Source organism: Massilia sp. W12 (assembly GCF_037300705.1).
Lineage (GTDB): Bacteria > Pseudomonadota > Gammaproteobacteria > Burkholderiales > Burkholderiaceae_D > JACPVY01.
On sequence record NZ_CP147776.1, the window covers coordinates 5,300,417 to 5,358,087 of the forward strand.

Genomic DNA, 57,671 nt, shown 5'->3' on the forward strand with positions numbered 1-57,671 from the left:
GGGCAATATCTGGGCGGCACCACCGATATCACGCGCGTGGTCGCGGTAGGCCAGGTGAATGCCGCACAAAAACGCGATTGCAGCCTGGTGCTGCAAGGCATGATGGCGCTGTCGCGCGCGCAATTCCCGCGCGGCCTGAAGTCGCCGATGCTGGACGCAATCGCGCGCGCGCCGATCTGGGCCGCCGGCATTGATTATGGCCACGGCACCGGGCACGGCGTGGGTTATTTCATGAATGTTCACGAAGGCCCGCAATCAATCGCGCAAACCACCATGCCGGAAGCGCATACCGCGATGGAAGAAGGCATGATCACCTCGGTCGAGCCGGGCATTTACCGCCCTGGCCAATGGGGCGTGCGGATTGAAAATCTGGTGTATGCGCGTCATGCCGTCAGCGGCCAGTTTGGCGATTTCCTCAGTTTTGAAACCCTGACCCTGTGCCCGATTGATACGCGCTGCCTGGATCTGGAGATCTTGCGCGCCGATGAAAAAGCCTGGCTCAACGCCTATCATCAGGAAGTGCAAACCCGCCTGTTGCCGCATGTTTCCGGGGCCGCGCGCGAGTGGCTCTTATTGCGCACTGCAGCAGTGTAATACTGCGCCAGTAGCTGGTTTTTGCCAGCCGGCTGCAGTTTTTTGCATCCTTTTCACCACAACAAGCACAGCGCCTGCGGGCGCTGTCTTGCTTTTGGGGCCGGACATGCGAAGATGACAACAGCATATTCGCGGCGTCCTGACGCCGGCCATGAAAGGGTGCATCATGGACTACCTGCTTGCGTATTGGGATCAGGCGCATTTTGCAGTGAATGGCCTGGTCTTTCTCAATCTGTTCGGCGCCCTGCTGCTGGGTTTGGCGGTGGGCTATGAACGTTCTTACCATGGCCGCGCCGCCGGCATGCGCACCTATGGCCTGGTGTGCATGGCCTCTGCCGCAGCCACCGCCGCTATCGGTTATCCGGAATTCTGGTTTGGCGTTTCCAAGCGCGTCTCCGCCGTGGTCGAGGTGTCGCATGTGGTGCAAGGGGTGCTGACCGGCATCGGCTTCCTTGGCGCCGGGGTGATCATGAAAGAAGGCTTGAGCATCAGCGGCCTGACCACTGCCGCTTCGATCTGGGTCACGTCTGTGGTTGGCATTTTGATCGGCCTGGGTTTTTATGCTGCGGCCATCTGCCTGGCCGGCCTGTCCGCCGCCTTGATGATCTGGGTCTCCAAGCTGGAAGCCATGCTGCCCTCGCGTCATGCGATTGCGCTGATGCTGCGCTTTGGCCAGGACTGCAAGCCGAATCTGGAACACTTGCGCCAATTTCTGTTAGAACGCGGCTACCAGATTGCATCCGGCTCGATGGCGATTTCCTATGATGAGGGCAAACCCAAGTGGCAATTTGTGGCGATTGCGCTATCCAAACGGAGCGGCATGCCGCTCGCGCTTTTGGGCGCGGACTTACAGCATTTTGACGGGGTGGACAGCTTGCAGGTGGTGCACGCGCGCAACTGAATACGGCTCTGTTATGATGCCGCTTTCTTCTTCCTCCAGCGAGCTTCAGCATGCCTGCCCTGTCACGTTTTGCGCGCGCCTGCGCACTCTGTCTGCCCTGCCTGTTCCTGCCGCCCGCGCTGGCGCAAACAGCGCCTCCGCAAGTCGATGAAAGCGCCTTGCGCGCCCATCTGGCGCTGTTGTCTTCTGATTTATTTGAGGGGCGCGGCACTGGCCAGCGCGGCGGCGATTTGACCGTAGCCTATCTGGAAACCCAAGCGCGCGTACTCGGTCTGCGCCCTGCGGCGGGCGAGAGTTATCGGCAAGCGGTGAAACTCGTGGGCATTCAAGCGCAAAGCGATGGCTTGCGCGCCGTCGCGCAGGGCAAGGAATTGCGCTGGCAGGATGGGCGCGATTGGCTGCCCGGCAGCGATCTGGACAGCAGCAGCGTGTTTGATCACCCCTTGCTGTTTGTCGGCTATGGCATTCATGCGCCGCAAGAAAACTGGGATGATTACAAGGATGTGGATTGCAAGGGCAAGATTCTGTTGATGCTGTCCGGCGAGCCGCAACCGACGGCCCAGGCCCCGCAACGCTTCGCCGGCGCCGCACTGAGTTATTTTGGCCGCCGCAGCTACAAGGCGGAAGAAGCACTGCGGCGCGGCGCGGCTGGCGTGATCTTTATTCATACCGAAGCCAATGCATTGACTTCCTGGAGCGTGCTGGCGAATGGCCAGGGCGAGCATTTCAAGCTGGACGACGGCAAACCCGGTCTGGCCCTGCAAGCCTGGCTGAGCGAAGCGGCCAGCGCCGAATTACTGCAAGCCGCCGGCTTGGATCTGAAAACCTTGCACAGCGAAGCCGAGAGCGGCAAGCTGCAAGCGCGCGCTCTGGCGCTGCGCCTGCAAGGGCGGCTGCAAGTCAAAGCGCGCCGTCTGGAACAATACAATATCGCTGCCCTGATTCCCGGCACGGATCCGCAACTCAAGCATGAATGGGTGATTTACAGCGCACATTGGGATCATTTGGGACGTAAAGAAGGCAGCCAGGGCGATCTGATTTTCAATGGCGCGGTGGACAATGCATCCGGTACGGCGTCGCTGCTGGCGATGGCGCAAGCCGCCGTGCGCCATCCGGGCAAGCGCAGCCAACTCTTTTTATGGGTGGCGGCGGAAGAACAGGGTTTGCTGGGCAGCGCCTGGTATGCTGCGCACCCGCTCACGCCGCTGGGCAAAACCGCCGCCAATTTAAACCTGGACACCATGAATTTTGTTGGCCGCACGCGCGACATCAGCGTGTTTGGCAGCGAACGCAGCGATTTGCATGGCTACGCCGCACAGGTGGCGCGCAGCATGGGATTGGAATTGGCGCCGCCGCGCGTGGACACGCATGGGGTGTATTTCCGCAGCGATCATTTCAGCTTCGCCAAAGCCGGCGTGCCGGCATTCTCAGTCGGCAGCGGCAGCCAATATCTGCAGGCGGATGGCGGTCTCAAGCGCAAAGGCTATGGCGCGCGCTATCACCAGGCCAGCGATGAATATGATCCGGCCTGGGATTTGTCCGGCATGCGCGAACAGGCGCAATTCACCCTCAATCTGGGACGCGCCCTGGCCGATGCGCCAGCGCTGCCGCAGTGGAAGCCGGGCGATCCATTCGCCAAAGCGCGCTGAAGCTGCGCGTTGCTGTCTGCCGGTGCTTGAATCCGCGCCGCAGGCGTCGCGCATCAGCTATCCGGCGCGCCTCACCAGCTGCAAACCGGGACGCATTCTGTTGATACGGAATGCGTCCCTTTTTCTTTCCTGAGTGAGGAGTTGAGATGCCAAGCTTGAGCTGAGGCTTGGCGCAGGCAGCGCGTATGCCGGTTGTTACGCCGATTTTTGTGAATGCGTACAATCGCGCTGCAGTTGCGGCGCCGGGAATGGCAATGCCTGCCGCCAGCTGGAAAACGGTTCTTGCGATCGCTTTCAGACTTTGTACGGCCGGGACGCTATGTGCGGCCTGCATCCGCCATACGTCAATGCGCCGCCCCGGGCCAGACTTATGGCTGCAAAATAAAGTCGCGGATCACTTGCAATGCGGCCGGCGCATCATCGCGCCAGACGCCATGCCCGCAATGATCCATCTGCACATAAGTGACAGGGGCATGCACCAGCGCATCCGCTAAACGGCGCGTTAATTCCCAGGGAATAATCGGGTCTTGCGTCCCGGCCAGCACCAAAGTGGGACAAGTGATCTTGCTCAGATCAGCATGCAAATCAATCGATTGAAATTCGCCGCCCGGGCGCAGATAGTGGCGCAGCACTTCAAATTTGCGGATCACCGGACTCGGCGCCTGCGGGTCGCGCCATTGTGCGCCATACAGCGGATAACAGACCTGCATATAGCGCTCATAGTCTTCCTGCTCCATGCGCCCCCACATCGCGCGCGCCGCTGCGCCGGCGTCTGCCCCGCCGCGTTCGGCAAAACGCTGTACGCACAAATCAATGTCCCATTTGGCGCAAATTGAGGAGATGATCAGCTTGGCCGCATGGCCCGGGTGACGGATGCCATACGCTTGCGCCACATGGCCGCCGAAGGATTGTCCCAGCACCACCGGCTTAACGATGCCCAGCACATCGCAAAACGCGCGCACATCGTCGGCCCATTGCGCCAGATTCCAGTCTGCCGGATTGTCGCCTTGCGAGCGGCCATTGCCGCGATGATCCAGCCACACCAATTGAAAATGCTCGGCCAGCGGCAATAATTCCTGCTTCACGCCCATATGGTCAAACCCCGGCCCGCCGTGCAGCAGTAAGAGCGTGGGAACTTCGCGCGCCACGCCATCCACGGCGCGCACCTTAGGCCCGGTCACATCAAAAAACAGGCGGTTATGGTTGACTTCAACAAACATGACAAGACTCCAACTGATGGCAAAAGCCAAGCATAAACCATCACCCTGCATCACGCCAGTTGGCGCCATGCAGGCTGCACAATGGGACACAAAGGAAATTTGTGCGGCGCAACATAAATTCGCAGCGGAATTTCCATGAATTATTTTTGTTATGCAGAAAGTTGCTTTTGGGACTGGTACTGTCGCCAGTTTTCGCTATACTGGATTGCATCAACCTTTGTTTTCCACGGAGGATGTATGCCAAGGCGCGCCAGACTGAAATTTGCAGGAGTGACAGTTCACCTGATCCAGCGAGCATTGCCGAATGAGGCGTGCTTTTTCTCCGATGCGGATTATAAATTCTACATAGAAAGCCTGACCGAACTGGCCAGCCGTTTTCAATGTGCAATTCACGCATATGCTTTACTTCCCAATGAGGTGCACATCCTCGCCACGCCAAAAGACGCCGATGGCGTTTCCTGGCTGATGAAGCACCTGTCACAACGCTATGTGCAATATGTGAATCAACATCATGAGCGCAGCGGCAGTCTGTGGGAGGGACGCTTCCGCTCTTCCCTGCTGCAAGGGGCGGAATATGTGCTGTCCTGTTACCGCTATATCGAACAGGCGCCGGTGCGCGCCGGGCTGTGCAATCATGCCCGGCTCTACCCTTGGAGCAGTTATCGCGCCAATGCCGAGGGCAAGAGCAATGCCCTGCTGACCCCGCATAAGCTGTATCAAAAACTGGCGGGCGACGCCGGCGAGCGCAGTCTGGCTTACCGCGCCATGTGCAAAACCCCGCTGCCGGAAACCATGGAAAATATTTTGCGCCGCGCCTGCAATGGCGCGCATGTGCTGGGCAACGCCAAGTTCATCGCGCAAATCGAAGCCGAGGTGGGTTACAAGGTGACGCGCGGCCGCGCTGGCCGCCCCGCTGCTCACTGAGCTGCACAAAAAACAGGCGCCGTTTTCACACGGCGCCTGTTTTTTCTCGTTCGTTCAGCGCGCAGACGCGCTGCGCGCGCCTGCCTTACGCCACATTCACTTCAATCCAAAACCACTCATTGCGCGCGCCCTTCTGTGGTTGCACCCGGCCATCGCATGCGCGGGCGCGGCATGCCAGGCGGTGCTGGCCCGGCGCCGCGCGCCAGTCAATCGCAAAACGCTGCCATGCATATTCTTGCTTGGCTTGCAGTTGCGCAGGCGCCCAGCTGACGCCGCCATCCACACTGACTTCCACCAGATCCACCCCACCGCTGGCCCAGGCCCAGCCCTGCAAGCTGTGCACCCCGGAGGAAAGGGACATGCCAGTCTGATGCGATACAAAGACAGCATGCGGCGCAATTTGCCAAACCGGGCGCATTTGTCCATTCACTTCTTCGTTATACAGAACGGCGCTGAAATAACCCGTGGCGCGTTTGTCAGCCAGATGCAGATTGGTCAACCACTTGGTGGAATTGGTGCCATAGCATTCCGGCACTACCAGACGCACCGGCGCACCACGTTCAGGCGTCAATTCCTCGCCATTGATATGGGTCGCCAATATTGGTTGATGATGTTGCAGCAATTCAAGTGACAGATCTTTTTGATAATACAAATTCTCGTTTTTGTTGAAGCTGCCCCAGTCTGCCCCCTTGGACCATAAATAGCGCGCTTCAGGCAACACTTCCGCCTTTTCCAATAAGGCCGAAAGCAAGACCCCGCGCCAGCGCACTGTGCCAACCCGGCGCACCGGATGGGTCGGATTGAGCGGGCTGCCGGCGCATTCATGCGTCGCCACCACTTCAATTTGCTCAAACGCCATCAAATCGTCATATGTCAACTCGATAGGATTGCGCACCAGTCCATCCACACGCATGCGCCATTTTTCGCGCGAGACGCTGAACACACCCATATGAACCACCGTGAACATGGACGCGGTAGGCGTGATAAAACTGTCCAGTTCTGCCAGTGAAGGTTGAAACAATTCAAAACCGGCATGCTCGACACGCCAGCCTTCATGTTCCTCATCGTTTGATTGTTGTTCCATTACCTTACCTCCAGCGCAGAAAGTCCACACCACAATCAGGGCGATTCATACAGGCAAAGCAAGATTGCGAATCAATCAAGATTCAAAAAATATTTCCCAACGGCATTTTTTATTATGCTACACCTGATTTTGCCGCCTTGCATGGTTTTTATCAGGAATTGCGGTTTACCGGCAGACGCGGGCAAAGGGACAGGCCCTTTGCGCCACAAAAGACGCTTCAGCCGAAGTGGCCGTGCAATTTGAAGTTTTCGGTGGCCTGCACCAGCTGTTTGCAAATCCCGCTTTCCATCGCTGCGTGACCGGCATCCGGCACAAATTCAAGTCGCGAACCGGGCCAGGCTTGATGCAAACGCCACGCCGCTTTCGGGGTGCAAATCACATCGTAGCGGCCATGCACAATAAAACAGGGCAAATGGCGCACTTGTTTGACTTCATTGAGCAATTGATTATCAGCAAAGAAACCGCGCTCCACCATGTAGTGCGCTTCCAAGCGTCCGACGCCGATGCACAATTCGTCATCGCTGTCTTCCTCCGCGCGCGGCAGCATATACACACGCAAGTCTTCGTAACGGGTCCAGGCGCGCGCATATGGTAAAAAATCCTGCGGCTCACCTTGCAGAATGCGGCGCGCATAGGCCTGCAGCAAATTGCCGCGCTCTTGCGGCGGAATCATGGCGGCGAATTCGGCATGCACGTCAGGATGAAATTCGCTGGCGCCATCGATAAACCAATCGATTTCGTCTTGTGTGCACAGGAAAATGCCGCGCAAGACAAAACCCAGACATTGTTGCGGGTGCGCCTCGCCATACGCCAGGGCCAGGGTGGAACCCCAGGAACCACCGAACACCAGCCACTTTTCAATGCCCAGCATGGCGCGCAAACGTTCAATATCGTCAATCAGCAATTGGGTGGTGTTGTTGCGGATCTCGCCCAGCGGGGTGGAGCGCCCCGCACCGCGCTGATCAAACAGAACAATGCGGTAATGCGCAGGATCAAAAAAGCGCCGGTGCGCCGGCGAACACCCGGCGCCGGGGCCGCCATGTAAAAACAAAACCGGCTGACCTTGCGGATTGCCGCATTCTTCCCAGTAAATTGTATGAATCTCATCCACCGGCAACATGCCATGGCGATATGGCTCAAGCGGCGGAAACAAGGTGGTTTGCGGCATATCGCTCTCCTTTATGCGGCAGCTTGCGTGCTGCGCTTGACGAAAAACAGGCCGGCGCCCAGCCCGATCAATAATGAGCCGAAAATCCGGTTTTGGATGCGCATGGCGCGCGCATTGCGCATCACGCCCTGCAATGAAGCCGCCAGCGCGGCATAGCCGTGCATCACCACCAGATCAATGCTGACCATGGTTACGCCCAGAATCGCCAGCTGCGGCGCAACCGGCGCATGCTGGTCAATGAATTGCGGCAACACCGCCACCATGAACAAAATCCCTTTCGGGTTGGTGGCGTTGGTGAAAAATCCGATCAGGAAGCGGCGCTTGAAGTCCGGGGCCGGGCCCAGCTCCACCCGCGCCGGATTGCTGCTGTCTGTCGCCACTTTGGCGCGCCATTGCATCACGCCAAGGAAGATCAAATACAGCGCGCCTGTCACTTTGACTGCAAAAAAGGCGGTCTCGGAAGCCAGCAGCAAGGAGCCGACGCCAGCGCCGGCGATTAACAGCACCAGCAATAAGCCGGCTTGCAAGCCGAGAATCGTGCCGCTGGCTTTACGCACGCCGTAGGACAGGCCATGCGACATCGACAGCACCGCCCCTGAGCCGGGGGACACGGCAATCAAGCAGGCGGCGACAAAAAACGTTAACCAGAGCGAGAAACTCATGCGGCCTCCTCAGAGCGGCTGAAAAACGCCCGCGCTGCGGTTTTTTTGCACATTGTCCCAGGGGAAAACCTGGCCGTTCATGGCCACATACACGCCATGCGGCAGGGTTTGCGCCACGCCCACCGCACAGCCCAGATTGAACAGGGCGTCCGAGTTCGCCACTTCATATGGAATCATGGCCCCGGTCAGGACGATGGCTGCCGGCAAATTTGCCGCTCCCAGCACAGCAGCGGTTTCGCGCATGGTGTCGGTGCCGTGAATAATCACGATCGCCGGCTCAGTCGCGGCGCGGCAGGCGTCGAGCACGCGCTGGCGGTCTGCTTCGGTCATATCCAGCGAATCCAGCAGCGGCAGCACATGCAAAGTATGCGGCAGGGTCAGGCGGCAGCGCTTGAGCACCGCCGGCAGATAACTTTCCGCAAAATCCAGCTTGCCGCGGATTTCATCATAATGTTTATCGAAGGTTCCGCCGGTGGCGATCACACGCAAACTCATGGCCCTCTCTCCTCTGATTAGTGCGAATATTGCCTGCCCCGCCAGCACCGGGCGGCGGGTGAAAACGGTACACTATACTATTTTTAAAACGGATACGGTTCGGCATGAAGGCGATTGCTCCAGGCACAGTCATTTTCCACCGCCATCGCGGGTATGGCGTGATTACGGCTGTCAATTTGCTGACCGGCTGGATTTCAGCGCGCTTTGGCAGTGAGCGCCGCACCCTGGATTTGCATCTGGGTTGCGCTCAGGTCAGCCATGCATGCGGCGAGGCGATCCGCTTTCCGCAGAATGCGCCTCACCGCATGCCGCAAGCGCGTTTGATGGAAATGGTGTGCGCCTTGCACGCTGCCGGCTATCAACGCCTGTATCTGTATAACTGGCCGCAAGCATCCGGCCTGCATTGGCGCTGGCATTTATTCGCCGGGCCGCGCAACTGGATGCAACGCCCGCTGCGCCCCGGCTGGTATGGCGCCGGTTCTGATTACAATATGAATCCGGTGCTGGGCTGGGGCGATCAACCCGGCGCCAGCGCAACTGAGTTGGCGCAAGCGCTGGCCGCATTTGACCCTGATGGTTTGAGCCAGGCGCTGGGACGGGATGAAGATCACAGCCAGTGGTTTGCCGCTGCCTGCGCCAAGCTGCTGCCGGACTATGCCTTCAGTTTTGAGATGGATGGCTTTCAAAGCGGCGACGAATTGCCGCCGTTGCGCATTACCCCGGTGCGACTGGGTGTGCCGCCCTACAGCGGCGCGACTATCGGCTGGCCGCCCGGTTGGGCGCGCCTGTGGCCGCACAAACGCGCCCACCTCATGCCCGCCCCCAAATTTGCGCTCGAAACAGGCTGAACAGATTAAGCGCAATTGCGCGCCTTACCCGCAATGAAGTCCAGCACATTTTGAAATGCCGCGCTGAAATAGCGCTCATAACTTTCCCGCTCAACATAACCCAGATGCGGCGTGGCCAGCACATTCTCCAACTGCAGCAAGGGTTCATCCGCTGCCGGCGGCTCCCGTTCAAACACATCCAGCGCGGCATACCCTGGCCGGCCCGCGCGCAAGGCCGCCAGCAATGCGCCCGGCGCAATCAATTCTGCGCGACTGGTGTTGACCAATAAGGCATCGCTTTTCATCAAGGCCAAATCTTCCGCTTGCACAATGCCGCGCGTCGCATCAAGCAGGCGTAAATGCAGGCTTAACACATCGCTTTCGGCAAAAAACTGCTGGCGCGAAGCCGCTGCTTCCCAACCGGCTTGCTGCGCGGCGGCGCGGCTGGCTTCACTGCCCCAAACCAGAATCCGCATGCCGAACGCCGCGCCATAGCCCGCCAGCAAACGGCCAATTTTGCCAAAACCCCAAATCCCCAGGGTTTGCCCGTATAGCACCCGGCCCAGGGTGTTGTGCTGCGCTTGCAGCGAGCTGGTCTGCCAGGCGCCCTGGCGCAGCAGGCTTGCATACGGCAGCAATTTGCGCCGCGCCGCCAGGATCAAGGCAAACGCCAATTCAGCCGGCGCACGCGGGTCACCGCCACCTTCAGTTACACAGATGCCTAACTCTTTCGCGGCCTCAAGGTCAATGTGGTTTGCTAACCTTCCAGTTTGCGAAATCAGCTTCAAATTCGGCAATTTTTGCAGCAGGGCGCGACTGATGCGGGTGCGTTCGCGAATCAGCACAAGCGCCTCAAACGGGGCCAGACGCACCGCCAGTTGCCCCACCCCGCTTGCGCTGTGGTGAAAAACCTTGACCTCGTGGCCGTCCAGTAAATTGAAGCACGTCAATTTGCGCACAGCATCCTGATAGTCATCAAGAATCGCAATTTTCATAAAAATATCCGATGTTAAAGCAAAATTCGTAGTGAAATAACAGAAATTACCATTTTCAAAATAGCTTACTATATTACTCAGGATTAATTATGGTTAATTTTGTTATTCCATTGAGAACAGTTTTTGAGCAGTGTACAATCCTTCCCTCACGGGTTTGTCATGATATCGCCGCCAGCAACCGGCTGGCAGATGATGGTAGCGATGCCGCGTACCACGCGCCGCACAAATCTGGCAGAAAACGCAACAGGAATACACTAAACTGAAGTTGACCGGTCTGCAACAATTAGTTGCAAACCTGGACGGCAAGCATGCAACAAAACAATAAAAACCGCAATGCATGCCGCCCGAACCTGCGCACCTGGGCCATGAATCATCTGGCGCATGGTAGTCGGCAAGAATTTTTTATTGTTTGGAGGCAGATATGAATCAACCTGTGCTGGCGGGCGTTGCCGCATTGAATGTACCCGACTATGTGAAGCATCAAAAGCTGATCAGTTGGGTCAATGAATTTGCGGCGTTGACCAAGCCCGAGCGCATCTACTGGTGCGATGGCTCGAAAGAGGAATATGACCGTTTATGCAATGAAATGGTGGCCAGCGGCACGCTCAAGCGCTTGAATCCGGCCAAGCGCCCGAATTCCTTCCTGGCCTGCTCTGACCCGAGCGACGTAGCGCGCGTGGAAGACCGCACCTTCATCTGCTCGCAAAACAAAGATGACGCCGGCCCCACCAATAACTGGATGCCGCCGTCGGAAATGCGCAGCCGTCTGGCTTCGCTGTTCGATGGCTGCATGCGCGGCCGCACTTTGTATGTGATTCCTTTCTCCATGGGCCCGCTCGGCTCGCCCATCGCCCAGATCGGCATCGAACTCACCGATTCTCCCTATGTGGTGGTCAGCATGCGCACCATGACGCGCATGGGCCGCGCTGTCTATGACGTGCTGGGCGCAGATGGCGATTTCGTGCCCTGCCATCACACTGTCGGCGCGCCGCTGGAGCCGGGTCAACAGGATGTGTCCTGGCCCTGCTCGCCGACCAAATACATTGTGCACTATCCGGAAACCCACGAAATCTGGTCGTTCGGCTCCGGTTACGGCGGCAATGCCTTGCTGGGCAAAAAATGTCTGGCGCTGCGCATCGCTTCCGTGATGGGGCGTCAAGCCGAACAGCAGGATGGCATGGGCTGGCTGGCTGAGCATATGCTGATTCTGGGTGTGGAATCGCCTGCCGGCGACAAGCACTATGTGGCGGCGGCTTTCCCGTCTGCTTGCGGCAAGACCAATTTCGCCATGCTGATTCCGCCGGCCAGCTTCAACGGCTGGAAAGTGACCACGATCGGCGACGATATCGCCTGGATCAAGCCGGGCAAAGATGGCCGTCTGTATGCGATCAATCCGGAAGCCGGTTATTTTGGCGTGGCCCCGGGCACCAATGAAAAAACCAATTACAACTGCATGGCTTCGATGCGTGAAAACACGATTTTCACCAATGTCGCGCTGACCGACGACGGCGATGTGTGGTGGGAAGGCTTGAGCAAAGAAGCGCCGGCGCATCTGATCGACTGGCAGGGCAAAGACTGGACGCCGGAAATCGCTGCCGCCACGGGCGCTAAAGCCGCGCATCCGAACGCGCGTTTCACTGTGCCTGCGATTCAAAACCCGGTGCTGGATCCGGCCTGGGATGATCCGCAAGGCGTGCCGATTTCCGCCTTTATCTTCGGCGGCCGCCGTTCCAATACGGTGCCGCTGGTGACGGAAGCGCGCAACTGGGCCGAAGGCGTGTATATGGCCGCCACCATGGGCTCGGAAACCACCGCCGCCGCTGCCGGTCAGATGGGCATTGTGCGGCGCGATCCTTTCGCCATGCTGCCTTTCATCGGCTACAACATGAGCGATTACTTCCAGCATTGGCTGAACCTGGGCGCGAAACTGGCCGAACAGCAAGGCGCGCAATTGCCGAAGATTTTCTGCGTCAACTGGTTCCGCACCGATGCTGAAGGCAAATTCATTTGGCCGGGCTTTGGCGACAATATGCGCGTGCTGAAATGGATGCTGGACCGGGTCGAAGGCCGTGCCGGCGGCGAGGAAAATGTATTCGGCACTACGCCGAAGTACAGCGATTTGAACTGGGAAGGCATCGATTTTGATGAAACCCTTTTTGACGCCATCACCGCCATTGATAAAAACGCCTGGCGCGCTGAAATCAAGTTGCATACGGATTTGTTTGACCGCTTGAACCAGGGTCTGCCGTGGCAACTGATTGAAATCAAGGCGGATCTCAATAAGCGCTTAAGCGCAGCCTGATAAGCAATGCCCCGGCACACGCCGGGGTAACCTTGATAGCGGAGCAGGACGCATGCGTTCTGCCCCGCGCACAAGAAATTGACCATGAACCCGCCAGTCTGGCTGATCTATCCTGCAATTCTGCTGTTTTTCATCCTCATTTTTGCGCGCGAAGTGCTTGCGCCGGCTTCCCGTAATCATTGTGATAAACGCTGGCTGATTCTGGCCGGCAGTCTGAATTTGCTGCAAGCCGGCAGCGCTTTGCTGGTGGGTTGGTTATTCCGTGAAAAACTGCCGCATTGGGCCTGGTTTCATTTACCGGAGCAGATTCCGGCGCCGCTCGCCGGCTTGCTGGCGTTTCTGATCACCAGCTTTCTGTTTTATTGGTGGCATCGCGCTTTGCATCAGTCTGACTTTTTATGGCGCACGGTGCATCAATTACACCACAGCCCGCAAAGACTGGAAGCGTTGAGCGCGTTTTATGCGCATCCCCTGGATTCCGCCGGAGCCACTTTATTGAGCTGTTTCTCCGCGTATATTGTGTTGGGCAGCGGGGTCGAATGCGCCGCCTGGGCCACCTTGTATTCCGGCTTGTTCAATCTGTATGTGCACTCTGACACGCGGTCGCCACGCTGGCTGGGCTGGATTATTCAACGCCCGGAAATGCACCGCATTCATCACCGCTTTGGGCACCACGCGCAAAACTATGGTTTGCCGTTGTGGGACTGGATGTTTGGCACGCTGGACAACCCCATCGAGGAAGGCGCATACCCGCAACTCGGCTTTCGCAGCGACCAGGCAGAACGGATTACAGAAATGTTACTTGGCAAAGACGTCAGCAGCGGCTAATCTGACGCAAACGCGGACAGCCCCTGTTTCTGGAACCCGGTCATGCCAGTATTCACTGTTTCCACCGACCCCGGCCTACTCGATTTCGGCTACATTCACCATTTTCTCGCACGCCAATCATATTGGGCGCGCGGGATCAACAGCGAGACCTTGCGCAAAGCCATGCAACACTCGCTGTGTTTTGGCGGCTATTACCAAGGCCGCCAGGTCGCGTTTGCACGCGTGGTGACGGATTACGCCACTTTCGCTTATTTGCGCGATGTGTTTGTCGATCCGGCCATGCGCCGGCGCGGCTTTGGCAAACAGTTGCTGCATGCGATTGTGCAGCATCCTGATATGCAATCCCTGACGATGCTGTTGCACACGAATGATGCGCACGGCTTTTACCGCCAATTCGGCTTTTATCAACCCGCACTGCCGCAACGTCAAATGCTGCGCAGCGCCCATAAGAATGCTATCGCCAGGATTGCCTGATGAAATTTGAACACCTGATTGAAATCAACGACTTCAACCCGCTGCGCACCGCACTCAGCCGCGCCCAATTGTGGCAAGGCTTGCTGCTGCGGATTGAACAACCTGCGCTGTTTTTGCCGCATCTGGACGCCTGCGAGATCCTGCAGCGCGAGGCAACGCGCATCACGCGCCGCCTGCGCTTTGGCGAAGCGTTGATTGAAGACGCCGTACATTTGCAGGATCAGCAGGAAATTCACATCGAAGTCGCCGCGCAAAATGATTTTCCGGCTTCACAGATGTGGATGCGGATTGAGGAGCCGCAAGCCGGACGCCTGTTTGTGCGCTTTATCTATCACGACGCCGGCCAGGCGCAGGACGCCGCCAGCCAGATGTATGATGATTTCCGCCGCTCGGCATATGTTGAGATGGATATTGAGTCAATCAGCCTGATCCGCCAATTGGCGGCGCAAGGCAAGCTGGTCTGAGATCCGATGCCGCGCCTGATTTTCACGCCACAATTGCAGCGCTTCATTGCCGCGCCCGAGGTGTTCAGCACTGCCTGCGACTTGCGCGGCGCGCTGGACGATGCATTTGCTGATAACCCTTTGCTGCGCAACTATATTTTGGATGAGCAAAACGATTTGCGTCCGAATGTGGTGATTTTTATCGATGGCCGGCGCATTCTGAGCCATAAAAACTGGAATCAAGCCATCACAGCTGAAAGCCAAATTCATATCTGGCAAGCTTTATCAGGAGGATAAGATGGGAGCACGGGGTTTGATCGCCAGCCGCAAAGGCTTGTTTGAGCTGGGCAAAACAAGCAGCGGCTGGAAGCTCGACTTGATCGGCTTTGAAGCAGATCCGGTCAGCATTGTGATGCACGACGCGCGTGACGACAGCCTGTATGCCGCGCTGAATCTGGGCCACTTCGGCGTCAAACTGCATCGCCGCAATGCGCAAGGGGAGTGGCAGGAAATCGCCACCCCGGCCTATCCGCCGCAAGAGCACAGACCAGAGGGCGAAGTGGAATGGAAGTTGAAGCAGATTTTCAGCATGGCGCCGGGCGGCGCGCCCGGCGAGCTGTGGGCCGGCACCATGCCTGGCGGGCTGTTTCACTCTCTCGACCATGGGCAGAACTGGCGCCTGGTGGAAAGTTTATGGAACCATCCTTTGCGGCGCGAATGGTTTGGCGGCGGCACGGAAGTGCCGGCAATGCATGCGATTTGCGTCGATCCGCGCGACAGCCGCCGCTTGCTGCTGGGCATTTCCTGCGGCGGCGCCTGGCGCAGTGATGATGGCGGAGAAAGCTGGCGTGTCAGCGCACGCGGCATGCGCGCCGACTATATGCCGCCGCAACAGGCTGAAGTCGAACATGTGCAAGATCCGCATATGATCAAGCAATGCCGCGCACAGCCTGACGCCTTCTGGTGCCAGCACCATAATGGCATTTGGCGCTCGATAGATGACGCCCAAACCTGGCAACAAATTCATCCACATCATTCCAGCGGCGAAAAAATCTCTGATTTCGGCTTTGCCGTCGCAGTCCACCCTGCGAACCCGGATTGCGCCTGGTTTGCGCCGGCGATTGCTGATATGCGCCGCATTCCGCCGGATGCCGCGCTTTCGGTCAGCCGTACGCGTGATGGCGGACGCAGCTTTGAGAGTTTGCGCCTCGGCCTGCCGCAAGAGCATTGCTATGACTTGATTTACCGTCATGGCTTGGCGGTGGCCGATGATGGAGAAACATTATTGATGGGTTCCACCACAGGCGGGCTGTGGCTGAGCGAAGATGGCGGCGACACATGGCAATCCATCAGCCATACGCTGCCGCCAATTTATGCAGTGGATTTTTACCGCAGCCGCCCTTGATCGGCCAGCTTCGGTAGAATAGCCGTTTTGCTTCAAAAGAATGCTCTTCCATGCAAGATCTGATAATTAACCTGGCGCCGACCGGCATGGTGCCTACCCGTGCGCAAACGCCGCATGTTCCCCTGAGTCCGGCCGAGATCGCGCAAGATGTCGCACGCTGCGCCGCACTCGGCGTCAGCATGGCGCACTTGCATGCGCGCGATGCGGACGGCAATCCGAGCAGCGATCCTGCCCTGTTTGCCGAGATTATTTGCCGCGTGCGCGAAAAAACGCCGGATATGATCGTGATCAGCACCACCAGTGGACGGCAGGAGGGCAGCGTGGAAAAGCGCGCCGCCAGTCTGTATCTGGAGGGGCAAGCTAAACCAGATATGGCCAGCCTGACGTTGGCCTCCATGAATTTCGCCAACAGCGCCAGCGTGAATGCGCCGCAAACAGTGCAAACCCTGGCGCGCATCATGCATGAGCGCGGCATCAAACCTGAATTGGAAGTATTTGATTTGGGAATGGTGAACTACGCCAAGGTATTGATCGATAAAGGTCTGCTGCAAGCGCCGTTTTATTTCAATATTCTGTTAGGCAGCCCTGCTACCGCGCAAGCCAGTTTGTTGCACTTGGCCGCGATTGTCGCCGATCTGCCGCCACAGTCCATCTGGTCCGTGGCGGGGATCGGACGCTTTCAATTGCGCGCCAATGGTCTGGGCGCTGTCATGGCGGATGGGGTCAGAGTCGGGTTGGAAGATAATTTGTGGCTGGATGATGCGCGCCAGCACCTTGCCACCAATCTGCAGATGGTGCAACGCGCCGTGGCGCAAGCACATGCGATGGGACGTGGCGTGGCCAGCTGCGCGGAAGTGCGCCGCCGCTTGAACCTGGAGCGCGCAGTATGAGCGCACAGCGCCTGGTGATTTTCGGCCTGAGCAATATTTTGTCCGATTTATTCGATTGCGCTTTGGCCAATGGCTTGCAGTTGGCCAAGGTGGTGCAACATTTACCTCATGAGGATGGGGAACGCGATGTGCCGCTGGCGCAGCGATTACAAGCGCTGTCGCGTCTGTGTCAGCCGCCCTCGCTGCAAACGCTTGATGAATTTCAACCGGAAGCAGGTGAGGTGTATATGCTTGGCCCGACCACACCGGAGCGCGCCACACTGGCTGAGTTATTAAAGCAGCGCTTTGATTTGCGTTTTCACACCCTGGTGCATCCCAGCGCTTATGTCTCCCCTTTAGCGCAACTTGGCGAAGGCGTTTTCATCGGCGCCAACAGTGTGATTGGGCCTGGAGTTGCGCTGGCGGAACATGTATTTGTTAACCGTGGCGTGACGGTGGGACATGACACCCGTATCGGGCCATATTCGCGTTTGCAACCCGGCTCCAATCTGGGCGGCTTATCGATTTTGGGGCGTGGCGTGACGGTGGCGATAGGCGCCACCTTGTTGGAGCGCCTGCGCATTGGCGATTACGCCTTCATTGGCGCCGGTGCGGTCGCCACCAGCGATGTCGAAGCGCAAACGCTGGTGTTAGGAATTCCCGCTAAATTCAAGAAAAAACTGGATCAGGATTGAACCGCCTTCAAGCGCGTTTGCGCATGCGTGCGCGCTTGCTCCATCGCCAATTTCAAGGCTGAACTGGCGGAAGCCAGGTCATATTGTTGGAAGTACATCACTTTTTGCTGACGCCCGGCTTGCTCCCGCGCTGAGCTATCCCGCAGCCAGGTTGCCAATTGCGCAAAATAGGCGTCCAGATCTTTGTGTGCATATTGTTGCAATTTTTTGCCACCATCGCCGCCAGCCAACGCCAGCACCGGCAAACCATTACCCATCGCTTCCAGGACGCTGAAGCCGCCGCCCATGCGAGCCGGATTCACATAGATATCGCAACAGGCGTAAATCCCGCCCAGATTTTCTTGATGCGGCAAAAGTCGAACTTGTCCCTCGGGCGCATGCGCCAGTGCTGGCGGCGTTTGGCTGTCATCTCCGACCAAGAGCAAAATCAAATCAGGATGTTGCTGCAGCATGTGCAGCATACGTTGCGCCCACTCGCCCTGAATTTCCTGCGCCAGCCGGTAGCCGGCAATTACCAGCACAGTCGCTTGCGGCGGCAAACCCAACATATCGCGGCTGCATGCTTGCACAGGATTCAAGCGGATACGCCATGGGTAGTGAAACGCCGGGCCAAGTTTGAAATCATCGCCCCACAAGCCCAAAACTTTACCGGAAAGGCGTGAATCTGCGCTCAACCATGTGTCGCAACTGGCGATCGGCGCTGTGGCATGTGTCGCCAGGGCCAAACATGGGCGAAAGTTGTACATCCATTCTTGCAATGGCGAGTACATGCCAACCATAAACACCAGATCCGGATCGTAGTGCACCAGGTTTTCTGTCATGTTGGCAAAACGGCGCAATAAGCCTAAGCGCCGGTTGCCGATGTGCAGCGGCAACGACTGTGGCAAAACTTGCGACCATTCACTCAACTCTCCGACCGCCACCGTGCAATCTTCTCCATTACCCAGCAATTGCGGCATATGCGGCACCAGCATTTCCTGGCAACAGAATAATTCCACTTGCATGCCCATTTCCATCAACATCGCCACATGCTGCAACATTAAGCGGGTTGGCGCATGATGCAGAGAACCAAGATGGGAGGTTAACACCGCAACTTTCTTTATTTCCCCGGGGATACGCCTTGTTGGTTGCTGGCTTGCTGCTTGTTGCAGCATACCGGCCATTCTCGCAATCAACGCCGGGATCATGCATTTTTGCATCGCACTTACGAAAGCCGCCATATCCGCATTACTTTCGAGCATACGCGCCCAGCACAAGGCGATAAATGCTTGTATGCGATCCAAATGTGGCGTCTGCAGCGCAAGCAAGGCCTGTCCCGCCAATTGATATTCTTCTGTACGCCGCAAAATCGAAGCACGCAGTGATTGATGTAAAAATGCGGGAATACCATGCTGCGGCACATTTTTCTGCAAAAGCTGCAGTACTTGTTCTTGCAGTTCCTGGCCGCAATTCGCCAGCAATGGCGCTAATTGATGCCAGACATAGGCGGCGCCGGGATCTGCTAACACCTGATCCAGCGCATCGCTCAGGTACACCAGTTGTAATTGGGATTCGTTATTCATCACGGAGTCAACGCAGCCAGCCACGGCGACGGAAATACAGTAACGGCGCAGCAGCGCTGACCGCCATCAAGGCCAATGCATAAGGATAGCCATAAGACCAATCCAATTCCGGAAACCAGGATTTGAAGTTCATACCGTAAATACTGGCGATCAGGGTTGGCGGCAGGAAGGCCACACTGGCTACTGAGAAAATTTTGATGATCTTATTCTGATTGATGTTAATAAAGCCGACCGTGGCATCCATCAAAAAGTTGATCTTATCGAACAGGAAAGAGGTGTGACCATCCAGCGATTCAATATCGCGCAAAATCTGGCGGGCTTCCTCAAACTGATCTGCTGACAGCAAACGTCCGCGCATCAAAAAGCTGACTGCGCGCCGGGTATCCATCATGTTACGACGGATGCGGCCATTCAAGTCTTCCTGACGCGCCATTTCATTCAACGCTTCGGCTGCATCCTGGTCAGAAAAATCTTTCTGCAACACACGCCGGCTGACGTCTTCAAGCGTCTCATACACACCTTCGAGCGAATCTGCAGAATATTCGGCATCTGTTGCATACAGATCCAGCAGCACATCCATATAATCATTGATCGAACCAGGCCGTGAGCGGGCACGCATACGCACCAGACGAAACACCGGCAAATCATCGTTGTGCACAGAGAACAACATATTACGGGCCAGAATGAATGCAACCGTCACCACACGGGACGGGCCGGCATCTTCTTCCAAGAGAAAATCTGTGCGCAAATGCAGGTCGCCATTCTCTGCTTCGTAGTAGCGGGCTGAAGCTTCAATGTCCTTCACTTCGTCTTCACCGGGCAAAATCACCCCGTAAATAGACTTCACCCAGGAACGCTCTTGATCATCAGGATCGGTCAAATCCACCCAAACCGGTTCCAATTGCTCCAGGTCGCTCAATTTATCAACATGAACCTGGTTCAATCGGCCGTTTTGTAGTACGAAGACATTGATCATTCTGGTTCCGCCTGGCGATGGTTTTGCCTAACCTTGCGAAACAAGACAGGCGAGGTGCTGAAGAAATATCCGCAACGCAGGATACGGTTTTGAGACAGCGCAAGTTTACTTTCAATGCCGCAAAGCAGCAAGCGCAACCCACGCCACGTTGCAAAGCACCAGCGCAAAGCAAAACGCCCCGACTTCATCAGAAATCGGGGCGTTCGCAGAATAAAAGCCTGACGATAACCTACTTTCACACTGGTTTCAGCACTATCATCGGCGCAAAATCGTTTCACGGTCCTGTTCGGGATGGGAAGGGGTGGTACCGACTTGCTATGGTCATCAGGCATGACTTGTCGTGTTTGCCGCTTTCGCAGCAAACGCAATCTGGGAGAAGTTTTTTCAACAATGCTTTATTTATACAGTTTCAATACTGGATTCAATCTTGAATTCGGGTTGTGTTGCGTTGTCTTGTTTCACACACTGACTTTAGCTGTGTCAGCCAAAGTTATAGGGACAAGCCTTACGGGCAATTAGTATTGGTTAGCTTAACGCATTACTGCGCTTCCACACCCAACCTATCAACGTCCTGGTCTCGAACGACCCTTTAAGGAGCTCAAGGCTCCGGGAAATCTCATCTTGAGGCGAGTTTCCCGCTTAGATGCTTTCAGCGGTTATCTCTTCCGAATTTAGCTACCCGGCAATGCCACTGGCGTGACAACCGGTACACCAGAGATTCGTCCACTCCGGTCCTCTCGTACTAGGAGCAGGTCCTCTCAAATTTCCAACGCCCACGGCAGATAGGGACCAAACTGTCTCACGACGTTTTAAACCCAGCTCACGTACCACTTTAAATGGCGAACAGCCATACCCTTGGGACCGGCTACAGCCCCAGGATGTGATGAGCCGACATCGAGGTGCCAAACTCCCCCGTCGATATGAACTCTTGGGAGGAATCAGCCTGTTATCCCCAGAGTACCTTTTATCCGTTGAGCGATGGCCCTTCCATACAGAACCACCGGATCACTATGACCTACTTTCGTACCTGCTCGACTTGTGGGTCTCGCAGTTAAGCACGCTTTTGCCATTGCACTATTAGCACGATTTCCGACCGTACCTAGCGTACCTTCGTACTCCTCCGTTACCGTTTAGGAGGAGACCGCCCCAGTCAAACTGCCTACCATGCACTGTCCCCGACCCGGATTACGGGCCAAGGTTAGAACCTCAAACGAACCAGGGTGGTATTTCAAGGACGGCTCCACGTGTACTAGCGTCCACGCTTCAAAGCCTCCCACCTATCCTACACAGATTGGTTCAAAGTCCAATGCAAAGCTACAGTAAAGGTTCATGGGGTCTTTCCGTCTAGCCGCGGGTAGATTGCATCATCACAAACATTTCAACTTCGCTGAGTCTCGGGAGGAGACAGTGTGGCCATCGTTACGCCATTCGTGCAGGTCGGAACTTACCCGACAAGGAATTTCGCTACCTTAGGACCGTTATAGTTACGGCCGCCGTTTACTGGGACTTCAATCAAGAGCTTGCACCCCATCATTTAATCTTCCAGCACCGGGCAGGCGTCACACCCTATACGTCCACTTTCGTGTTTGCAGAGTGCTGTGTTTTTATTAAACAGTCGCAGCCACCAGTTTATTGCAACCCTTTCGTCCTTCTGGCGCTGGCCAGTCAAACTACTTGGGCGTACCTTATCCCGAAGTTACGGTACCAATTTGCCGAGTTCCTTCTCCCGAGTTCTCTCAAGCGCCTTAGAATACTCATCTCGTCCACCTGTGTCGGTTTGCGGTACGGTCTCGTATGACTGAAGCTTAGAGGCTTTTCTTGGAACCACTTCCGATTGCTTCGCGAATAAATTCGCTCGTCCCATGCCCTTGAATTACGCTGCCGGATTTGCCTGACAGCCTTCTTTGACACAGGAACCGGGACTTCCAACACCCGGACAACCTTCCGCGATCCGTCCCCCCATCGCATCATACGACGGTGCAGGAATATTAACCTGCTTCCCATCAGCTACGCATCTCTGCCTCGCCTTAGGGGCCGACTCACCCTGCCCCGATGAACGTTGGACAGGAAACCTTGGACTTACGGCGAGCGGGCTTTTCACCCGCTTTATCGCTACTCATGTCAGCATTCGCACTTCTGATACCTCCAGCAGCCTTTACAAGCCACCTTCGCAGGCTTACAGAACGCTCTCCTACCATGCATATTGCTATGCATCCGCAGCTTCGGTATATTGCTTAGCCCCGTTACATCTTCCGCGCAGGACGACTCGATCAGTGAGCTATTACGCTTTCTTTAAATGGTGGCTGCTTCTAAGCCAACATCCTGACTGTTTTAGCCTTCCCACTTCGTTTTCCACTTAGCAATATTTGGGGACCTTAGCTGGCGGTCTGGGTTGTTTCCCTCTTGACACCGGACGTTAGCACCCGATGTCTGTCTCCCGAGGACGCACTCTGCGGTATTCGGAGTTTGCAATGGTTTGGTAAGTCGCGATGACCCCCTAGCCATAACAGTGCTCTACCCCCGCAGGTGTAATCTCGAGGCACTACCTAAATAGTTTTCGGAGAGAACCAGCTATTTCCAGATTTGTTTAGCCTTTCACCCCTATCCACAGCTCATCCCCTAGTTTTTCAACACTAGTGGGTTCGGTCCTCCAGTGCGTGTTACCGCACCTTCAACCTGGCCATGGATAGATCATCTGGTTTCGGGTCTACACCCAGCGACTGTCGCCCTATTCGGACTCGATTTCTCTTCGGCTCCCCTATCTGGTTAACCTTGCCACTGAATGTAAGTCGCTGACCCATTATACAAAAGGTACGCAGTCACCCTTGCGGGCTCCTACTGTTTGTATGCACACGGTTTCAGGATCTATTTCACTCCCCTCCCGGGGTTCTTTTCGCCTTTCCCTCACGGTACTGGTTCACTATCGGTCGATTACGAGTATTTAGCCTTGGAGGATGGTCCCCCCATCTTCAGACAGGATTTCACGTGTCCCGCCCTACTTATCGCAAGCTTAGTACCATGCATCGTATTTCGCGTACGGGGCTATCACCCGCTATGGCTGCACTTTCCAGAGCATTCCACTATACGTTGCATTATCACTTGCAGGCTCTTCCCATTTCGCTCGCCACTACTTTGGGAATCTCGGTTGATTTCTTTTCCTGCAGCTACTTAGATGTTTCAGTTCGCCGCGTTCGCTTCATATGCCTATGTATTCAGCATAAGATGACCTATAAGGCCGGGTTTCCCCATTCGGAAATCTGCGGATCAATGTGTGTTTGCTCACTCCCCGCAGCTTATCGCAAGCTACTACGTCCTTCATCGCCTGTAATCGCCAAGGCATCCACCATGTGCACTTAGTCACTTGTCCCTATAACTTTGGCCCCTTGAGTAGTAAAGGGAGCAAAGCCGGACAGTGTGTTTTTCGTTCGGACATCTTTTGATGTCGAAACGTTTAGACAACTACAATCACAACCCTTCAAACATATTCGACTTGCGTCGCATATGCTTGCATTGTTGTTTTACTTCTTCCAGATTGTTAAAGATCGAAACAGCTTTCGGTCGCTAAAAGACCTTGTATGCATTCAATATCTGAACGCATACAAGGTGTTTCAGCAGGTTATGGTGGAGGCTAACGGGATCGAACCGATGACCCCCTGCTTGCAAAGCAGGTGCTCTCCCAGCTGAGCTAAGCCCCCCATGTGGCTTTTTTGTATTGATCTTGTTTCTAAAAATTATCTGGCTTCGCCAGTGATTTTTATCTGATCAATCCAAACAAAAGTAGGTTTGTACTTTTGTTTGATAACCTGGTGGGTCTGGTAGGGCTCGAACCTACGCCCCCCGCGTTATCAACACGGTGCTCTAACCAGCTGAGCTACAGACCCGCTCTAGTAAACCGATGACTGCTCTTTTTTCAACAGTCGATAAGTGTGAGCATTTGATGCATGCTGACTCTAGAAAGGAGGTGATCCAGCCGCACCTTCCGATACGGCTACCTTGTTACGACTTCACCCCAGTCACGAATCCTACCGTGGTAAGCGCCCTCCTTGCGGTTAAGCTACCTACTTCTGGTAAAACCCGCTCCCATGGTGTGACGGGCGGTGTGTACAAGACCCGGGAACGTATTCACCGCGACATGCTGATCCGCGATTACTAGCGATTCCAACTTCATGGAGTCGAGTTGCAGACTCCAATCCGGACTACGATACACTTTCTGGGATTAGCTCCCCCTCGCGGGTTGGCGGCCCTCTGTATGTACCATTGTATGACGTGTGAAGCCCTACCCATAAGGGCCATGAGGACTTGACGTCATCCCCACCTTCCTCCGGTTTGTCACCGGCAGTCTCATTAGAGTGCCCTTTCGTAGCAACTAATGACAAGGGTTGCGCTCGTTGCGGGACTTAACCCAACATCTCACGACACGAGCTGACGACAGCCATGCAGCACCTGTGTTCCAGTTCTCTTTCGAGCACTCCCCGATCTCTCAGGGATTCTGAACATGTCAAGGGTAGGTAAGGTTTTTCGCGTTGCATCGAATTAATCCACATCATCCACCGCTTGTGCGGGTCCCCGTCAATTCCTTTGAGTTTTAATCTTGCGACCGTACTCCCCAGGCGGTCTACTTCACGCGTTAGCTGCGTTACCAAGTCAATTAAGACCCGACAACTAGTAGACATCGTTTAGGGCGTGGACTACCAGGGTATCTAATCCTGTTTGCTCCCCACGCTTTCGTGCATGAGCGTCAGTCTTAGCCCAGGGGGCTGCCTTCGCCATCGGTATTCCTCCACATCTCTACGCATTTCACTGCTACACGTGGAATTCTACCCCCCTCTGCCAGACTCCAGCTATGCAGTCTCCAACGCCATTCCCAGGTTGAGCCCGGGGATTTCACGTCAGACTTACATAACCGCCTGCGCACGCTTTACGCCCAGTAATTCCGATTAACGCTTGCACCCTACGTATTACCGCGGCTGCTGGCACGTAGTTAGCCGGTGCTTATTCTGCAGGTACCGTCATCAGCGCTGGATATTAGCCAGCGCCTTTTCTTTCCTGCCAAAAGTGCTTTACAACCCGAGGGCCTTCTTCACACACGCGGCATTGCTGGATCAGGGTTTCCCCCATTGTCCAAAATTCCCCACTGCTGCCTCCCGTAGGAGTCTGGGCCGTGTCTCAGTCCCAGTGTGGCTGGTCGTCCTCTCAGACCAGCTACTGATCGTCGCCTTGGTGAGCTTTTACCTCACCAACTAGCTAATCAGATATCGGCCGCTCCACGAGCATGAGGCCTTGCGGTCCCCCACTTTCATCCGTAGATCGTATGCGGTATTAGCGTAACTTTCGCTACGTTATCCCCCACTCAAGGGTACGTTCCGATATTTTACTCACCCGTTCGCCACTCGCCGCCAGGATTGCTCCCGCGCTGCCGTTCGACTTGCATGTGTAAGGCATGCCGCCAGCGTTCAATCTGAGCCAGGATCAAACTCTTCAGTTCAATCTCTGTTTTGGCATTGCTGCCAGGTCGAATCTTTCGATTCTGGTCGCTCACTCAATTACTGACAGGTCACTCTTGCGAGTGTCCTTTGTATTTTTGTGAGCATTTGATAATTTGAGTATCGCTTTTTGCAAAGCGCGCATTTACCAAACGCCCACACTTATCGACTGTTTTATTTTTAAAGAGCTTCTGCCGCACTTTCGTGCTTGCCGCAAATCGTTTTGTTTGTCAGCAGCAGAGAAACGAGATTATGAAGTAATTTCATTTACCCGTCAAGTTTTTCTTCAGAACACGAATTTCGCTTTGTTTGCTTTCACGTCTTTGACGCTTCATGCACTGAAGAAAAAAGCGCCGGCGTCAGCCGGCGCTTTTCTCAGGATAAAAGCCTGACGATAACCTACTTTCACACTGGTTTCAGCACTATCATCGGCGCAAAATCGTTTCACGGTCCTGTTCGGGATGGGAAGGGGTGGTACCGACTTGCTATGGTCATCAGGCATGACTTGTCGTGTTTGCCGCTTTCGCAGCAAACGCAATCTGGGAGAAGTTTTTCAACAATGCTTTATTTATACAATTTGAATACTGGATTCAATCTTGAATTCGGGTTGTGTTGCGTTGTCTTGTTTCACACACTGACTTTAGCTGTGTCAGCCAAAGTTATAGGGACAAGCCTTACGGGCAATTAGTATTGGTTAGCTTAACGCATTACTGCGCTTCCACACCCAACCTATCAACGTCCTGGTCTCGAACGACCCTTTAAGGAGCTCAAGGCTCCGGGAAATCTCATCTTGAGGCGAGTTTCCCGCTTAGATGCTTTCAGCGGTTATCTCTTCCGAATTTAGCTACCCGGCAATGCCACTGGCGTGACAACCGGTACACCAGAGATTCGTCCACTCCGGTCCTCTCGTACTAGGAGCAGGTCCTCTCAAATTTCCAACGCCCACGGCAGATAGGGACCAAACTGTCTCACGACGTTTTAAACCCAGCTCACGTACCACTTTAAATGGCGAACAGCCATACCCTTGGGACCGGCTACAGCCCCAGGATGTGATGAGCCGACATCGAGGTGCCAAACTCCCCCGTCGATATGAACTCTTGGGAGGAATCAGCCTGTTATCCCCAGAGTACCTTTTATCCGTTGAGCGATGGCCCTTCCATACAGAACCACCGGATCACTATGACCTACTTTCGTACCTGCTCGACTTGTGGGTCTCGCAGTTAAGCACGCTTTTGCCATTGCACTATTAGCACGATTTCCGACCGTACCTAGCGTACCTTCGTACTCCTCCGTTACCGTTTAGGAGGAGACCGCCCCAGTCAAACTGCCTACCATGCACTGTCCCCGACCCGGATTACGGGCCAAGGTTAGAACCTCAAACGAACCAGGGTGGTATTTCAAGGACGGCTCCACGTGTACTAGCGTCCACGCTTCAAAGCCTCCCACCTATCCTACACAGATTGGTTCAAAGTCCAATGCAAAGCTACAGTAAAGGTTCATGGGGTCTTTCCGTCTAGCCGCGGGTAGATTGCATCATCACAAACATTTCAACTTCGCTGAGTCTCGGGAGGAGACAGTGTGGCCATCGTTACGCCATTCGTGCAGGTCGGAACTTACCCGACAAGGAATTTCGCTACCTTAGGACCGTTATAGTTACGGCCGCCGTTTACTGGGACTTCAATCAAGAGCTTGCACCCCATCATTTAATCTTCCAGCACCGGGCAGGCGTCACACCCTATACGTCCACTTTCGTGTTTGCAGAGTGCTGTGTTTTTATTAAACAGTCGCAGCCACCAGTTTATTGCAACCCTTTCGTCCTTCTGGCGCTGGCCAGTCAAACTACTTGGGCGTACCTTATCCCGAAGTTACGGTACCAATTTGCCGAGTTCCTTCTCCCGAGTTCTCTCAAGCGCCTTAGAATACTCATCTCGTCCACCTGTGTCGGTTTGCGGTACGGTCTCGTATGACTGAAGCTTAGAGGCTTTTCTTGGAACCACTTCCGATTGCTTCGCGAATAAATTCGCTCGTCCCATGCCCTTGAATTACGCTGCCGGATTTGCCTGACAGCCTTCTTTGACACAGGAACCGGGACTTCCAACACCCGGACAACCTTCCGCGATCCGTCCCCCCATCGCATCATACGACGGTGCAGGAATATTAACCTGCTTCCCATCAGCTACGCATCTCTGCCTCGCCTTAGGGGCCGACTCACCCTGCCCCGATGAACGTTGGACAGGAAACCTTGGACTTACGGCGAGCGGGCTTTTCACCCGCTTTATCGCTACTCATGTCAGCATTCGCACTTCTGATACCTCCAGCAGCCTTTACAAGCCACCTTCGCAGGCTTACAGAACGCTCTCCTACCATGCATATTGCTATGCATCCGCAGCTTCGGTATATTGCTTAGCCCCGTTACATCTTCCGCGCAGGACGACTCGATCAGTGAGCTATTACGCTTTCTTTAAATGGTGGCTGCTTCTAAGCCAACATCCTGACTGTTTTAGCCTTCCCACTTCGTTTTCCACTTAGCAATATTTGGGGACCTTAGCTGGCGGTCTGGGTTGTTTCCCTCTTGACACCGGACGTTAGCACCCGATGTCTGTCTCCCGAGGACGCACTCTGCGGTATTCGGAGTTTGCAATGGTTTGGTAAGTCGCGATGACCCCCTAGCCATAACAGTGCTCTACCCCCGCAGGTGTAATCTCGAGGCACTACCTAAATAGTTTTCGGAGAGAACCAGCTATTTCCAGATTTGTTTAGCCTTTCACCCCTATCCACAGCTCATCCCCTAGTTTTTCAACACTAGTGGGTTCGGTCCTCCAGTGCGTGTTACCGCACCTTCAACCTGGCCATGGATAGATCATCTGGTTTCGGGTCTACACCCAGCGACTGTCGCCCTATTCGGACTCGATTTCTCTTCGGCTCCCCTATCTGGTTAACCTTGCCACTGAATGTAAGTCGCTGACCCATTATACAAAAGGTACGCAGTCACCCTTGCGGGCTCCTACTGTTTGTATGCACACGGTTTCAGGATCTATTTCACTCCCCTCCCGGGGTTCTTTTCGCCTTTCCCTCACGGTACTGGTTCACTATCGGTCGATTACGAGTATTTAGCCTTGGAGGATGGTCCCCCCATCTTCAGACAGGATTTCACGTGTCCCGCCCTACTTATCGCAAGCTTAGTACCATGCATCGTATTTCGCGTACGGGGCTATCACCCGCTATGGCTGCACTTTCCAGAGCATTCCACTATACGTTGCATTATCACTTGCAGGCTCTTCCCATTTCGCTCGCCACTACTTTGGGAATCTCGGTTGATTTCTTTTCCTGCAGCTACTTAGATGTTTCAGTTCGCCGCGTTCGCTTCATATGCCTATGTATTCAGCATAAGATGACCTATAAGGCCGGGTTTCCCCATTCGGAAATCTGCGGATCAATGTGTGTTTGCTCACTCCCCGCAGCTTATCGCAAGCTACTACGTCCTTCATCGCCTGTAATCGCCAAGGCATCCACCATGTGCACTTAGTCACTTGTCCCTATAACTTTGGCCCCTTGAGTAGTAAAGGGAGCAAAGCCGGACAGTGTGTTTTTCGTTCGGACATCTTTTGATGTCGAAACGTTTAGACAACTACAATCACAACCCTTCAAACATATTCGACTTGCGTCGCATATGCTTGCATTGTTGTTTTACTTCTTCCAGATTGTTAAAGATCGAAACAGCTTTCGGTCGCTAAAAGACCTTGTATGGATTCAATTTGTGAACGCATACAAGGTATTTCAGCAGGTTATGGTGGAGGCTAACGGGATCGAACCGATGACCCCCTGCTTGCAAAGCAGGTGCTCTCCCAGCTGAGCTAAGCCCCCATGTCGGTGTGGCTTGTCGCTTTCTGATTGGTGGGTCTGGTAGGGCTCGAACCTACGACCCCCGCGTTATCAACACGGTGCTCTAACCAGCTGAGCTACAGACCCATCTGATTTGACAGTTTTCACTGTCGCCTCTTTTAAAACCGATGACTGCTCTTTTTTCAACAGTCGATAAGTGTGAGCATTTGATGCATGCTGACTCTAGAAAGGAGGTGATCCAGCCGCACCTTCCGATACGGCTACCTTGTTACGACTTCACCCCAGTCACGAATCCTACCGTGGTAAGCGCCCTCCTTGCGGTTAAGCTACCTACTTCTGGTAAAACCCGCTCCCATGGTGTGACGGGCGGTGTGTACAAGACCCGGGAACGTATTCACCGCGACATGCTGATCCGCGATTACTAGCGATTCCAACTTCATGGAGTCGAGTTGCAGACTCCAATCCGGACTACGATACACTTTCTGGGATTAGCTCCCCCTCGCGGGTTGGCGGCCCTCTGTATGTACCATTGTATGACGTGTGAAGCCCTACCCATAAGGGCCATGAGGACTTGACGTCATCCCCACCTTCCTCCGGTTTGTCACCGGCAGTCTCATTAGAGTGCCCTTTCGTAGCAACTAATGACAAGGGTTGCGCTCGTTGCGGGACTTAACCCAACATCTCACGACACGAGCTGACGACAGCCATGCAGCACCTGTGTTCCAGTTCTCTTTCGAGCACTCCCCGATCTCTCAGGGATTCTGAACATGTCAAGGGTAGGTAAGGTTTTTCGCGTTGCATCGAATTAATCCACATCATCCACCGCTTGTGCGGGTCCCCGTCAATTCCTTTGAGTTTTAATCTTGCGACCGTACTCCCCAGGCGGTCTACTTCACGCGTTAGCTGCGTTACCAAGTCAATTAAGACCCGACAACTAGTAGACATCGTTTAGGGCGTGGACTACCAGGGTATCTAATCCTGTTTGCTCCCCACGCTTTCGTGCATGAGCGTCAGTCTTAGCCCAGGGGGCTGCCTTCGCCATCGGTATTCCTCCACATCTCTACGCATTTCACTGCTACACGTGGAATTCTACCCCCCTCTGCCAGACTCCAGCTATGCAGTCTCCAACGCCATTCCCAGGTTGAGCCCGGGGATTTCACGTCAGACTTACATAACCGCCTGCGCACGCTTTACGCCCAGTAATTCCGATTAACGCTTGCACCCTACGTATTACCGCGGCTGCTGGCACGTAGTTAGCCGGTGCTTATTCTGCAGGTACCGTCATCAGCGCTGGATATTAGCCAGCGCCTTTTCTTTCCTGCCAAAAGTGCTTTACAACCCGAGGGCCTTCTTCACACACGCGGCATTGCTGGATCAGGGTTTCCCCCATTGTCCAAAATTCCCCACTGCTGCCTCCCGTAGGAGTCTGGGCCGTGTCTCAGTCCCAGTGTGGCTGGTCGTCCTCTCAGACCAGCTACTGATCGTCGCCTTGGTGAGCTTTTACCTCACCAACTAGCTAATCAGATATCGGCCGCTCCACGAGCATGAGGCCTTGCGGTCCCCCACTTTCATCCGTAGATCGTATGCGGTATTAGCGTAACTTTCGCTACGTTATCCCCCACTCAAGGGTACGTTCCGATATTTTACTCACCCGTTCGCCACTCGCCGCCAGGATTGCTCCCGCGCTGCCGTTCGACTTGCATGTGTAAGGCATGCCGCCAGCGTTCAATCTGAGCCAGGATCAAACTCTTCAGTTCAATCTCTGTTTTGGCATTGCTGCCAGGTCGAATCTTTCGATTCTGGTCGCTCACTCAATTACTGACAGGTCACTCTTGCGAGTGTCCTTTGTATTTTTGTGAGCATTTGATAATTTGAGTATCGCTTTTTGCAAAGCGCGCATTTACCAAACGCCCACACTTATCGACTGTTTTATTTTTAAAGAGCTTCTGCCGCACTTTCGTGCTTGCCGCAAATCGTTTTGTTTGTCAGCAGCAGAGAAACGAGATTATGAAGCAATTATTTATTGTCGTCAAGCGCATTCGCGAATTTCGTATTTCACACTGCGCTGCTTCTACGACATGGCTTCAAGTATTTCACTATCCGCCTGCGCCGCTTTCATGTCATCTTGCTGTCATGTGTGCGGCGAAGGCAGAACTATACCCAGTTTCTTGCCACATGGCAAGAAACTCATGATTCCTGGATTTCTGCTTGCCGCATTCCACTTCGGCAAGCTTTTGCGCTTCATTGCGCAGGAAGCATGGCGCAAGCCGATTGCATGACTTGCGTCCCGAAACGAGACATCATACGGTAAGTCCCGGCGCTTGCATAAATTTTCCGGAGGCCAGACCTCCATTCCCCCTGAAAATGCAGTTAATATGAAGGTTGCCAGACAACTGTTGACGCAGGCGTTTCTAAGGGGCTGCAGATTGACAGGATGGCGGTATGTCACAGGCTGGCAGCCGGAGCCGGCAGCCGATGCGACACCATGTACAGCGCCAGTATCGTGGAAGGAGAGGCATCATGAGACTGAACAACCTCCGAATCGGGGCAAGACTCACTCTGGGATTCGGAATCATATTGGCGATCCTGGTCGCCATGATTGCCCTCTCTACTGTCTTGAACATGCAAAACAAAGCCACCTTGCGGAATGGCTTGAATGTCGCGACAGAAAAGAGCATGCTGGCCTCCATCATGAAGAGCGCTACGCTCGAAATTGGCATCGCAATGCGCAACATCGGCCTGCAATCGGATCTGGCGGCCATGAAAGATCAGGAAAACAAGGTCAAGGCGCAACGCAAGCGCTATGACGATGCGCGCGAAAAACTGCTGTCGATTGGACTCAGCGCCAATGAGCGGAAAATTATTGATGATCTGACCAGCATGGACAATGAGGTGGCCGGGGCTTTTAAGCTTGCGGTTCAGCAGGTTGGCGCATTCAACAGCGAGGCTGCGGCCAAGACAATCGCGGAGAAAATCGATCCGGTCAGCCAGCGCGCCCTGGCGGAATTAAGCAAACTGGTTGATATCCAGCAGAATGCGGCCAAAGACATGCTGGATGGCTCTGATGCCTCTGATAAGCAATTGCTGATGGTCATGGTCGGCTGTGGTGCTGCGGCGCTGATTCTTGGCATTGTTTGCGCGTATATCATCACACACAGCATTACCCGCCCATTGCATGATGCAATCGCATTGGCGGCGCGGGTTGCAGATGGGGAACTGACGGCCCAGGTGAATGAGGCCGGCAAAGACGAAGTCGGCGACTTATTACATGCGCTGCGCATGATGGTGGAAAGTTTGGTGCGTACTGTCTCCGAAGTCAGGGCCGGCACTGATACGATTACGATTGCTTCGCGTGAAATCGCCTCCGGCAATGCCGATCTGTCCGCCCGCACCGAAGCGCAGGCAAGTTCGCTGGAAGAGACCGCCAGCTCAATGGAAGAATTAACCCATACCGTCAAGCAGAATGCCGACAATGCGCGGCAGGCCAATCAATTGGCTTTTTCCGCCTCGGCGGTGGCCGCCAAGGGTGGCGATGTGGTGTCGCAGGTTGTGGAAACGATGGGCGCAATCAAAGAGCGCTCCAGCAAAATCGTGGACATTATTGGCGTGATTGATGGCATTGCGTTTCAAACCAATATTCTGGCGCTGAATGCGGCTGTCGAAGCCGCCAGAGCCGGGGAGCAGGGGCGCGGCTTTGCCGTGGTGGCGTCTGAAGTGCGCAGTTTGGCGCAACGCAGCGCCAGCGCCGCCAAAGAAATCAAGTCTTTGATTGGCGACTCTGTTGAAAAAGTCGATCTCGGCGCCCAGCTGGTCGATGAAGCCGGTCAAACCATGAATCTGATTGTCAGCTCCGTCAAGCAAGTGGCGGACATCATGGGAGAAATCACGTCGGCCACACAAACCCAAAGCGCCGGGATTGAGGAAATCAATGTTGCGATTTCCCAAATGGATGAGATGACGCAACAAAATGCCGCACTGGTTGAACAAGCCGCCGCCGCCGCTGAAAGTATGGAAGAACAGGCGCATATCCTGCATGAAGCGGTCAGAGCGTTCAAGTTGAATGCAAACGCGCAAAATGAGGCAATCGCTAAACACATGGAACAACATAAGCACACGCATGAGGTGCGCCAGCAAATGCGGGCGCAACGGCAATCCGCCCAGGCTGCTGCGCCCAAAAGGCTGGCGGCAAGCAGCCCTCCCAAACATGCCAGTTCACATGACGACGGCTGGGAAGAGTTTTAAGTCTTGAACACATAACTGCCCGGCGCCTGCTGCAAGACCCGGCGCGCCGGCAGTCTGCGCGGCTTCTTTTGCCCGCTGGAATGCGCCGCCAGCCAAGCTGACCATGCCGGCCACCAGGAACCGGCTTTGCTTTCTGCCTGGCTGCGCCATGCTTCTGTCGCCACGGCCTTGTCCTGTTCCAAATGCATATGTATTTGATAGCTGCTTTTAGGATTGCCCGGGGCGGCAACGATCCCGACATTATGTCCGCCACTGGCGAGCAGAAAACAAACATCGGTTCGCGTCAGCCGCACAATCTTATACACTGATGGCCAGGGCGAAACCTGATCTCTGACTGTGCCAACGACAAACATGGGCAATCTGATATCAGAGAGTGAAACCGGGGCCCCTTCAACCTGATATTTACCCTCAGCCAAGGCATTTTCCAAAAAGAATTGATGTAAATATTCGCCATGCATGCGCGCTGGCAAACGCGTCACGTCGGCGTTCCAAGCCATCATATCGTTGCCGGCGTCCCGCACTCCCAGCCAATACTCGCGCACACGCTTATTCCATACCAAATCACGCGAATTCAGAAACTGAAATGCGCCAGCCATTTGCGCACCGCTCAAGTATCCGCTTTCGGACATGACGTCTTCCAGCATATCCACTTGACTGTCATCAATCAGCACCCCCATCTCGCCCGGCTCGCTGAAATCTGTTTGCGCCGCCAGCAAGGTGACACTGGCCAAAGGCGCCATGCGCGACGCATCCTGCACCTGTTGTGTGCGAGCCAAGGCGGCGGCGGCGATCGACAGCAAAGTGCCGCCCAGGCAATAGCCGGCGCTATGCACTGCCACGCCCGGTTCAATGCTGGCGATGACTTCCAGCGCAGCAAAAACCCCCATCTGCAGATAGTCATCCATACCCAGGTCGCGATCAGCCGCGTCCGGGTTATTCCATGACAGGATATATACCTGATGGCCTTGCTGCAGCATATAGCGCACCATTGAATTCTGCGGCGACAAATCCAGGATGTAATACTTCATGATCCAGGATGGCACGATCAGCAATGGTTCTGCATAGACTTGAGCAGTCTGAGGGCTGTAGCGGATCAACTCAATCAAGTGATTGCGATACACCACCGCGCCGGGCGTCACCGCGACCTCTGCGCCAGGCCGCCAATCTGATTGCTGAGGGTCATAAGCCGGTTTTTGCAAATCCTCCAGCCAATTTTGTTTTCCCTGCCACAAACTGGCGCCGCCGCTTTCCAGGGCGCGGCGCCAGATATCCGGATTACACCAGGGCAAATTACGCGGCGACCACATATCAAAGGCCTGGCGCAGAAAGAAGCGATTCATTTCCTGATGATGGTTGGATACACCGCGCACCTTGGTTGCCTCTTGCAGCCAGGATTGCCAGAACAGCCAGAATTGCTCACACTCCTCGCCCCAACTTTCCGTGCTTTTCAGCGCGGCTGCGGAAGTGGGCGCATGCTGCAGCCAATTCTGCATTTTCCGCATAGCGTCCAAACCCAGTTCCATCTGCCGGCCCGGTGAACTGGCCAAATGCAAACCCCAATCCATGCCAGCCAAGGTCAGCGCCACCGGCTCCAATCCGGCGGTGAAGGCCGCCACAAATGCATGCAAACTGCGATCCAGTTTGACTGTAGGGCTTTGCTCTGGCGCTGCACTGATAAATTCCGCACTGATGCTATTCATATTCACTCCGCTTGAAACTCAGATGCCATATTGCAGCAGATGACGGTTCAATAATTGCGCCAAGGCTGCCGAAGCGCTTGCGCTGCGCGGGCCTGCGCTGTCATCACACAAAATCACAGGAATACGTGCGCCCAGCACCAGCCCGCTATGCATAGCGCCGGCCTGCGTTTGCCACTGACGCGCCAATAAGTGCGCGCTCTCCAGATCCGGCGCCAGAAGGATGTCAACCGCGTCCTCTGCCGCTTGCGACAGGACTTGCCCCAAATCCAGCGGCCCATCCAGATCGGCGCCAGATATCTGACCACGCTCCGCCATTTTGCATAATGCGGCGGCGTCCAAGGTCGAAGGCAGATTGATATTGATCGTGTCTTGCGCCGCCAAGATGGCCACCTTTGGCGTCGGCACACCGTATGCCTGAGCCAGACGGATGGCATTTTGCACAATATCGGCTTTGATCATCAGATCCGGGGCGACATTGATGCCGGCGTCAGTCAAGAGCAAGGGCTGCAAACGTCCAGGCAAATCAAAGCGCACGATATGGGAGAGGCGGTATTTGCTTAGCAAGGCCGGGCGCGCCAACAAGGCATGCATCAACTCCTGCGCTTGTACGCTGCCCTTGAATAAGGCGGCAACTTGCCCGCTTTGCGCCATATCCAAGGCCAATTCGCAAGCAGCGTGGCTGTGCGGGGCATCATGGATAGGCAAATCACGGATATCCAGGCCGGCCGCCTCGGCTGCTGCCAGGATTTTGGCGCGCGGCCCCACCAGGACGGGCTGCAGCAAACCCAGTTCGCGCGCATCCAGCGCAGCTTGCAAGCTGAAGCCATGGCAAGGATGGACAAATGCGCAGCTTAATGCCGGCCAGCCTTTAACTTGCGCCAACAAAGCTTGCCAGCGTGCGTGCGGGTCAAATAATTGCAATTGCGGCATAGCAACCCGTGGCCGGCGCACTTTGCTGACCGGCGCAATTACCACAGCAGTGCCGCTGATCACCGTTACGCCTTGCTGATTAGCGATTTGGCAATCCAGTGTGACACGTTTTTTCTGATCATCCCGCGCCACTACGCTGGCCTGCACGGTGAGGGTGTCGCCGATCCGCATAGGCCGTAAAAAACGCAGGCTTTGTTCAACGTAAATTGTGCCCGGCCCCGGAAAACTGGCGCCCAGCAAGGTGGAAATCAACGCGCCGCCCCACATTCCGTGCGCGATGACGCCATGAAACAGCGTGTTTTCCGCATATTCGGCATCCACATGCGCCGGATTGACATCGCCTGAGATGGCGGCGAAGGCAAGAATATCGTCCACGCTTAAGCGCCGCACCAGACACGCCGAGCGGCCAATGGTCAAATCGTCATAGGTGATGTTTTCAATGAATTCGCTGCTGGCTGGCGCCTGATGCATATCAACTCCGGGAGAAATGCGGATAGCTGATTGTAAGCGGTATGCCGCGCCGCCCCCATAGTCCACACGCTCTAGTCCATTCAGCCGTTCAGCTCTCGTCCTCATCCTGCGCGGGGCGGCCCTGGCTGCGCATCGTCAAATCCGCCAGCATTTCCATCAATTGCGCAAAGCGCTGCTGACCCGGTTGCAAACGATCCACTTGCAACAGCACATCGCGCGCTTCCTCCGCCAAAGACGCTTCAAATCCATGTTTTTGCATATAAGAAATCATGATTTGCGCGCAATTGAACAACACCCGCAAATTGGTCGGCAACTGCTGTCGCGCATTGCGCATCCACTCCACCGCCTCCGGCAATTTGCCGGTTTTCCACAGCAACACGCCGCGATTCATCAAATCCGAGGCCTCTTTGCGGGAAGCGGCAATGATGCTGGCGCCCTCTTCCCCCATGCGCGCTTTTTCAAAAATCTCTTGCACTTCCTGCAACATCAAATCGTTGTCATGATTATTGCGAATGATCTCGGACAACAAAATAACCGGCGGCTCTTTGACCCCCACGGCAAACATCAGGCGCGCCATATCCAGACAAATCGGCGGCGCCGGACGGTCGGTGGTGGTGGCCAGCATTTCCCCCAGCTCATCGCCGGCGCGGCGCGCTTTGATATAGTCGCCGCTCTCGTGATACACCAAGCCTTCGGTAATTTTGGCGCGCAATTTCACCTGCTCGGTGTGATATTCCTTTTGCACCGCAGTCAACAAGGCAAGCGCCTCTTTGGTGTCGCTTTTCTGCCCGCACACGCGCGCCAACCCGAGCTGGGCGTCCGGGCTTTTGTAGATCGAAAATTCACTCATGGACAGACATTTGCGGAACGCCCGCTCGGCCTGCGCCGTGTTCCCGACTTTCATCGCCAATTCGCCCAGACTGCGTTGACGCTGCACGGAATTGGGGGATAACTTGGCCGCCGCCTCAAGGATTTTAGCGGCATCATCGAACTGTCCCATTTGCTGATATGTCGCCGCCAGCTGATCATAGGCGTCAATAAAGTAGCGGTTTTCATTGATGATTTCACGAAACATATCGCGCGCCACATGAAACTCGCCATTCTTCATCTTGATCTTGGCCAGGCCGGCGCGCGCCCAGATAAAGTCGCGCACGCCCAATACCCGCTCATACACTTCACGCGCCTGCTCATACTCACCGCTTTTAATCAGCAACATTGCTTTCATACGCAACAAATCCAAGGCATGCACCCGTGTTGCGTCCCCTTTCACGTCACATAATTTGGCGGCACGTAAATAATCTTTTTCCAGATAGGCCTGGTCAATCGGGCGAAACACCTGCTTGCGATGCCAGGCGCGGTTTAAACGCGTTAACAACACCTCTTCGGTAATCGGTTTGATCAGATACGCATCCGGCTGCAGCTCGGCGGCCCCCATCACGGATTCGACACTTTTTTCCGCAGACACCACAATCCACACCACAGTGGGCCGCACCAATTCGCGCAACTTGGCTTCTTCCAGAACCTGCTGGCCGTTTTTGCCCTGTCCCAGGTTGTAATCGCACAGCACCACGTTATAGCGGGTCTGTTGCAACATCATGATGGCTTCGCCGCCGCTGCCGGCTTGATCAACGAAACGGGCGCCAAGATTACGCAAGCTTTCGCGCAACAATTGACGCATGCCCTGAAAATCATCGACCAGTAAATAGTGCTGATTTTTCCAATCCGGCAGTTTGGCGTTGGCAGCTTCGGGGCCGGGTTTGGCGAATTGATGGGACATGGCGCCTCCTTCGTCTATGGCAAGCGCAAAACAAAACAGCCGCCGCCGAGCCGACCGCCATTCTCCAGCCGGACGCTACCGCTGCGCCCGCGATTTTTGTGCATTTTCGCCACTTCGCTGGAAAAATACAGTCCCAGTCCTGTGCTGTTGTTGGCGAAACTGACGCCTTGCGCCCGTCCGCATAAAGCCGCATTGCCACGCTCCAGCATGCCCGGCGGATAGCCTTCGCCATTGTCTTCGACACGGATTTCCAGCTCCTCGCCCTGAATCCGCATCAGCAGCAGAATCTGATCTTTGGTGTAATGCACGGCGTTATTAATGGCATGACTGACGACCCCCAGAATCAAGTCTTCATCGAAATACCAATCCTGTCCGGGATCGATATCGATCTCCAATGTGATGTGTTTGGAAGCGAGCAAGACTTTATTTTGCGCCTGCACCAGTTCAACAAAATCGCCCAGCCAGATGCCCTGCGGATCGTAGGGATAGCCAGGTTTGCCGACCTCTTTATACAGTGCGAGTAATTGAATCAGATTATTATTGAGGCGCTTGGCCTCGTACAGCATGTGCGCCATCTGCGGGTAAGACTGGGCGTCTTTACCGGCTTGATCCACCAGCAAGCGCTCCAGAGTGCAGCACAGCACGCTGATTGAATTTTTCATGTCATGCGCGGTGGAAGCCAGAAACATAAACAGTTCAGGCTCTTCCCGCGTCAACTCCTCGTCTGCGCCATCCATATGCTCTGCCTCCGTGCTGGTAGGGTGAACGGCTGCACTGGCGGCGACAAATGGGGGCGCTGACAGTGCCTGTTGCGCTTGCGAGTCTATCTTAGCCGGAAAAGCGCAGTGTGGAAATTGGCAGGCAGGTAAAGATGTAAAAAAACAAAAGGCGAACCGCAGTCCGCCTTTTGTCAAACAGGATGCGCTGAAATCAGAAGTTGAAGCGCGCGCCCAGGGACACGATGTTGGCTTTGCCGCCGTTGCCGTCAACCTTGCCAAAGCTTTCCAGCTCCAGGGTGATCGCTGCATTCTTGGTCAGGTGGTAGGCGGCGCCCACTGCTGCGTACAGATCCGTCTTATTGCCGCCGCCGGAAACGCTCACGCCCAAACCGCTGCCGCTCACGTCGGCTTTATTGCGCGCCACGCCCAGCTTGCCATACACGGAGAATTTGTCATTGATCGGCGCAGTGCCGCGACCGGCCAGGTAGAAGGAGGATACTTTCACTTCAGCAGAGCCGGTGGCCGCGCCGGAACTGAAGGTGGTTTTGGCGGAACCGAAGTCAGCGTAGCCGCCTTCGAGCGCCAGGTGCGGGGTAAATTCGTAACCGCCAAAGATTTTGAAGCCGGTCGGTTTGTCGCTGGTGGAGGTGACATTCGCGCCCACAACTTCGATCGAATAATTCGATTTTTCCAGCGCCACGCCGGCGTATGCGCCTTCAGCGTGTGCGGACATGGAAACAGCGGAAGCGCCAGTGATGAGTGCAGCGATCAGGATTTTTTTCATTTGGATTACTCGCAAAAAGTTAAAGAAGGCTGGCAATTTGCAATGCATTGCGCAAAGACTCAGCCGCTTTGCTCATGAAACTCTGCTCGTACCGGAGTCCCATTACAAAATAGTTGATGACGCAAGGTAACACCAGGAAAAAACAGGGTGTGAGGAGAAACAGTAAGAAGTGTTGCAAGCCGTAACTGACTTGCCAGTCAGATACTTTAATGCTACCCGGGGTAGCGCATTTTGCAACTGGCGGCGCGCGCCATCCTGCATGCTACACTTGGCGCTATTCCAATCTTTTCTCTACTTCCCTTATGAACGTCGTCATTCTTGCAGCCGGCATGGGAAAACGCATGCAATCCGCGCTGCCTAAAGTTTTACATCCGCTGGCCGGCAAGCCGCTGGTGCAACATGTGGTGGAAACCGCACACAGCCTGGGCGCACAGCACATTTGCGTGGTGTATGGTCATGGCGGCGATCTGGTGTGTGAACGCCTGACAAAAGCGTGTCCCGATATTCCACTCAATTTCGCATTACAGCAGCCGCAACTCGGCACCGGGCACGCGGTGCAACAAGCTGTGCCCCATCTCGGGGACAGCCCCTTGACGCTGGTGCTGTATGGCGATGTGCCGCTGATTTCCGCGCAAACCCTGCAAGCCTTGTTGGCGGTCGGTGCGCCGGATCGCTTGGCCTTGCTGACGATGGAAGTGGCGGATCCGACAGGCTTGGGCCGGATTGTGCGCGACCAGGGCGCGATCCGCCGCATTGTCGAACATAAAGACGCCACGCCGCAGGAATTGCAGATCCGTGAAATCAATACCGGCATCATGCTGATTCCAACCGCGCATCTGGGGCCATGGCTGGCCGCGCTGAAAAACGAAAATGCGCAAGGCGAATACTATTTAACCGACATCGTGGCGCAAGCGGTGGCGCAAGGCTTGCAAGTGGCCTCGGCCAGCGCACAAGCTGAATTTGAAATTCTCGGCGTCAACAGCAAGCAGCAATTGGCCCAGCTGGAGCGGCTCTACCAGGCGCATCAGGCGCAAACCTTATTGGCCGCCGGCGTCACGCTGATGGATCCGGCGCGCCTCGATATCCGTGGCAAACTGCGCTGCGGGCGCGATGTCAGCATTGACGTCAACTGTGTGTTTGAGGGCGATGTTGAGCTGGGCGAAGGCGTGCAGATCGGCGCCAATTGCGTGCTGAAGAATGTCAGCATCGCCGCCGGCGCCGTAATCCATCCCTTCTGTCACCTGGAAGGCGCCATCGTCGGAGCCGGCGCGCTGGTCGGCCCGTATGCGCGTCTGCGTCCCGGTGCGGAGCTGGCGCAACAAGTGCATATCGGGAATTTCGTCGAAGTCAAAAATGTGCAAATCGGCCCCGGCAGCAAAGCCAATCATCTGGCTTATCTGGGCGATGGCGAAGTGGGCGCGCGCGTCAACATCGGCGCCGGCACGATTTTCTGCAATTACGATGGGGTGAATAAATTCCGCACCGTGATTGAAGATGATGTCTTCATCGGCTCTGACAGCCAGCTGGTGGCCCCGGTGCGGGTCGGGGCCGGAGCCACGATTGGCGCCGGCTCCACCATCACGCAAGATGCGCCCGCCGGCAAACTCAGTCTGGCGCGCGGTCGTCAAGTCACCATTGAAAGCTGGCAACGGCCACAGAAAAAGCCGAAAGCCTGAGCCAGCGGCACATCAGCGCCCGGCCCCGGCGCAAAAAAGAAAAAAGCCACACTCCGCAAAGAGTGTGGCTTTTTCTTATGCGCTTACGGCTCAGCGTTGCGGGGCCGACTTGGCCGCTGCCGGCAAGGGCTTGCCGGCTTCAACCGCAGGTTGCGCCGCCGCCTGGCAATTCACGCCAGGCTGCAGGCTTACGCCTTTGTCGCCATTCTGTCCCTCTTGCGCGAGATTGCACGGCGGCAGGGTCTGCACTTCCAGTTTGCCTTGATGCGGCAAAGAAGTGGCCTGCTGCAAATCACCCGTGAAGCCATAGGTGATTTTTTGCTGGGTGTCGCCATTGCGCGCCACACCGCAATCGCCACCGCCCTGCACCGCGAAGCCGTTGCCGCCATCGCCAACCCCAATCGTATTGCCGCTGCGGCAGTTCGGCAGCGGACGCACTTCCAACGCGCCCTGATGCGGATACGAAGCCACCGCCTGCAAATCGCCGGCAAAGCCGTAGGTCATTTTCTTGGTCGAAGCGTCTTCTTTTTGCAACTTGGAAGACAAGCCTGTCATGGCCCCGGATTGCAAGGAGCTGATCGCGCCCGAAATCGACGCATTGCCGTTCACGCAAGCGCCCAGATTGACACGCAAACAGGTGGTATTCGCCACATCCGCAAAGAAGTCGGTCTTGAGCGCAAATGGGATCTGGATGAAGCCATTGCGTCCTTGCTGGAAGCGGGCGAGTTCCGCGCTGTTCAAACGGAATTGCGTGGTGGCGCTGCCAAAGTCCTTATCGCGCGGTACGGTGATATTCAAGACTTTGACATCAATCAGCTTGCCTTCCTGCTGCGTAATATCGCCACTGCGGCTGAGCATGCTGAATTCGCCGCTGGTCTTGATATTGCCCAAGCTCATCTTGCCGCTGGCGCTGACCGCAAGCGAGGCTGCGCTGCCGCTCACATCCAAGGCGCCGCCGGCGTCGAGAGAAACCGCGCCATTGCCGCTGACCACGGCCCGCAAATCGCTGGCGTCCACCAGTTTGACCGCGCCATCCAAGCTCACATTGCCAATGAAATCATTGTCTTTATGACTCAAGTCCGCCACGCCGTTATCAATCGATTTGATGTCAGTTGCGCCGCCAACTTTCAAGCCGGCGCTCTGCGTCACGCCGCCAGCCCCGGATTGCACGCTCAAACCCTGCTCCACGGTGGTGGCGCCGAACAGCAGCTTATTGCCCTTCAGGCTGAGTGCGCCGCCATTGGCGATGCCGGCCACGCTCAGATCAGCTGCCGCATGCAGGCTGACCGCACCACGGGTATTTAACTCCGCATCCAGATTCTTCGCGCTGTTGACCTGAGTCGCGCCGGCGTTCAGCGTGAGCTTGCCGCCAAAGGTGTTTTCTGCATGCGCCAAAGTAAGCGCTGCGCCATTCGTGTTGAAGCTGGCCGGGCCACTCAACTTCAGTGCAGCGCTTTGCGTCAACGCCCCGCTGCTGACCACCGACAAAGGCCCGCCGACATTCACCACGCCCAATTGCAGGGCGTTGGCGTCAACCACGCTGGCGGCGGCGTTGCCGCTGGTATTGAGCGAGAGCGCGCCTACGAAATCATTTTTGGCCGCATCCAGCACAATCGCGCTGTTGCCGCCGCTGATGCTGCTGACGCCCGCCACGCTCAGACCATCCGCAGTCTGGCTCACGCCTTGCGCACTGACCGTTAAATTGCCTTCGGTCTGCACCGCGCCCAACTGCAACGCCGCCTTATTGCCCAGGCTGATCGCATTATTCGCACCGCTGTTGCTGACTGAAACTGCGCCCTTGAATTCATTTTCCGCATCCGCCAAGGTCACCGCATTGCCGCCGGCAAGGATGCGGCTGGCGCCGCCCACCTTCAGCGCGCCATCTTGCGTCACTTCCCCGTTCGCATTCACATTCAATGCGCCGTTGATGCTGGACGCGCCGAGTTGCAGTGCTGCGCTGTTGATGCTGGCGTCGCCGCTGGCGGTGGCGCTGATGCTGAGCGCATTCACATCGGTGATTTGCAGCGCGCCGCCCTTGGCTTCGAGCTGGGTGAAGTCATTTGCCTGGGTCAGCGTAATCGCATTGCTGCCGGCGTTCAGGCTGGCGTTGCCCTTGACTTCCATCACGCTGTCCTTACTCTGCGTGATCGCGCCGCTGGCCGTCGCCTGCAAATTGCCGGCAACCTTGATCTGGCCGTAAGTCAAGGCCGCGCTGCTGCTGCTCAAGGCGCCCAGATTACCGGCCAATTCCAGCTTATTCAGGTCCGTAATGCTGGCGTTGGCGGCGTTGATTTCCACTTGAGTAAAATCATTCGCGCTCTGGGTCAAGCTGACCGTGCCGGCCCCGGCTTCGATGCTGGTCTTGCCGCTCACCGTGAGCGCGCCGTTTTGCGTGATATTCGCCGCGCTGCTGTTGAGCGAGAGCGCACCCGTCACGGCGCCCTTGGCCAGAATCAAGCCATTCTTGTCCACCACTTGCGTATCGCCGCTGTTCAAGCTCAAAGGCAAGGTGAAATCATTACCGTTGTTGTTCAACTGCGCCAGATTGCCGCTGGTGTTAATGGTGGTCTGGGCATTCCCGCTGCCGCTGGCTGCGGCTTGCGTCAGCGCGCCGCTTTGCTCCAGCTTGCCGCCGGTGCTGATATTCAGATTGCCATTGCCGACCGCCGAAGCGCCCAGCATCAGGGCATTCGCATCCACCACGCTGACATCATTGGTCCCGCTGTTATTCAGGCTCAGCGGGCCGGTGAAGTCATTATTGGCCTGGGTCAGCGCAATCGCATTGGCGCCGGCGTTGAAGCTGGCGCCCAGCGCGCCGGCGGCCTGCTTCAAGGCCCCGCTTTGCGTGATCGCGCCATTCGCGCTGACCGTCAATGTGCCGCTGCCGACAGTCGAGGCCGCCAACTGCAGTGCGCGGCCATTGCTGAGCGCGACATTATTCGCCCCGCTGTTATTCAAGGCCACCGGCCCGGTCAGGCTGTTGCTGTTCTTAGTCAACAGCAGTGCGCCTGCGCCGGCATTGAAGCTGGCTCCATCCGCCCCGGCTTCCTGCGTCAATTCGCCATCTTGCGTGATGCCGCTCTTGGCGCTCACGCTGAAGGCGCCGGAACCCAGATTCGATTTGCCGAGTTTCACCTCATTTGCATCCACCAGCGACACATCGTTGCGGCCGCTGTTATTGAACGCCACCGCGCCGGTGAAATCATTGCCTTCCTTATCCAGTTTGATAGCGGCGGCGCCGGCGTCAAAGCTGGCTTCACCGGCTTTCGCCGCCTGAGTCAATGCGCCGCTCTGGCTGATCGCGCCGGCGGCTTGCACCGTCAGCTTGCCGCTGCCCAGGCTGGAGAGGCCCAGATTCAAAGGCCCGTTATTGCGCAGCGCGACATCATTTTGCCCGCTGTTATTCAAGCTCACCGCGCCGCGCAGATTGTTATCCGCATTGCTCAAGGTGATCGCATTCGCGCCAGCATTGAAGCTTGCGCTTTGCGGCTCATTGCCGGTTTGTGTGATCAAACCCTCCTTGCTCTGGGTGATCGCGCCGCCAGCGCTAATCGCCAGTTTGCCGCTGCCGACTTCCACCTTATCCAGCAACAGGGCATTGCTGTCGCGCAGGGTGACATCAAAATTCCCGCTGTTCTTCAAGTTGACTGCCGCGCCGAAATTATTGTCCTTGTTGTCCAGCGTGATGCTGTTGGCGCCGGCGTCAAAGCTGGCGACATCCGCCACCGACAAGGCGCCGGTCTGGGTGATCGGGCCGCCGGCGATCGCCGTCAGCTTGCCGCTCAATGTCGAGCCGGACATGGCGATTGCAGAACGGTCGTAATTCAGCTTCAAGTCATGTAATTGGGTCGGCAAAGTCAGCGAGGCCGATGAGTTCGGATGCACATTGCGGATTTCCACATTATTGATGCTGCCGCTGCCATTGACGATGCTGACCGGGCCGGTGAAATCATTTTCCGCATCCGCCAGCAAAACGTTTTGCAAGCTGTTGGTATTGACGCGGAAAGTCGAGGAACCGCCCACCGTCAAACGCCCGGCCTGGGTGATATGGCCGCCGGCATTCACGATCAGATCGCGCGCCACACTGCTTTGCGCAAATTTGACCGTATTCGCATCGGTGATCAGCGCATTGCCGCTGCCGCTGGTGGTCAGCGCCACATTGCCGGTGAAATCATTATTGCTGTCGATCAAATTGATACTCCCGGCCCCGCTGTTGATGCTGACAAGGCCGGCATTGGCGGCCTGGCGCACAGCCCCGGTCTGGTTCAATTCGCCATTATTTTGAATCGTCAAGGCCCCCGTGCCCAAGGTGGACGCGCCCAGCGTCAAATTGTTCGCATCATAAATCACGACCTCACCGCCGCCGCTGGTGTTCAAGCTCACATCGCCCTTGAAATCATTCGCCACCTTGTCCAGACGGATCATGCCGCCGGCGGTGAAGCTGGATTTGCCATTCACCGTCAGCACATCGCTTTGCGTGATATTGCCGCCCGCAGTCAAGCTTAAATCACCTTCCAGCGTGTATTTGCCGATGTTGATCGAAGCGGTGTCAAATTGCAGCGCCAGGCTCTTCACATCAGATGGCAAAATCGGCCACAAGGCATTGTTATTCGCGTAACGCAGGCTGACTTTATCAATCAGGCCAGGGGCCGCTTCGGCAACCGTGACTTGTCCCTTGAATTGGTTAGGCTGGGTGTTCAGCAAAATATCCGATTTCACGTTCTGTATCGTGAATTTGGCTTCGCCGCTGATATCCAGCACGCCGCTTTGGCTGATATTGCCGCCGCTCGTCAGATTCAAGCTGCTCACGGTGCTGGCGCCCAGGTCAAGCGCATTCTTATCTTTCACCGTGGCCGCAGCGCTGCTGCTGAGTTTGAGCGCACCGGTGAAATCATTATCCGCATGATCCATCGTAATGCTGCCGCTGGTGCTGCTGACCACCGCCGCAGCCGCGCTGGCGGCCTGGGTCAAGGGGCCGGACTGGCTGATATTGCTGCCGGCGTTGATGGTCAGATTGCCGCTGCCCAGATCAAGCTTGCCCAATTCCAGCGTATTCGCGTCTTTCAGCGTCACAGCGTTATCGCCGCTGTTGCTGATCGCCACCGCCTGCTTGAAGTCATTGTCTTTATCCAGCGTCACCGGATACGCTCCGGTTTTCACTGAGGTGGCGCCGCTCACCGTCAAAATCCCGCTCTGGGTGACAGCCTTGCCGGCAGTCAGATCCAACTTGCCGCCCAGCGTCATGGCCGGCAGCGTCATGGCTGCATTCGGGAAATTCAGGGTCAGATCTTTCACCGCCGTGGCCAACTGCGGCACAGTGGCCAGATTATTGGCGTTGCTCACGCTGATATTGCGCATATTGCCGCTGCTGGCCGCCAACGTCAGCGTGCCGCTGAAATCATTCGCGCTATCGCTCAAGGTGACATCCACATCCGTCCCGCTGGCGGTCAGGGTCAGATTGCCGGCCAGATTCAAAGCTGCGCTTTGCGTGATCGCGCCCGCGCTTTGCAAGCTCAAATGCTGGCCAAGACTCAAGGCGCCCAATTCGGTGGCGCGGTTGTTGCGCACTTTCACATCGTTCGCACCGGTATTGCTCAGCGCCAGGCTGCCGACAAATTGGTTCTCCGCATGCTCCAGCGTGATCGGTTTATTCCCGGTGCTGATGCTGACTGCGCCAGCCTTGCCGTTCAAATCGGCGGTTTGCTTGATCGCCCCGGTTTGCGTAATCGCGCCGCCGACCGAGCTGATGCTCAAGGCGCCATCGCCGACAGTCGAAGCGCCCACGCTCAAATCGCCGGCATTCTTCAAGCTGACATCATTGCTGCCCTGATTTTGCAGACTGACCGCGCCGACAAACGCATTATTCACATCATTCAGCGCAATGCTGTTGGCGCCGGCATTGAAATTCGCCGTGCCGCTGACGCTGATCGGCCCGCTTTGCGTGATCTTGCCGCCGGTGGTGACGCTCAAATTGCCGTCAATATTGGTGGTGGCGATCTCCAGCGCAGCATTGTCATATTGCAAGCTCAAATTGCGCAGCTTGCTCGGGGCCACGACTGCCGTCGGGGTGCTGCCCAGACTGCGCACGGTCACATCCCGCACCGAATCGGCAGGTGGATTGACAGCGCTGATGCTGACTGTCCCTTTAAACTGATTTGCCTCGCCCAGCAATACATCGCGCTCGGCGCCGGCCACTCTAAAGGTCGAAGTCCCATCCACGCTCAAGGCGCCGCTCTGCGTGATATTGCCATTCGCATTCGCGTTCAAATTCCCTTTGATGGTATTCGCGCCAAACACCAAATCGCCGCCAGCGTTCGCGCTCAAATGCTGGCCGAGCACGCCGCCGGAGACATGCAAGCCATTCACATCGCTGATCGTGACATTGTTCGCGCCGCTGTTTTTCAGCGTCACCGCGCCGGTGAAATCATTATTGCCATGATTCAGCGTGATCGGATTGGCGCCTGCGTCAAAGCTGGCGCTCGCGCCTGCCAGCTGTGTCACCTTATCGGTTTGCGTAATCGCCCCGTTCGCACTCACGTTCAGCGCCCCGCTGCCAAGCTCCAAGCGGCCCAGAATCAAGGCGCTGTTGTTATTCAGCTGCACCGCCTTGTTCCCGCTATTGAGCAGGCTCACGCTGCCGCTGAACTGATTGGCTTCGCCCAGGGTGATCTTGTTCGCATCCGCCTTGAAGCTTGCAGCGCCGCCCACGCTTAAAGCGCCGCTTTGCTCCACATCGCCTTTCACATCAATCGTCAGCGTATTGCTGACCGAACCGGCGCCCAAGCTCAAGCCAGCGCTCTGACTCACGCTCAGATTGTGCAAGCTGTTCGAGGGCAAACTCAAGGTCTGCTTATTGATGCTCTTATTGTTCAGCTTCACATCATTAAAGCTGCCGCCATTGCTGCTGGCCAGCGCCATGCCGCTGTCAAACTGGTTGTCGCTGTGTTCCAGCGTCAAATCCACTCCGCTGGCGCTATCCGCTGTCGCCTGCAAAGCGCCGCTGACTTTCAGCGCCCCGTTCTGTGTGATATTGCCGCCCGAGGTCAGGTTCAAATTACCGCCCACCGTGGCCCCGTCCAGCGCCATGGTGCTGCCGGCGTTGAGACTGAGATTGCCGCCCACCGTGGCCGCGCTCAGATTCAAGCTGCTGCCGGCGCTCAAGCTGACATTCGCATCACTGTTGACGCTCACGCTCAAGCTGTTCTTGTCGCTCAAGGCGATATGCTTATCCACCCCGCTGCTGCTGAGTGTGACGGCATTCTGGAAATCATTGCCGGCGTCGCTCAAGGTAATGGTATCGGCCCCGGCGTTAAAGCTGGCGCTTCCCACCACTTTCAACGGCCCGCTTTGGCTGATCGCGCCGCCGGAAATCACCTCCAGATTGCCGGCGATGGTGGTTTGCGGCAAAGTCACCGAAGTATTGTCAAACTGCAGCTTCAAACTGTTGATGCCGGACGGCAGCACAGGATTGGCCGCCTTGGTGCTCAGATTGCGCAAGGTGACATCATCCACTGTGCCGCCGCTGCCGGCCGCCACCGTCACCGTGCCGGCGAAGTTATTCGCCTGATCCAGCGTGACATCATCCTTGGTTCCGGTAATGGTGAAGGTCGAAGCGCCGCTTACGAGCGCTGCGCCGCTTTGTGTGATTGCGCCCTTGGCATCCACATTCAACGCGCCGCCGGCTGTGATCGCAGCCAGCGAGAGCGCGCTGCCGGCGCGCAAACTCAGATCCTGGCCCGCTGTGCCGCCTGCGCTCAGCGCATTTTTGTCCACCACGCTGATGTTATGGGCGCCGCTATTGCTCAAGGTCAAGGCGCCGAGGAAATTATTATCGGCATGCTCCAGCGTGATCGGATTCGCGCCTGCGCTGATGCTGACCGCCGCCGCGCCGCTTTGCGTCAGGGCCTCATTTTGCGTAATCGCGCCAAGATTGGCGATGGTCAGCGCGCCGCTGCCCAAGTCCAGACGTCCCAGCAGCAAAGCCGCCTTCGATTTCAACACCACATCCTGCGCCCCGCTATTGGTCAGGGTGACGGCGCCGCCAAATTGATTGGTCTGCTCGGCCAGCGTGATCTTGCTGGCGCCGGCGTCGATGTTGACGCTGCCCTTGATATCAAACGCGCCGGTTTGCTTGACTTCACCGCCGGCGGCGATATTCAAATTGCCGCTCAATTCCAAGGTCGGCAAGGTTACCGAGGTGTTGGGGAAATTCAGGGTCAGATTGCGCAAACCCGAAATCGGCGAAGGATTCGAGGCCGCATTGCTCTTATTCCCGATACCGACATCCTGCAGCGTGCCGCCATTCACCGTGCTGATTTGAATGCTGCCGGTGAAATCATTATTCGGATTGCTCAAATCCACGCTGCCCTTGTCCGCATTAATGCTCAGCGACGTGGCGCCCGCCACCGTCAGCGGCGCAGATTGGCTGATATTCGCTGCGGTCAGATCCAGCTTGCCGCCGATGGTCGAAGCGCCCATCAGCAAATTGCTCTTGGCCGCCAGCTTGGCTTCATTCGGGCCACTGTTCTTCAAACTGACCGCTGCGCCGAATTCATTATTGGCATTGCTCAAATTGATGGTGTGGGCGCCGGCGTCGATGCTGGTCACGCCTGTCACTTTGAAGGCGTCACTTTGGCTGATATCGCCGCCTGCGCTGACCGTCAAAGCGCCGCCAATCGTGACCTTGCCCGGCAGGGCCAGTTTGGCGTTGGGGAAATTCAGCGTCAAATCATCGACATTCGCCGGCATCACCGGGGCCGCATCCTTGCTGCTGATATTTTTCAGATTCACATCGCGCACCGCACCGCCGCCGCTGGTCGCCACGGTGACTGCGCCAGCCAGATTATTGTCCTGGCTCAGGCTCACGTCATGCGTGCCGCCGGCGATGGTGAAGCTGGACGTGCCGCCGACCGTCAGTGCGGCGGTTTGGCTGATTTCGCCTTGCGCGCTGACGCTCAAATTGCGCGTCACGCTGGCCGCGCCCAACACCACCTCGCCGCTGCTGTTCAAAGCGGCGTCGCGCGTCACACTGTCATTGCCGAGGGTGATCTTGGCGGCGCTGATGCTCAGATCATTGCCCACCTTATTACCGCTGGTGGTGACAGTCGTGGCCGCCGTGATGCTCAAATTCTGTCCCACATTGCTGTCGGCCAGCGTCAGGCTGTTTTTATCGCGCAAGGCCACCGCATTACCGCCGCTGTTGCTGAGTTTGACTGAGCCGAGGAATTCATTATCCGCATGCTCCAGCGTGATCGGATTGGCGCCGGCGCTGATGCTGACCGCGCCCGCCCCGCTTTGCGTAATCGCCCCGCTTTGCTTGATTTCGCCGGTGCTGCTCAAGCTGAGCTTACCGCTGCCCAGATTCAGACTGGCGATTTCCAGCTTGCCGGCAGTGTTGATGCTGACATCGTTAGGCCCGCTATTGCTCAAAGTCAGCGCGCCGGTCAGGCTATTCGCCTGGCTCAAATCGACACTGTTGGCGCCGGCTGTAATCGTGCTGCTGCCGCCCACGCTCATGGCCCCGCTTTGGCTCAGCGCGCCGCCGACGGTCAGATCCAGATTGCCGCTGATGCTGAAGGCCGGCAAGGTCACCGCCGCATTCGGCAAATTCAAGCTCAGATTCGTCAGGCCCGACAAGGGTGAAGGCAAGGCTGCGCTGGCATAGCTGTTGGCATACGACAGATCTTGCAATTTACCGCTGTTGCTGGTGCTCAGGCTGACATTGCCCTTGATATTGTTGGCGCTCTTGCTCAAATCGATGTTTGCCGTGGCTTGATCAATCGTCAGATCCAGATTACCCGCCACGCTCACGGCCGCGCTCTGGCTGATCGCGCCATTCGCTTTCAGCGTCAAATTGCCGCTCAGATCCAGCGCCGGCAGGCTGACCGGGCCGGCGTCATTGCTCAGACTCAGATTGCGCATCTTATCCGGCACAGAGAAGCTCAAAGCGCTCGCGCCGCTATGACGCAAGGTGACATCCTGCACATTGCCGCTGTCCGCACTGACATTCACCGCGCCGCCAAACACATTGGCCTGATTCAAGCTCACATCGCGATTGCTGCCGCTGGTTTTGATGGTGCTGACGCCGCTGACATTCAACACCCCGCTCTGACTCACATTGCCGGCCGCATTCAGATTCAAGGCCCCGCCCACGGTATTCGCGCCCAAGGTGATATTCGCCGCGCTGACCGTCAAGTCCTGTCCCACGGTGCTGCCGCTGACGGTGACATCATTGACGTCGCTCAGTTTCACGTCTTTCGCGCCGCTGTTTTTCAAGCTGACGCTGGAAAAATCATTCTTGTTGTTGGTCAGCGTGATCGCATTGCCTGCGGCGTCAATTGTGGCCACCCCGCCGGCGGTTTGCGTAATCTCTTCAGCCTGGGTCACTGCGCCGTCGGCAGTCACATTCAAGGCGCCATTCCCCAGTTCCAGGCGGCCCAATTGCAAGGCCCCGCTGCTGTTGATTTGCACCGCGCCGGTGCTGCTGACATTGACTTGCTGACCAAAGCTGTTGGTTTTGTCCAGCGTCACGCTGTTCGCCCCGGTCGCCAGGGTGGTCGTGCCGGTCACGCTCAAATTGCCGCTTTGCGTCAAGGCGCCGCCGGCAATCGCGTCCAGATTGCCGCTCAAGCTTACGCCGCCCGGCAGGGTCAGTTTGGCTTGCGGGAAATTCAGACTCAGGCTGTGCATGCTGGCCGGCGTCAACGGCGCGGCATCGTTTTTGCTGATATTTTTCAGGCTGACATCATTCAGCTCGCCGCTGCCGCTCACGGCCAGCGTTACCTGCCCGCTCAGATTATTGTCTTGCGTCAGCGTGATATCGTGTTTGCCATCGGCAATCGTCAAGCTGGACGTGCCGGTCACCGTCAAGGCGCCGCTTTGCGTGATATCGCCTTTAGCACTGACCTCCAGATTGCCTTTGATCGTGCCGCCGGCCAAGACCATATCCTTGCCGCCGCTCAAGCTCAGATTGCGCGTCACGCTGTCATTGCCAAGCGTAATCTTGTCGCCGGCAGTGATGCTCAAATCACGTCCCACCGTATTCCCGCCGGTGCTCGCGGTCGTGCCGGCGGTAATGCTCAGGTCCTGTCCCACGCTGCCGTTTTTGACGGTGATCGCATTCGCATCTTTGATGGTGGCGTTATTGCTTCCGGTGGTGGTCAGACTGACTGTGCCGGTGAAATCATTGTCTTTGTGATCCAGCGTGATCGGATTCGCGCCGGCATTCACACTCACCGCGCCCGCGCTGGCGCCCTGGCTGATCGCGCCGCTCTGGGTAATCGCACCGCCTGCATTCAAGCTCAGCGCGCCTTGTCCCATCTCAAGCGAAGCGATTTCCATCGCGCCGGAGGTGGTCAAGGCAATATTGTTGCTGCCGCTGTTTTTCAAAGTCACCGCACCAGTCAACGCATTGCTTTGCGTCAGGCTGATTTCCTTGCCGGCGTTGATGCTGGTGGTTTTGGTGACCGTGAAAGCGCCGCTTTGCGTGACGTTGCCGCCAGCCGTAATGTTCAAATCGCCGCTCAAGTTCAGGCTCGGCAAGCTCACGTCCGCATTCGGGAAATTCAGCGTCAAATTGCGCAATCCCGTGATTTGCGACGGATTGCTGGCGCTCGCGCTGTCATTGCCGATGCCCACATCCTGCAAGGTGGCGCCGTTCACCGTATTCAAATTGACTGCGCCGGTGAAAGTATTATCGCTGCGGCTCAAATCCACCCCGGCTGTCACGCCACCCGCAATGCCATTGATCGTCAGATTGCTGTCACCGCCGACTTTCACGCCCGCGCTCTGGCTGATATTGCCGCCGGCAGTCAGGCTTAAATTGCCGCCCACATTCGAGGCGCCGAGGCTGAGCGCATCTTTATCCGTCACACTGACGGCATTCGAACCGCTGTTTTTCAGCGACAGTGCGGCTTGGAAATCGTTGCTGCTGTCATTCAAGGTGATGGCGTTGGCGCCAGCGTTGAAACTGGCGGCGCCGCCAACGGTCAGCGTGCCGCTCTGCGTAATCGCACCGCCGGCGGTGACATCCAGCTTGCCTGTCAAGCTCAGGGTCTTCAGATTAATCGCGGCCGCATCGTGCTGCAGCGTCAAATCGCTCAAACCCGCCGGCAAGACGCCCAAGGTAGCGCTGGCGTTGGTGTTGCGCAAATTCAGGCTGGCGGCGCTGCCGCTGTTGGCGGTGGTCAAGGTCACCACGCCGGCCAGATCATTCGCTTTATCCAGCGTCACGCTGACCCCGGTGGCAGTGTCCACTTTCAAGGTGGTGGTTCCGCCAACCGTCAGCGCATCGCTTTGGCTGATATTGCCTTTCGCTGTTACGTTCAGATTATTGCCGACCGAAGCCTCGCCCAAAATCAGCGCATCACCAGATGTCAATTGCAGATTCTGACTGGCAGTCAGCTTGCCGCTCTGGCTTAGCGCAGCATCGCTGCTGGCGATCAAATCACGTCCGGCTGTATTAGCGCCCAAACTCAATGCGCCACCCGCTGTGATTTTCAAATCCTGGCCCACGCTGCTGTCGCTGACCGTCAAGGCGCCAAGGTTTTTAATGCTGGCGTCATTACTGCCGCTGGTTTGCAACTTGACTGTGCCGGTCAAAGCATTGTCATTCGTCAAGGTAATCGCATGGGCGCCGGCATTGACGCTGACTGCGCCGGCGGCGCTGGCCTGCGTGATGGTTTCGCCTGGCGCCTGGGTGATATCGCCACCGCTGGCGCTGATCGTCAGCGTGCCTGTGCCGACATTTATATTGCCTAATTCGATGCCAGTGCTGGCGTTCAAGCTGACATTGTGATTTGCGCTGTTGCTGAGGCTGACTTTGGCGCCAAACTCATTCGCCTTATCCAGTGTGATCACCCCGTTACTGGCGCTGAAACTGGCGTCGCCAGCGATTTTCAGCACAGTTGCGTCTTGCTGTGTCACCCCATTGCCTGCGCTGACGCTTAGATTGCCGCTCAGTTCCAACGCCGGCAAACTCAGTGCGGCATTCGGGTAATTCAAGGTCAAATTGGTAGCCGCGCCGATGCTCGGATAAGCCGCCTTACTCGCGGTATTGGTCAAGCTGGCGTCTAACATGCCACCAGTATCAGCCGCCAAGGTGATCGCGCCATCCAGCTTATTCAAGCTGTTATCCAATACGATGCTCTTATCTTTGGCAGTGCTGAAGCTGCTGCTTCCGCTCACGCTCAAGGCGCCGCTTTGGCTGATGTCGTCGCCAGCTTTAACAGTCAACGTTCCACTTGCAGTTGAAGCAGCAAACGCAAGCTTACCGGAGGCGGTCACAGAAACATCCGTACCACTCAGCGCGACCGTGCCCTTGAATGCATTGTTCTCTGTCAGCTTAATCACGTTACCGCCAGAGTTAAAGCTGGCATTGCCGCTCACCGTCAGCGCTTTGCCTGTCGCTTGTGTCAATGCGCCGCTGCTTTCCACGCTCAAGTTGCCGCCAATGGTCAGGTCAGTCAAAACCAAGGGCCCCGTCCCTACCAAGTTCACATCATCAACCTTGGCCGGGAAACTCAAGGCGGGCAAGCTGTTCACCTTCAAGCTCAGGTCGCGCATTTCTCCTGCGCTTGATGAGATGTCCAGCGTAGCGCCGAAGTTATTCGTGGTGCTGCTGCTGAAATCCACATCAGCAGACGATGAGGACAAATTGATCGTGGTTTTTCCTGTTGTGTCATTTAAAGCGATGGCGCTGGATGCCGCCTGACTGACACTGCCGCCAGCAGTAATCGTCAGCTGACCGCCAAGTTTTGTCTCACCACCAAACACCAGGTCATTCACATCCTTAATTGTCGCGCTGTATGTATTGCTCTGCGTCTGTGTCAGCGTCACTGGGCCGATAAAGTCATTCGCATTATCCAGAGTGATGTTGCCGTTACCGGTTGATATTTTCACACTGCCGGTCGCACCGGAAGCCTGGGTGATTGGGCCGGACTGGGTGATATTGCCCGTTGCCGTCAGAGTGAAATTACCCGTGCCCAGGGTGCTTGATGCAAGTTGAAGGCTCCCATCATTATTGATGATTGCCGCAGAATTTGAGCTGGCGTTATTGATTGCCAATGTGCCGGCAAATTTATTGCCATTGCCCAGTGTGATCGCGCCGCCTGCGGTGACAGTCGCCGCCCCATTCATGTCAATGGAAGTGGCGGCATCATGCTTCACATCTCCACCAGCGCTTAAATTCAATGTGGCATTACTACTTAAAGCGATACTTTTGATAGTCAAATCATTACCGGCTGCCAAGCTGGCATTCCCCGTCACCCACAATACCGGCGTCGACAGGCTTGCATTTTTCTCTACATTCGTAATCCGAATCATAGAAAGATTTGCATTCGGGTTACTCAAATTCAAGCTCAAATTCGCGACAGACAAAGGCAATGTCGGCAAGGTGGCTGAGGCATGCGAGTTGGTGAAGCTGAAATCCCCTACTTTGCCAGAACCTGCTGTGGCAATGGTCACTTTACCAGACATGCTGTTGCTGGCATTGTCCAAAATTATCGACCCGGCCCCTCTTTGCGTGACAGACGTTGTGCCACCAACACTCAGCGCACCGCTTTGCGTCAAATTACCGCTGGCTGTAATCGACAAATTCTTCCCGACAGAAGATGCTGCTAACTTCAAATCATTGGTATCACGAATCGATGCATCACTGCTGTTGCCACTGGTCAAAGCCACCGCGCCGGTGAAATCATTCCCCGAATTCGACAAGGTAATCGCACCAGTGCTGGTGAAGCTGGCCGCTCCTGCACTGGCCGACTGGGTAATGGCCCCAGTTTGTGAAATCGCACCAGCGGCTTCCACCGCCAAACTTCCAGACCCCGCGCTGATAGATGCGATGCTCAAGGCTTCAGCATTTTTGAATTTCAGATCATGCGCTCCGCTGTTACTCAAACTGACCGCACCACTCAACTGATTGCTGCTGGTGCTCAGATCAAGGCTGGAGCCTGCCGTGAAACTGGCTGTGCCGCTTGTGGTGATCACCCCTGTTTGTGACAATGCACCACCGCTCGAGACAGTCAAGCCGCCGCTGCCCAGACTCATGGCGCCCAAAATCAATGCGTCCGTATCACGCAGACTGACGCCGCCCGAATTGCTCACGCCAACAGCGCCGGCAAAATTATTTGTGGCATTGCTCAGCGTGACCGCAGCCGAACCCGTGCTTAAATTCAACGCGCCACTGGTAGTCAGTGTATTTCCTGAAGTCTGGCTGATTGGCTGATTCGTTGTGGTGAAATTCGCCGTGCCAGCGGTGATCGCCGTCGCGCCATCACGAAATGAGTATTCGCCACTGAGTTCAGTGAAGGTAGCGGTATGCGCCCCGACATTGATCGCACCCGTCACATAGATATCCGCGCTATTCGATGTCTTTAATGAAAAGTTACCGCCCGTGTTTGTAATCACCCCCAGATAATCAAGATAATTATTCTGGGTGCTTAAATTCACATCGCCTGTGCTGTTCTCCAGACTCAATTTATCAGCTGTCAATACCCCGGACTGCGTCAACGCATGGTTGTTTTTCAAGCTGAAATTTTTGTTTTTGGAAACATTCACCGTACCCAGATCACTGATCACATTGGTAGCGCCAGTCAAATCCACATTGCCGCTGGTGTTGGTCAAGGTCAGCCGGTTAGCAGTCAATGCCCCGCTTTGCGCCACACTGCCGCTGCCAGTAAAGGTCAGATTGCCTGCTCCCAGATTCGATTCCGCAAAACTGACCGCACTATTGGAGGAAGTAACAAAGACATCTTTGCCACTTGTATTCATGCTCAGCGTCGAAGCGTTTGTCTGAATCGGAATCGTGCTGCTGCCGATGTCTCCCGAATTCGCTTTCAAATGCAGGGCTGAGGCGGTCACTGTTTTTGATGCTGCGCTCAGCACCGCCCCCCCCTGCAAAGTCAGTGTCCCGGAGCCAAAAGCCAAACTGCTGTTTATATTCAGATTTCCGCTATGCGAGCTGTTGCCAATCTGG

The 57,671-nt window shown here is 56.0% G+C and carries 31 protein-coding genes, 4 tRNA genes and 6 rRNA genes (2 of these 41 running past the window's edge); 17 read left to right on the forward strand and 24 right to left on the reverse strand.

What is annotated here, in order from left to right; translation table 11 throughout:
* From V8J88_RS21830 to V8J88_RS21840, 3 genes are all read left to right on the forward strand, one after another.
* Positions 1-594, forward strand: partial view of an aminopeptidase P family protein gene (locus V8J88_RS21830; RefSeq protein WP_338846384.1) — the final stretch only. The gene continues 1,215 nt to the left of window position 1, outside the view; 594 of the gene's 1,809 nt are visible here — the last part of the coding sequence; the start codon falls outside the window, past its left edge; it ends in the stop codon at positions 592-594.
* Between the two features lie 166 nt (positions 595-760).
* A complete protein-coding gene (locus V8J88_RS21835) occupies positions 761-1,495 on the forward strand; it encodes an MgtC/SapB family protein (RefSeq protein WP_338846385.1) in 735 nt (244 codons plus the stop codon).
* A gap of 50 nt (positions 1,496-1,545) precedes the next feature.
* Positions 1,546-3,144, forward strand: coding sequence for a M28 family peptidase (locus V8J88_RS21840; RefSeq protein ID WP_338846386.1), 1,599 nt, complete (start codon positions 1,546-1,548; stop codon positions 3,142-3,144).
* Positions 3,145-3,512: 368 nt separating this feature from the next.
* On the opposite strand, the gene V8J88_RS21845 is transcribed toward V8J88_RS21840, so the two are convergent.
* Positions 3,513-4,364 carry an alpha/beta hydrolase gene (locus V8J88_RS21845; protein ID WP_338846387.1) on the reverse strand — a complete coding sequence of 284 codons (852 nt, stop codon included), beginning with the start codon at positions 4,362-4,364 and terminating at the stop codon, positions 3,513-3,515.
* Positions 4,365-4,634: 270 nt separating this feature from the next.
* On the opposite strand from V8J88_RS21845, the gene V8J88_RS21850 reads away from it, so the two are divergent.
* Complete coding sequence (locus V8J88_RS21850; RefSeq protein ID WP_338846388.1) at positions 4,635-5,288, forward strand: transposase; 654 nt, start codon at positions 4,635-4,637, stop codon at positions 5,286-5,288.
* A gap of 85 nt (positions 5,289-5,373) precedes the next feature.
* Here V8J88_RS21850 and V8J88_RS21855 read toward each other — a convergent pair whose 3' ends face one another.
* From V8J88_RS21855 to V8J88_RS21870, 4 genes are all read right to left on the reverse strand, one after another.
* Complete coding sequence (locus tag V8J88_RS21855; protein ID WP_338846389.1) at positions 5,374-6,372, reverse strand: molybdopterin-dependent oxidoreductase; 999 nt, start codon at positions 6,370-6,372, stop codon at positions 5,374-5,376.
* Between the two features lie 217 nt (positions 6,373-6,589).
* Complete coding sequence (gene pip / locus V8J88_RS21860) at positions 6,590-7,540, reverse strand: prolyl aminopeptidase (protein ID WP_338846390.1); 951 nt, start codon at positions 7,538-7,540, stop codon at positions 6,590-6,592.
* Between the two features lie 11 nt (positions 7,541-7,551).
* Positions 7,552-8,202 (reverse strand): LysE family transporter, encoded by a 651-nt coding sequence (locus tag V8J88_RS21865; RefSeq protein WP_338846391.1) that lies wholly within the window; start codon positions 8,200-8,202, stop codon positions 7,552-7,554.
* 9 nt (positions 8,203-8,211) lie between these two features.
* Complete coding sequence (locus V8J88_RS21870) at positions 8,212-8,697, reverse strand: asparaginase domain-containing protein (protein ID WP_338846392.1); 486 nt, start codon at positions 8,695-8,697, stop codon at positions 8,212-8,214.
* Between the two features lie 104 nt (positions 8,698-8,801).
* Between V8J88_RS21870 and V8J88_RS21875 the strand changes: the two genes are divergently transcribed.
* Positions 8,802-9,545 carry an L-asparaginase gene (locus V8J88_RS21875; protein WP_338846393.1) on the forward strand — a complete coding sequence of 248 codons (744 nt, stop codon included), beginning with the start codon at positions 8,802-8,804 and terminating at the stop codon, positions 9,543-9,545.
* A gap of 5 nt (positions 9,546-9,550) precedes the next feature.
* Here V8J88_RS21875 and V8J88_RS21880 read toward each other — a convergent pair whose 3' ends face one another.
* Positions 9,551-10,519, reverse strand: a complete 969-nt coding sequence (locus V8J88_RS21880) for a D-2-hydroxyacid dehydrogenase family protein (RefSeq protein WP_338846394.1) — start codon at positions 10,517-10,519, stop codon at positions 9,551-9,553.
* A gap of 421 nt (positions 10,520-10,940) precedes the next feature.
* Here V8J88_RS21880 and V8J88_RS21885 point away from each other — a divergent pair, with 421 nt between their 5' ends.
* The 8 genes from V8J88_RS21885 (at position 10,941) to V8J88_RS21920 (ending at position 17,535) form a co-directional block, all read left to right on the forward strand.
* Positions 10,941-12,821: a phosphoenolpyruvate carboxykinase (GTP) gene (locus V8J88_RS21885; protein WP_338846395.1), complete on the forward strand. Its 1,881-nt coding sequence runs from the start codon at positions 10,941-10,943 to the stop codon at positions 12,819-12,821.
* A gap of 84 nt (positions 12,822-12,905) precedes the next feature.
* Positions 12,906-13,649, forward strand: coding sequence for a sterol desaturase family protein (locus tag V8J88_RS21890; protein WP_338846396.1), 744 nt, complete (start codon positions 12,906-12,908; stop codon positions 13,647-13,649).
* A gap of 42 nt (positions 13,650-13,691) precedes the next feature.
* Complete coding sequence (locus V8J88_RS21895; RefSeq protein WP_338846397.1) at positions 13,692-14,123, forward strand: GNAT family N-acetyltransferase; 432 nt, start codon at positions 13,692-13,694, stop codon at positions 14,121-14,123.
* Positions 14,123-14,587: an AtaL-like protein gene (locus V8J88_RS21900; RefSeq protein ID WP_338846398.1), complete on the forward strand. Its 465-nt coding sequence runs from the start codon at positions 14,123-14,125 to the stop codon at positions 14,585-14,587. The genes V8J88_RS21895 and V8J88_RS21900 overlap by 1 nt, the downstream gene beginning before the upstream one ends.
* 6 nt (positions 14,588-14,593) lie before the next feature.
* A complete protein-coding gene (locus tag V8J88_RS21905) occupies positions 14,594-14,863 on the forward strand; it encodes a MoaD/ThiS family protein (RefSeq protein ID WP_338846399.1) in 270 nt (89 codons plus the stop codon).
* 1 nt (position 14,864) lies between these two features.
* Positions 14,865-15,971 carry an exo-alpha-sialidase gene (locus V8J88_RS21910; protein ID WP_338846400.1) on the forward strand — a complete coding sequence of 369 codons (1,107 nt, stop codon included), beginning with the start codon at positions 14,865-14,867 and terminating at the stop codon, positions 15,969-15,971.
* Between the two features lie 50 nt (positions 15,972-16,021).
* Entirely contained in the window at positions 16,022-16,861 is an 840-nt protein-coding gene (locus V8J88_RS21915; RefSeq protein ID WP_338846401.1) for a 3-keto-5-aminohexanoate cleavage protein, read from the forward strand.
* Complete coding sequence (locus V8J88_RS21920; protein WP_338846402.1) at positions 16,858-17,535, forward strand: acetyltransferase; 678 nt, start codon at positions 16,858-16,860, stop codon at positions 17,533-17,535. Before V8J88_RS21915 ends, V8J88_RS21920 begins: the two co-directional genes overlap by 4 nt.
* Here the strand turns inward: V8J88_RS21920 and V8J88_RS21925 are convergent.
* The 7 genes from V8J88_RS21925 to V8J88_RS21955 all read right to left on the reverse strand — a co-directional run bounded on the left by V8J88_RS21925 (position 17,526) and on the right by V8J88_RS21955 (position 25,558).
* On the reverse strand, positions 17,526-19,097 hold the full coding sequence (locus V8J88_RS21925) for a glycosyltransferase (RefSeq protein WP_338846403.1): 1,572 nt from the start codon (positions 19,095-19,097) through the stop codon (positions 17,526-17,528). The genes V8J88_RS21920 and V8J88_RS21925 overlap by 10 nt on opposite strands.
* 7 nt (positions 19,098-19,104) lie before the next feature.
* Positions 19,105-20,073, reverse strand: coding sequence for a magnesium/cobalt transporter CorA (gene corA, locus V8J88_RS21930; protein ID WP_338846404.1), 969 nt, complete (start codon positions 20,071-20,073; stop codon positions 19,105-19,107).
* Between the two features lie 216 nt (positions 20,074-20,289).
* Positions 20,290-20,402, reverse strand: a 5S ribosomal RNA gene (gene rrf, locus V8J88_RS21935).
* 165 nt (positions 20,403-20,567) lie between these two features.
* Positions 20,568-23,440: ribosomal RNA gene (locus tag V8J88_RS21940) — 23S ribosomal RNA — on the reverse strand.
* 252 nt (positions 23,441-23,692) lie between these two features.
* Positions 23,693-23,768 (reverse strand) — tRNA-Ala (locus V8J88_RS21945).
* A gap of 109 nt (positions 23,769-23,877) precedes the next feature.
* Positions 23,878-23,954: transfer RNA gene (locus V8J88_RS21950), tRNA-Ile, on the reverse strand.
* 73 nt (positions 23,955-24,027) lie between these two features.
* Positions 24,028-25,558 (reverse strand): 16S ribosomal RNA (locus V8J88_RS21955).
* 114 nt (positions 25,559-25,672) lie between these two features.
* Between V8J88_RS21955 and V8J88_RS21960 the strand changes: the two genes are divergently transcribed.
* Entirely contained in the window at positions 25,673-25,948 is a 276-nt protein-coding gene (locus V8J88_RS21960) for a hypothetical protein (RefSeq protein WP_338845255.1), read from the forward strand.
* Here V8J88_RS21960 and rrf (V8J88_RS21965) read toward each other — a convergent pair.
* From rrf (V8J88_RS21965) to V8J88_RS21985, 5 genes are all read right to left on the reverse strand, one after another.
* Positions 25,943-26,055, reverse strand: a 5S ribosomal RNA gene (gene rrf, locus V8J88_RS21965). The genes V8J88_RS21960 and rrf (V8J88_RS21965) overlap by 6 nt on opposite strands.
* 164 nt (positions 26,056-26,219) lie before the next feature.
* Positions 26,220-29,092, reverse strand: a 23S ribosomal RNA gene (locus V8J88_RS21970).
* A 252-nt stretch (positions 29,093-29,344) separates the two neighbouring features.
* A tRNA-Ala gene (locus tag V8J88_RS21975) sits at positions 29,345-29,420 on the reverse strand.
* 28 nt (positions 29,421-29,448) lie between these two features.
* A tRNA-Ile gene (locus V8J88_RS21980) sits at positions 29,449-29,525 on the reverse strand.
* A gap of 100 nt (positions 29,526-29,625) precedes the next feature.
* A 16S ribosomal RNA gene (locus V8J88_RS21985) occupies positions 29,626-31,156 on the reverse strand.
* The 16S, 23S and 5S rRNA genes sit together here with 4 tRNA genes alongside, the layout of an rRNA operon.
* A gap of 114 nt (positions 31,157-31,270) precedes the next feature.
* Here V8J88_RS21985 and V8J88_RS21990 point away from each other — a divergent pair.
* Both V8J88_RS21990 and V8J88_RS21995 read left to right on the forward strand, forming a co-directional pair.
* Complete coding sequence (locus V8J88_RS21990) at positions 31,271-31,678, forward strand: hypothetical protein (protein WP_338846405.1); 408 nt, start codon at positions 31,271-31,273, stop codon at positions 31,676-31,678.
* 298 nt (positions 31,679-31,976) lie between these two features.
* Positions 31,977-33,641, forward strand: coding sequence for a methyl-accepting chemotaxis protein (locus tag V8J88_RS21995; RefSeq protein ID WP_338846406.1), 1,665 nt, complete (start codon positions 31,977-31,979; stop codon positions 33,639-33,641).
* On the opposite strand, the gene V8J88_RS22000 is transcribed toward V8J88_RS21995, so the two are convergent.
* From V8J88_RS22000 to V8J88_RS22020, 5 genes are all read right to left on the reverse strand, one after another.
* Entirely contained in the window at positions 33,638-35,341 is a 1,704-nt protein-coding gene (locus V8J88_RS22000; RefSeq protein WP_338846407.1) for a poly-beta-hydroxybutyrate polymerase N-terminal domain-containing protein, read from the reverse strand. The two genes, V8J88_RS21995 and V8J88_RS22000, sit on opposite strands and share 4 nt — an antisense overlap.
* 18 nt (positions 35,342-35,359) lie before the next feature.
* A complete protein-coding gene (locus V8J88_RS22005) occupies positions 35,360-36,742 on the reverse strand; it encodes a bifunctional enoyl-CoA hydratase/phosphate acetyltransferase (protein WP_338846408.1) in 1,383 nt (460 codons plus the stop codon).
* Positions 36,743-36,830: 88 nt separating this feature from the next.
* Positions 36,831-38,519 (reverse strand): tetratricopeptide repeat protein, encoded by a 1,689-nt coding sequence (locus V8J88_RS22010; protein ID WP_338846409.1) that lies wholly within the window; start codon positions 38,517-38,519, stop codon positions 36,831-36,833.
* A 14-nt stretch (positions 38,520-38,533) separates the two neighbouring features.
* Positions 38,534-39,256: a HAMP domain-containing sensor histidine kinase gene (locus tag V8J88_RS22015; RefSeq protein ID WP_338846410.1), complete on the reverse strand. Its 723-nt coding sequence runs from the start codon at positions 39,254-39,256 to the stop codon at positions 38,534-38,536.
* Between the two features lie 193 nt (positions 39,257-39,449).
* Positions 39,450-40,070 carry an outer membrane beta-barrel protein gene (locus V8J88_RS22020; protein ID WP_338846411.1) on the reverse strand — a complete coding sequence of 207 codons (621 nt, stop codon included), beginning with the start codon at positions 40,068-40,070 and terminating at the stop codon, positions 39,450-39,452.
* A 254-nt stretch (positions 40,071-40,324) separates the two neighbouring features.
* On the opposite strand from V8J88_RS22020, the gene glmU reads away from it, so the two are divergent.
* Positions 40,325-41,698, forward strand: coding sequence for a bifunctional UDP-N-acetylglucosamine diphosphorylase/glucosamine-1-phosphate N-acetyltransferase GlmU (gene glmU, locus V8J88_RS22025; protein WP_338846412.1), 1,374 nt, complete (start codon positions 40,325-40,327; stop codon positions 41,696-41,698).
* A 90-nt stretch (positions 41,699-41,788) separates the two neighbouring features.
* Here the strand turns inward: glmU and V8J88_RS22030 are convergent, their stop codons facing one another.
* A protein-coding gene (locus V8J88_RS22030) for a filamentous hemagglutinin N-terminal domain-containing protein (protein WP_338846413.1) crosses the window boundary here: on the reverse strand, positions 41,789-57,671 show its 3' portion. The gene runs 4,415 nt beyond the window's last position; 15,883 of the gene's 20,298 nt are visible here — the last part of the coding sequence; its start codon lies off the right edge, out of view; its stop codon occupies positions 41,789-41,791.

What these genes read in the sequence shown, in the direction of transcription:
- V8J88_RS21835 (WP_338846385.1), top strand. Translation starts at nt 761, where the DNA reads ATGGACTACCTGCTTGCGTATTGGGATCAGGCGCATTTTGCAGTGAAT.
- V8J88_RS21840 (WP_338846386.1), top strand. Translation starts at nt 1,546, where the DNA reads ATGCCTGCCCTGTCACGTTTTGCGCGCGCCTGCGCACTCTGTCTGCCC.
- V8J88_RS21845 (WP_338846387.1), bottom strand. Translation starts at nt 4,364, where the DNA reads ATGTTTGTTGAAGTCAACCATAACCGCCTGTTTTTTGATGTGACCGGG.
- V8J88_RS21855 (WP_338846389.1), bottom strand. Translation starts at nt 6,372, where the DNA reads ATGGAACAACAATCAAACGATGAGGAACATGAAGGCTGGCGTGTCGAG.
- pip (WP_338846390.1), bottom strand. Translation starts at nt 7,540, where the DNA reads ATGCCGCAAACCACCTTGTTTCCGCCGCTTGAGCCATATCGCCATGGC.
- V8J88_RS21865 (WP_338846391.1), bottom strand. Translation starts at nt 8,202, where the DNA reads ATGAGTTTCTCGCTCTGGTTAACGTTTTTTGTCGCCGCCTGCTTGATT.
- V8J88_RS21870 (WP_338846392.1), bottom strand. Translation starts at nt 8,697, where the DNA reads ATGAGTTTGCGTGTGATCGCCACCGGCGGAACCTTCGATAAACATTAT.
- V8J88_RS21875 (WP_338846393.1), top strand. Translation starts at nt 8,802, where the DNA reads ATGAAGGCGATTGCTCCAGGCACAGTCATTTTCCACCGCCATCGCGGG.
- V8J88_RS21880 (WP_338846394.1), bottom strand. Translation starts at nt 10,519, where the DNA reads ATGAAAATTGCGATTCTTGATGACTATCAGGATGCTGTGCGCAAATTG.
- V8J88_RS21885 (WP_338846395.1), top strand. Translation starts at nt 10,941, where the DNA reads ATGAATCAACCTGTGCTGGCGGGCGTTGCCGCATTGAATGTACCCGAC.
- V8J88_RS21890 (WP_338846396.1), top strand. Translation starts at nt 12,906, where the DNA reads ATGAACCCGCCAGTCTGGCTGATCTATCCTGCAATTCTGCTGTTTTTC.
- V8J88_RS21895 (WP_338846397.1), top strand. Translation starts at nt 13,692, where the DNA reads ATGCCAGTATTCACTGTTTCCACCGACCCCGGCCTACTCGATTTCGGC.
- V8J88_RS21900 (WP_338846398.1), top strand. Translation starts at nt 14,123, where the DNA reads ATGAAATTTGAACACCTGATTGAAATCAACGACTTCAACCCGCTGCGC.
- V8J88_RS21905 (WP_338846399.1), top strand. Translation starts at nt 14,594, where the DNA reads ATGCCGCGCCTGATTTTCACGCCACAATTGCAGCGCTTCATTGCCGCG.
- V8J88_RS21910 (WP_338846400.1), top strand. Translation starts at nt 14,865, where the DNA reads ATGGGAGCACGGGGTTTGATCGCCAGCCGCAAAGGCTTGTTTGAGCTG.
- V8J88_RS21915 (WP_338846401.1), top strand. Translation starts at nt 16,022, where the DNA reads ATGCAAGATCTGATAATTAACCTGGCGCCGACCGGCATGGTGCCTACC.
- V8J88_RS21920 (WP_338846402.1), top strand. Translation starts at nt 16,858, where the DNA reads ATGAGCGCACAGCGCCTGGTGATTTTCGGCCTGAGCAATATTTTGTCC.
- V8J88_RS21925 (WP_338846403.1), bottom strand. Translation starts at nt 19,097, where the DNA reads ATGAATAACGAATCCCAATTACAACTGGTGTACCTGAGCGATGCGCTG.
- corA (WP_338846404.1), bottom strand. Translation starts at nt 20,073, where the DNA reads ATGATCAATGTCTTCGTACTACAAAACGGCCGATTGAACCAGGTTCAT.
- V8J88_RS22000 (WP_338846407.1), bottom strand. Translation starts at nt 35,341, where the DNA reads ATGAATAGCATCAGTGCGGAATTTATCAGTGCAGCGCCAGAGCAAAGC.
- V8J88_RS22005 (WP_338846408.1), bottom strand. Translation starts at nt 36,742, where the DNA reads ATGCATCAGGCGCCAGCCAGCAGCGAATTCATTGAAAACATCACCTAT.
- V8J88_RS22010 (WP_338846409.1), bottom strand. Translation starts at nt 38,519, where the DNA reads ATGTCCCATCAATTCGCCAAACCCGGCCCCGAAGCTGCCAACGCCAAA.
- V8J88_RS22015 (WP_338846410.1), bottom strand. Translation starts at nt 39,256, where the DNA reads ATGGATGGCGCAGACGAGGAGTTGACGCGGGAAGAGCCTGAACTGTTT.
- V8J88_RS22020 (WP_338846411.1), bottom strand. Translation starts at nt 40,070, where the DNA reads ATGCATTGCAAATTGCCAGCCTTCTTTAACTTTTTGCGAGTAATCCAA.
- glmU (WP_338846412.1), top strand. Translation starts at nt 40,325, where the DNA reads ATGAACGTCGTCATTCTTGCAGCCGGCATGGGAAAACGCATGCAATCC.